The organism is Orbus sasakiae (genome assembly GCF_039542345.1).
Taxonomy (GTDB): Bacteria; Pseudomonadota; Gammaproteobacteria; order Enterobacterales; family Orbaceae; genus Orbus; species Orbus sasakiae.
On record NZ_BAABHY010000006.1, the window covers coordinates 114,014 to 171,684 of the forward strand.

Below are 57,671 nucleotides of genomic sequence, written 5' to 3' on the forward strand. Positions count from 1 at the left end.
TCACCAGAACTTGAACTGATGGTCGTGGTGAGAAAAGCAGATGTGAATACGCAATGGGCTCAGGATGTTAAAACGTTATATCAATCACAGCAACTGCGCACATTCCTTGAAACGGATCCTGATGCAAAAGGCCGTTTTATTTGGCCACAACAATAAGGATTGATGGTTAGTTCATCATAATACTGACAATGTGTTTTTTTGCTTAAGATGCATTGTCAGCTAACATGGCAAGACGGTTTTTTTATATTATCGGTTTTAGTCTGCTATGCCGCTACCTTATCAAAAATTTACTTGTCACTAGTGCCACTCATCCTAAAAATAGATTAAAATTACGTATCAATTTTCACATGTTAAAAAAGTAAAGGAATGAAAGTACCATACGTAAAATATGGGAGACTTTTATCATATGGACACATCATGTTATTCACACTACTTAAAGGGTTTACTGTCAGCATTTCACTGATTTGTGCAATTGGTGCACAAAACGCATTTGTACTTAAACAAGGTTTATTGAAAAACAATATTTTTTGGGTCTGTACAGTGTGTTTTCTGTGTGATTTTTTACTTATGTGCTTGGGTGTATTTGGCGTTGGTGAAATCATTAGTGCGAATAATGTATTACTCATCACCTTAACGTTAGCGGGAGCAATTTTTTTATTTACGTATGGATTTTTGTCGTTCCGTTCCGCTTTCAAAGGGTTATCGCAACTCAGTGTGCAAAATGGTCGTACAAATAAAATTAGTGTGTTAAGTAGTATAACGGCAACGCTTGGCATAACATTACTTAATCCCCATGTATACCTCGATACGGTTGTCATTATTGGCGGTGTGTCGGTAACGTTAGCATCATCAATGGAAAAATTGGCTTTTGTTACGGGGACATTATTGGCATCATTGATTTGGTTTTATTCACTGGGGTATGGCGCACAAAAACTGTCGGTTTACTTTACTCGTCCAAAGGTTTGGCAAGTTATTGAGTTTTGTATCGGGGTTTTAATGTGGGCCATCGCACTGAGTTTATTGTTCTTTTTATACACACAGTTTATAAGTTGATAGTATTTATCATCAATAAAAAAGCCACTGATAAGCGTGGCTTTTATTTTATCAAGCATTTAAGCAGGTAATTCATTGGGCCGCATATCAAATACCAAGACTTCTGCATGCTTGCCCGAACTAAAATGCAGTTGTTGTTCATGACGGACTTTAACACCATCACCTGCAGTTAATTCGATACCATTTAACGTGATACCTCCTGTCGCAACATGCACATAAACATAACGGTTATCACCAACATTTAATGATGCGGTTTCATCACCATTAAATTGACCTGCATAAACGCGGATATCTTGATAAACTGAAAGCGATTGTTCATCGCCATTCGGCGAGATAATCAAGCGAAGTTTGCCGCGTTTATCTTGCTCCGTAAAATGGACTTGTTGATAGCGTGGCGTAACACTTTTACGATCCGGTATAATCCAAATTTGCAGTAAATGGGTTGTTTTATTCGCAAGCGGATTCATTTCGCTATGTAATATCCCACTTCCCGCACTCATCATTTGTACATCACCAGGGTTAATCACTTCACCGTTACCCATTGAATCCCGATGTTCTAATGCACCGTCTAAAACATAGGTAAAGATTTCCATATCTTTATGAGGGTGCGTACCGAAGCCTTTATGCCCAGCAATATAGTCATCATTGATCACCAATAAATCAGAAAACCCCATCTGTTTTGGGTCGTAGTAGTTAGAAAATGAAAATGTATGCCATGATTTTAGCCAACCATGATCGGCATGTCCACGGTCGTTTGCTTTACGTAATTCAAACATGGTTATCTCCTTAGTCATTAGGTTATGTCTCGCACCGTTTGATGCAATGCTCAATGATCGAGACGCATAATAATTGTTTATGTTGCAAATTTTAAAATTTAAAAAATACGTTATTTATTTAATATATGGTATATTTTATCTGACAATTTTGAATTTAAAAGCGAGTGTATTGCAACGATATTATCGAAAAAATCGAATATTATTTTATACATATCTTAACGCGTGCCAGTCAGATTGGCTTGATAAAATCAGGAGAGGTTATGTTACGCTTATCATTAGATGCTATTCATACAATTGATACGATAGCCCGTGCGGGTTCATTCTCAGCGGCTGCCGAGGTACTGCATAAAGTCCCCTCTACCATCTCTTATACGGTGGCGAAATTAGAAGAACAAATGGGGATTACGTTTTTTGAACGTAACGGGCCACACGTTAAATTAACGGCACTTGGGCAGGAGTTACTTGAAGAAGGGCGTTGTCTACTCAGCGCAGCCCAAGATCTGGAGTCACGTTTATATAAGATGGCACTGGGGGTTGAGGTCGAGTTAAATATTACTCTGGATGCCTTATTTCCATTATCAGCATTAACCGACCATATTCAGCAATTTATGCATTCAGCTCAATATACCCGTTTGCACTTTCAGCAAGAAGTGATGACAGGCACTTGGGAAGCGTTAATGCAACAGCGAGCTGATTTGATTATTGCAGGAGGCGTTGGTCCCGCAGGCGGCGGTTACCAAACCTATCCGGTGGGGAAAGTGTGTTTTGCATTTTGTGTTTCACCAAACCATCCTTTAGCAGCCCAAACGCAGCCTTTAAGTAAATACCAGTTACTTGAACATACCGCGATTGTCATCGGGGATAGTGCAAGGCATTTGCCTTTACGCACGGCGGGCTTATATGATGGGCAAAAGCAAATTACCGTTAGTAATTTAAACGATAAAATGGCTTTGCAAATAGCGGGCTTAGGGCATGGTTTTTTACCTCGGGTATGTATCGAACAGGCAATACAACAAGGCCTGCTGATTGAAATGCAAGTGATTGAGCCTAAAGCGGATGAAACATTCTATTTAGCTTGGCGTAGCGGCGATCATGGTCAGGCTTTAACGTGGTGGAAAAATGCATTATCTCAACAATGGTTGCCGGAGGTCATTAAGCCGATGCGTTAAAAGACGTGGTGCATTAACCGTCTATTTCGGGTTTTTAATTGACGGCCAAAAGAATAATTTAGTTTTATGAGTAGCTTAGAATTTGTGTTGAGATATCGCTTGATATTTGTAATGTTATAACATAACATTTGCAAAAAAATAACATAATACAGTAGAGACTCATGAAACAATTCACACTCAAAAATATCAAGAAACAGACACTCTATTCATTGCTTTTTACTTTTTCTGGTTTTAGCTTTTCATCCTTCGCTAATACCCAAGATACTATGGTGATCACCGCGACCTCGACGGCGTTATCTGTGCAGGATGCGCCCGCCAATGTCGCCATTGTCACCCGGCAAGATATTGCACAACGTAATGCTGTTGATTTGCAAGATGCGCTGCGTGGCGTACCGGGTATTCAGATGGCAGGAATTGGTATGAATCGCCAAGCGATAAGTATTCATGGCATGCCAACGTCTTATACACTGATTTTAATTGATGGCAAGCGTATTAATAATACGGATGCCATCGCACACGCGAATTTTGATTTAAATTCAGTGCCAATCGATTCGGTGGAACGCATTGAGGTGATAAAAGGGCCGATGTCGGCGCTTTATGGTTCAGAAGCGTTAGGTGGCGTCATTAATATCATTACACGTAAACATCAGCAAACATGGCAAGGTGATCTGAGTTTACAAGGCGGTTTAACCGACGGCTTATCAACCACACGTAATAATAAAATTGGTGGCTATTTAAGTGGGCCGATTGTTGATGATACGCTTTACCTAACGGTTAGTGGCGATCGTTATTATCGTGCTAATATTTTAAGCAAAGATAACCCGCAATTATCCGATTTCCAAGGCATTAAAAGTGATAATGCCAATATTAGCTTAAGCTATAAACCGACCGAGCAACAAACGATTGATATCCAATATTCTGATAATACTGATAAAATTAATCGAAATACCTCACGGGCTTCTCGTCCGCCTTTACCTGTGCAATATTATCAAGTAAATGAAAAAATACGCCGTAAAGGGTATAGCTTATCTCACCAAGGTAATTGGGATTGGGGGCAAACGACCGTCAATCTTTATCGTAATACGTTGGCGCATGATTTGCGTTATAGCCATAATGTCCCTGTTGGTAATCCACATCAGCATATTACCGATACCATTTTTGATACACATATTTCTGCCCCCCTTTTTGAGCGTCATTTAGTGACGCTGGGTAATGAATGGCGTAAAGAAGAACTCGAAAGTCAGGGCTTTACAACGGGTAAAAATAGCGTGATTAAAAATGCCTTTTTTATTCAAGACCAGATTGATTTAACGGATGATTATCGTTGGTCGTTATTAGTCGGGAATCGCTTTGATTATCAAAATAGCTTTGGTTGGAATAACAGCCCAAGGGTTTATTTAGTTCACCACGTTAATGATAACTGGACAATCAAAGGGGGGGGCGGGCGAGGGTTTAAATCACCAACATTAAAACAGAGTTCCGCTGATTATACTGCAACAGGGGGCGCGGGACGTTTTACTATACAAGGTAATCCAGACTTACTACCAGAGCAAAGTACCACTTATGAATTAAATACAAATGTTGTTATTGATGATTTACATTTTAATGTTGGTATCTTCCGTAATAATATCCGTAATCTGATTCAGACCCGATGTGTGCGTCAGTGCGGTGTTGGTGGCGCTGAATTACGCACCTACCAAAATGTGGATAAGGCAAAAATTCGTGGTATAGAAGCCGGTTTTGATGTTGATTTACCGTATCAATTTAATTGGGGTATCACCTATACCTATATCGATGCTAAAAACCAATTAACGCATCAACCGCTAGCGGGTCGTTCTAATCATATGGCAAATATGAAATTACAATGGCGTTATGATGATATGTTAACGCTGGTATTACGAGGTGAATACATTGGTAGCCAAATTGTCGATGGGACAACGGTTCGGTACCATGTCCCAGCTTATACGTTATGGCATGCTGGATTCAATGTCGATGTGACTAAAAATATCACTGCACAATTTAATCTGCATAATCTCACCAACCAGCGTTTAGCGGATAAAAGTGAGCACTATAACTATGAAGAGTTAGGGCGAACAATCACAGCTGGGCTAACGATTAAGTTCTAATAGGTGAGTCAATGATATTATTAAAACACTATAAATTTATTGTTTATTTGGTGGGGTGCTGTTTGTTTTATAGTTTCTATGCACCCGCAAGCGAGCCCAAGGCACAGCCTGTTGTGTATATCTTACATAGTCCCTTTTCGTTGGAGTCTAAGTTTGTAAAATTATCACAATGGTCACAAGATCACCATGTTACTGTTAAAGCATGGCCGGTGACGGATAACGCAGGTTTACCCGCGGATCTTGATCAAGCATCATTGATTATTGTCGATGCAATTCGAAGCATTGATTTAGTACAGCTACATCAACACTTAGATCCTTATCTAAAGCAGACCCAAATACCGTGGATTAGCTTAAATAAACAATCAGCGAATATAAAACAAACCATTGCGGCTACGATGCTAGGCTATTATAAAAATGGTGGTGAACAAAATTATCATCATCTATTTGACTATGTTTATCGCTATTTCAATCGTGGTGATAGTCAGGTTATCTACCCGATTAAATTATTACCCGTAAGCGGTTTTTATCATCCGGATGCTCCGGATGTTTTTGACAACATCGATCAATTAATGGCATGGAAGCAACAGACGGCTTCAGCTGATTTTATTAATGTATTATTTACTATCCATTCAAACTTAATCTCCGATAGTGAATTAAAAACCATTGAGTATATTGCACAACAAGCGAAATTAAAGGGCATATTTCCACTGTTTTATTGGTATGATCATCAAGTTCAGCAAGCCTTTGTCCCCCTTTTTAATGCTTATCCCATTGATGCGATTGTTAATACTCAACATATGCAGAATTTAGAGCAACGCAAACTTGAATTTGCACAAATTAATGTGCCTGTTTTACAAGCGCTCAATTACCGTTTTGGTGATATTTTTACGTGGCAACATAGTGTCAGTGGAATTTCACCGCAAATGACGGCTGTATTAATGACAATACCCGAAACGGCGGGTTTAAGTGATCCTTTAGTTATTTCGGCGATAGAAAACGGTGAAATCGTGCCGATTGCTGAACAAATTGATGGCTTATTGGATAAGTTGGTCAGATTAAGTAAGCTTAAAAATATGCCCAATATTGATAAGCGTTTGGCATTGCTCTTTTGGAATCATCCTGATGGTCAAAATAATATTTCAGCCTCCTATTTAAATGTGCCTAAAAGTATTGTTGAAATGATGCAAGCCTTTCAACGCGCAGGATATTCCATCTCGCCCGCAGATGAACAAACTCTCATTGTACAGGCGCAAAAGTTACTGCTCGGTTATTACGATAATACAACGTTAGATGAGCTGTTAGCGCAAGATTTAGCAGATAAAGTACCATTATCAGTTTATCAACATTATTTAGACTCGCTACCATCACAACACAAAGCGTTGATGATTAAAACATGGGGTGAACCGCAGAAACATTGGGCTTATCGCTCCGCCGATGAAGGCTACTTTATTATTCCACGGGCCATGTTTGGTCATTTAATGATCATGCCGCAGCCACCCAGAGCGGGCTCGCCTGAGGCTCATTATCATGACACAACGCTACCGCCAGATCATATTTATTTATTGGGTTATCTGTACCTGAGAATGCAATTCAATGCTGATGCGATTATCCATTTAGGAACACATGGCACGCAAGAGTGGTTACCTGGCAAAGATCGTGGTTTGTCCATCAATGATTTTGCGCTATTGCCGATTGCTGATTTACCTGTGTTTTACCCTTATATACAAGATAATATCAGTGAAGCATTGCAAGTTAAGCGCCGCGGACGAGGCATTACGATTAGTCACCAAACACCCGTTTTTGCCCCAGCTGGATTGTATGAAGAACTTAAAGATATCAACCAAGTTTTGAATGAGTATCAACAAATTGATGAGGGCATGGTGAAAGAGCAATTAAAGCGCAAAATTAATCAACTCGTGTTTGCCCCTTCACTCAATATAGGTCAAGACCTAGGCTGGCAAGAACACGATACATTAGCGCATTATGACGCATTTTTAGCTGACTTACATGAATACCTTGAACAGATCGCGGCAAAAGCAATTCCACTTGGTTTACATACCTTTGGCCAAGCCAATGAGGCTGATTTACGTTTAATAACAGTATTAATGCAATTAGGCGAAGAGTATTACTCATTATTTGCAACCCATCGCAATGATCTCTTTGCTTTGGATATTGAACGTTTAAAACAGCAACCGGCTTATTTATCACTGAAATATTATTTACATCAAGGCGGCCAGATCGATCAAGTAAGCGATCCATTGTTACAAGCCCAGTTGATGAAAGCGCAGCAATATGAAGGTAACTTAGCCAATATAGATGAGATGTCAGCATTACTTAATGGTTTAAGTGGTGGCTTTGTCCCGGCTTGCCGTGGTGGCGATCCATTACGTAATCCAGATTTAATCAATGGCTGTAATCTTTATGCGTTTGAAGCCGATAAAGTACCAACTCAAAGTGCTTATGAAACAGGTAAGCAAGCCTTTGAGCAGTTACTTGAAAACTATCAGCAAAATCATGATGGTATGTTGCCAAATAAACTGGCATTTAGCTTATGGTCATCTGAAGCGATTCGTCATTTTGGTGTTACAGAAAGTCAGATCCTACATGCTCTGGGATTACGTCCTGTGTGGGAACGTAATGGCCGAGTGAGTAAATTAGAGATTATCCCGGCAAATGAACTTGATCATCCGCGTATCGATGTTGTCATTCAGGTGACCGGTGTCTATCGTGATCAATTTGACGTCTTTATGCGCTTATTAGCAAAAGCCATCGATGAATTAGCGCACTATGACGAAGCCGATAATCCGATTCGTCAGCATAGTCAACAGCTTGCAAGGCAATTGATTGATCAAGGCGTACCGAGCCAGCATGCTGATGATTATGCGCAGCTGCGTATTTTTGGTGGTCAAATGGGCAGCTATGGTACCGCCGTCACTGATCTGACATTAGATTCGCAGCATTGGGACAATGATCATGTGATTGCCGAGCAATATCTCTCGAGTTTGCAATATGGCTATGGCGCAGCGGATGATAACTGGCAAGTAACACTCAATAACGTCAATTTGTATAGTGAACAGCTCAAAGGTGTTGATGTTGCGGTATTGGCTCGTTCAACCCATTTAAATGGCGTTTTGTCGACGGATCATCCATTTGAATTCTTAGGTGGATTGTCCCTCGCGGTAGAGTATTTAAATGGGCAGGCGCCGGATCTGTATATTTCAGATTTAAGGCAAAAGCAGCCAAAAACCGTTAAGTTAGATAAATTCTTAGCCACCGAATTACGTGCCCAGTACTTCAATCCACAGTGGATTAGTGAGATGAAAAAAGAGGGATATGCCGGTACATTAAGTATTTTAAATATGGCAAATAATTTGTGGGGCTGGCAGGTCATGAATCAAAGTGCAGTACGCGATGACCAGTGGCAAACGCTACACGAAGTGTTTATCAAAGATAAATATAATTTAGAATTAAATCAATGGTATGAAAAACACAATCCTTCGGCACAATTGCAATTGGTTGAAAGAATGGTTGAAGCCATTCGTAAAGATTATTGGCAGGCTGATGAGCAGACAAAACGCGAATTAGTTGAACGCTGGCAACAGCTGACGGCACAGGTGTCTTTAGTTGATAAGCATCAAGTCACGCGTCAATATATTGAACAGTTAGCGGCTGGATTTGGTTTACAACAAGCCAGTCAGTCATCTCCACCGATACTGCGAGGTCAAGTCTTAGCACAGGTTAGTGAACAATCCTCAACCCAAAGTCAAGAGATGACTTATCCGTTAATCGGCCTACTGTTGATTTTAAGCTGTTTTTTAAGCGGTATGATTTACCAAATAACACGAAATGTAAGGACTTAGTATTTATGAATATGCTCGAAACCGTGCTGTATGAAATCAGCCATCTATTTTTAATTCCCGTTCTAATCTTGATTTTATTATCACTGGCTTATGCTTTTTTTGCTTTAGGCAGCTTTTGTATTGAAGGTGGCTTACGTCGCTACGGTCGTTATCAATCGCCGTTACTTCAAAGTCGCGTTGCGCTTGATGATTTAGAACTGCAAGTAATGAAACGCTTAGAATTATTACGTGTGGTATCGCGTAGCACACCAATGTTAGGACTGATTGCGACAATGATCCCCATGGGGCCTGCGTTATTAGCATTAACACAAAGTGATGCAAAAACGATTGGTGAGAATTTGGTGGTTGCCTTTTCAGCGGTCATTTTATCGTTATTAAGTGCCAGTATTACCTTTTTTATCTTAACGATTAAGCGTCGATGGTTACTGGAAGATTTACGTACAATCGAAAAACAGCAAGGAGTTTCATAATGCGGTTTTTAGAAGATGATGAAATGGATGATCCATTATTGTCGGTCGTCAATCTTATCGATTTATTTTTAGTGGTTATTGGGATTTTATTGATTGTCATTGTACAAAATCCACTTAATCCATTTAATCAACAGGATATGACGATTATTGAAAACCCAGGTAAAGACAATATGAAGATTATTATTAAGCAGGGGGAAGAATTAACCAAATATGAAACGTCGCAACAAATTGGTGAAGGGGTCGGTAGCAAAGTCGGCGCAACCTATCGCCTTGATGATGGGCGAATGATTTATATTCCGGAATAAATCCTATCAATAAGGGGATAGGCTTAAAAAAATATCCCCTCGCGTTTGTTTTATTTATCTTTGTTAATAATTTCAATATTATTATTGTGTTAGTTATTTTTATCGCTTTTATATCGATAACTTGTTCCGCTAATAAAATCGCGCGACTATTGGCTTTAGCTAAAACGTTGTCATAAAAATGTAAAAAACTTTCCTTATAGTATGCCTGAATCATACACACAGGAGTTTTTATGAAAAAGCTGATTTTAGGCTCAATGCTAGCAGGCGTGATGGTATACAGTTTCACCGTACAGGCAAATGATGATTTAGCCACAATTGAAAAACTGGCTCGTCAAGAAGGCGTGGTCAATAGTGTTGGTATGCCTGATACATGGGCGAATTGGAAAGATACCTGGCAACAAATTACAGCAAAATATCAATTAGAACATGTTGATACCGACATGAGCTCAGCCCAAGAAATCGCTAAATTCAGCAATGAAAAATATAACGCCAGTGCAGATATTGGTGATGTGGGAATTTCATTTGGACCGATCGCGGTTAAAAAAGGCGTAACACAGCCGTATAAACCCACAACGTGGCAGCAGATTCCACAATGGGCAAAAGATAAAGAGGGTCATTGGGCAGTTGCCTATACCGGCACCATTGCCTTTATTGTGAATAAGCGTTTAGTTAAAGATATTCCGACCTCATGGCGTGATTTACTCAATGGTCAATATGTCGTTACTGTCGGCGATATGTTAACCGGAGCCCAATCCGTTAATGCATTACTCGCTGCGTCTTACTCCTTTGGTGGCGATGAAAAAAATCTGATGCCAGGTATTGAATTTTTCCAAAAGCTTGCAAAACAAAACCGCTTAAATTTGAGCAATCCAACGATTGCCAGTCTTGAAAAGGAAGAAGTCGAAGTTGCCATTATGTGGGATTTTAATGGGCTAAATTACCGCGATATTATTGATCGTGATCGCTTTGAGGTATTAATTCCTTCTGATGGCTCTGTCATGTCAGGTTATACCACGATTATCAACCGTTTTGCTAAGCATCCTAATGCGGCAAAATTGGCCCGTGAATATATTTTTTCAGACCAAGGTCAAATCAACTTAGCACTTGGTTATGCAAGACCAATTCGCTCAGAATTCATCACATTCCCAGCAGAAGCGCAAAATAAGCTGTTACCCGCTGAACAATACAAAAACGTCTATATCATCAAAGATTTTGATGTGTGGGAAAAGACCACGCGCACTATTCCACAGTTATGGCAAGAACATGTTGTCAGTGAGATGCAGTAGTCGAGTGTAATACATCAATACATTTTTCATGATTGAGTCACTGCCTTATGCAGTGGCTTAAGTTGCAAGGACGTCAAATGAATAAAGTCATTTTAGTTGTTTTAGATGGGCTAAACTACGCGGTAGCCGAGCATGCAATGGGCTATTTATTGGCTGAGTGTACGGCTAAAAAAGGCCATCTACGCGTGATTAATTGTGAGCTTCCTTCCCTATCAAGGCCGCTTTATGAGTGTATTCTAACGGGTGTTAGGCCTGTGGATAGTGGTATTGTGAATAATCAAGTCAGTCGATTATCGACGCAGAAAAGTATTTTTCACTATGTTAAACAAGCCGGCCTAGTCAGCGGTGCTGCAGCTTACCATTGGGTGAGTGAACTGTATAATCGTACTCCCTTTGATCCGATTCAAGATCGTCATGTTGCCGATAACGCATTAACGATCCCCTATGCGCATTTTTATTTTGAAGATCATTATCCTGACTCACACCTATTTCTAGATGCAGAACATCTCCGACGTCAGTATCATCCTGATTTTTTGTTTATTCACAGTATGAATATTGATGACACCGGTCACCACTATGGGAGTGATAGTCCTCAATATCGAAACATGGCACGTAAAGCAGACAGTATATTGTCAAATTTTTTACCGCAGTGGCTCGAAGAAGGCTATCAAGTTATCATCACCGCAGATCATGGCATGAACTGTGACCGTTCACATGGTGGTAATTTAACGGATGAGCAGCAAGTACCGCTGTTTATTTTTGGTCATCAACACGAGCGTTTAACCGAGCAAACGATCTTACAAACAGACCTTTGTGCGTTAACGTGTCAATTACTCAATATTCCCCACAATACAAAATGATACCCAAGGGTATGATAAGTGAGTGATTATGTCTAAACATCTTATCCGAGTATCACCCATTTTATTGGTGATTCCTTTTCTGATTGTGTTTTTTTTATTTCAATTGTTACCGTTTTATTGGGTATTTAAACACAGTTTTTTTGATGATTTTGAGCAGACTTGGGGGTTAACCAATTACTACAATATCTTTCAATCGAAGTTAGATATTAAATCAATCCTCTCGTCACTTTCATTATCTTTTTGGTCGACGTTGTTAGGGTTAACTATTGCACTGTGGGGGAGTTATTCTTTGACACAGATTAAGCAGGGTCGATTGCAGCATATTTTGCTTTCTTTCACTAATATGAGCAGTAATTTTAGTGGCGTACCATTAGCTTTTGCTTTTTTAATTTTACTTGGAGCTAATGGCTGTATTACCCTAATTTTAAGGCAGCTTGATATCGGGGTGATGAATATCAAAAGTACATCAGGGCTAATTCTTATTTATACTTACTTTCAGATCCCATTAGGCATTTTACTGCTTTATCCTGCTTTTCAGTCCGTAAAACGAGAGTGGAAAGAGTCAGCTGATTTGTTGGGGGCGTCGGTATATGCTTATTGGCGTTATATTGGATTGCCGATTTTGATACGGCCGATTATTGGTACCTGCATTATTTTATTTGCCAATGCAATTGGTGCATACGCAACATTGTATGCATTGTCAGGCAGTAATTACTTAGTGATTCCGATTCGAATCTCAGCGTTGATTACGGGCGATGTATTTTACGATCCTTACACCGCAAGTGCATTAGCGATGTTGTTAATGGTCATTTTAGTGACTATTACGATCATTAATCAGTTTCTGATCTCACCTAAAAAAATTGGGGAGAAATCATGAACCCATCGCGTTTTAGTCAAATTTACCATTATATGACATTGTTGATTGTTTTTTTGATCATGGCTATTCCCATCGTGACTACGCTAATTTATGCCTTATCAAGCAGCTGGGGGGCCTCCATTTTACCCGACAGTTTATCCTTTAAGTGGTTTGTCCAACTATGGCAAGATGCGCGGTTTTTAGCTGCGTTAGGGCGCTCACTTTTAATAAGCTGCGCGGCAATTGTGTTAACATTTGTGTTGTTGTTACCGCTCATCTTTTTCGTCACTTACTATGCCCCCAAAAGCCAAAAAATCATGAATTTCGTGATTCTAATTCCGTTTGCTATGCCGCCAATTGTCTCTTCGATTGGCTTAATGCAGATCTATTCTGAGCCGCCATTTCTATTAACCGGAACGCCGTGGATTTTGTTAGGTTGCTACTTTACGATTGCTTTACCGTTTGTCTATCGAAGTATTATCAATAGTGTTCAAACGCTGGCAATCCATGATCTGATTGATTGTGCAACACTATTTGGGGCAAATAAATTCTACGCGTTTTTGCGTATTATTTTGCCTAATTTACGACATGGTGTATTGAGTGGTTTATTGTTAGCCTTTTCATTTTTAATTGGTGAGTTTGTGTTTGCCAATATTTTGGTGGGTAATCGCTTTGAAACATTACAAGTGTACTTATTCAATATGAATGGGAAAAGCGGGCATTTTGCTAGTGCAATCTTGTCGTCTTATTTCTTTCTTGTCATGTTATTGAGTTTTATTGTGATGCGGGTCAACCGCAAAAAAGGGTAGTGTATGAGTTATCTTCAAATAAAGCAGGTTCATAAAATATTTGGGCGTCAAACCATTTTAAATCACATCAGTTTTACTGCTGAACAAGGTGAGTTTGTGACATTGCTTGGCCCAAGTGGGTGTGGTAAGTCATCATTGTTGCGCTGTATCTCGGGTTTAACATCACTTGATGGTGGGCAAATAATGCTTGATGGAAAAGAGATTACCCACATGGCACCTAAACATCGCCAAATTAGCATGGTGTTTCAACATTATGCATTATTTCCCAATATGACGGTGTTTGAAAATATTGCATTTGGTTTAAAAATGCAAAAGTTACCCAAAGAACAGATTCTGTTTGCTGTAGAAAAAATGGTCGATTTGGTTGATCTCAAACCCCACTTACATAAATTACCTACGGCGTTATCTGGTGGTCAATGTCAACGTGTTGCATTGGCACGCTCCCTAATTGTTAAACCTAAATTGCTGTTATTAGATGAACCGTTATCGGCCTTGGATGCAAAAATTCGTAAACATTTACGGCAACAACTTCGTCAAATTCAAAAAGAGCTGAATATGACAATGCTATTTGTGACTCATGATCAAGAAGAAGCATTGACTATGTCAGATAAAATTGTCTTGCTTAACCAAGGTAATATCGAACAAATGGGGGATGCTGAATCCCTTTATTTATCACCTTCCTCCCGTTTTGTGGCTGAATTTATTGGTCATTATAATTTACTTAGTGCACACGATTTTCAGCATTTAACGCAGCAAACTAGTGAACAATCCGTTGCAATTCGTCCTGAGTCGATTAAGATCGGTGAACAAGGGATTGATGCAGAAGTCGTTGATTATGCGATGCTTGGTAATATTATTCGTTATCAAGTTATGGTGCGGGGAATTGTGCTATCGGTAGATCATTTGCATCGCAGTGAACACGATCTATTTAAAGTCAAAACCCCCATAAAAATCAGTTTCACACCTAATCAATTTCATTTTATTCGTCACTAGGAAACATCATGATTGCCGTATTTGATTTAGATAAAACACTTATCAATGAAGACTCAACAACATTATGGAGTCAGTGGCTATGCCAAAATCAATTGGTTGCAGATATACCGGCTTATTTGCAGCGTGAACAAGCACTTATGCAGCAGTATGAAGCCCGTCAATTGGATATTGCTGACTATATCAAATTAACGCTACAACCAGTTATTCACCTACCGTTTGAACAAATGGATATATTAGTTTCACGGTTTATTGATGAACAGATCAAACCTCGTATTTATTTGCAAAGTTTAGCACTACTTCGACAGCACCAGCAGCAGGGAGATGCGGTATTAATCATCTCGGCGTCTGCACAGCTATTAGTGGGCGCAATTGGTCGGCGCTGTTTTCATGTTGAACATGCCTATGGCATTGATGTTAAAAAGACTGCTCAAAATTACACGACAGAACTGACGGGTATTGTGCCATATCAAGCTGGCAAAGTGGATAAGTTACGTGAATATACCCATCAACAATACGGTCATTTTGCTGACACTTATTTTTACAGTGATTCCATCAATGATGAACCGTTATTACAATTAGTCCAGTTTCCACAAGTGATAAACCCAGATTGCAAGCTACATCAATTAGCACAAGCTAAGCAGTGGCCCATTCATTATTTTGAAAAAACCGTCAGTGAGTTTAGCGATCAGGTTATGACTGATTAGTGCTGTGCTAAGGAGAGGTATTGCTTGAGCCACCGAATGTCCATTGATGAGTGATGATTAACACCCTATGTCATAAAATTGCCATGATCATTGGTTATGATGAGGTTGATCATCGATGAAACAGATCTCATTTGTTTCGTTCACAATAAATAATAATTCCAATTCATTTAGGGGTTAATAATATGATATCTCGGCGTAATTTGATTAAAAATGTGTCGCTAATTTCTGCAGCCTCATTACTCACACAAGCCGCTAATGCATCAACGGTGACACAACATACAGTGAATGAGTCAAATACACCGCCGCTTGATACATTGCGTTTTGGTGTCATTGCTGATCCACAATATGCGGCGATTCCCTCTAACAAAGGCAGTCGTTTTTATGCCAATAGTTTATGGAAACTTGAAGAATGCATTGCCGCATTTAATCAAACCGATTTACATTTTGTGATCACGCTCGGTGATATGATTGACCGCCATTGGAGCAGTTATGATGATATATTACCCATTTATGATCGGCTAAGGCACCCTAATTTTTTTGTGTTAGGCAATCACGATTACTCGGTCGCGGCTGACTACCTTCAATCCGTTGCTCGAATCAATGGTTTAGATAACACCTATTATGACTTTTCAGTTGGGCAATACCGCTTTATTGTGTTAGATGGTAATGATGTGAGTTTATTTGCTCCGCCTAAAGGTAATCCTTATCTTGGTTTGGTTGATGATCCTCGCATTGCGATTGCAACCGAACGTTTGGCTAATTTACAAGCTAAGGGCGCGATCAATGCAAAAAGTTGGAATGGTTCCCTGTCTGAAACGCAATTTAATTGGCTCAAGTTAACGTTAGCTGCAGCAAACGAGAATCACGAGTCGGTGATTGTTTTTTGTCACTATCCTGTGTTTCCGGCAAATGAGCATAATTTATGGGACAGTGACGAACTCGTTGAGCTGCTTACTGCTTATCCCAATGTTTTAGCCTATTTTTGTGGTCACAATCATCAAGGTAATTATGGTAAGTTAGCGGGCAAACATTTCATTAATCTAAAAGGGATGGTCGAAACCCCGACAACAACGGCGTATTCGATTGTCACGCTATCTGAAAATCGTTTGGATATTGAAGGTTTTGGACGTGAAGAAAGTCGTTCACTTGCAATTTAGCTATCCTCGACGGAAAGTAGAATGATCGATTTTACAGCGAATAAAGGATATGTCTTTAAACCCCGTTTATATCAGAGCGTCTATTTGATGGCTGACTGGACTATAGCCGACGAATAATCATGCTGTTTTTACACTATAATTCACTATTATGATAAAAAAATAACGAAAAAAGCACAGTTAAGCGTAGATTTGCAGCGAACAGATGCTTCGCTGCCGTGTCATAGCCTATTTAAGGTCGTTCACCTTCAAGGATGCGTTTTTCGATCTCGTCTAATACCGGTGGCAAGTCTGCAATCGTATCTATTACATAATGTGCGCCAGCGGCTTTCATTTTTTTAGCGGCTTCATGACGTCGTTTTTTTTGTTGTTCAGGTGAGAGCGCTTGCCATTCATCTAAACTTAATCCAACTTCGTTACCACTTATCGTTACGCCGACAGTCCAGGTGCCTGCATTTAATCCTTCTTTTATTCCCACACCAGTATCGTCAACTTTAACCGCGGTATAAGGATAACAAATGCCCAGATCTGCAAAAGTACGATACATCATTAATGGAGAAGGCCGGCCTTGTGATAAATCACCTGCACATACCAGATTATCTGGCATATAGCCTGCATTGGCGGCTAAGGGTAACAACTTTTCCATGATGGGGCGGTTATAACCAGTCGTTGAACCGATTTTTATATTACGTTTACGCAGTTCCCCAATCAATTCAAGTGTGCCAGGAACCAGTTGGGCAAAGTCTCCAATAATCGCCATGTTCATCGGCGTAAAAACGTCATATAGATGTGTAGCATCATCATCTGTTGGTGGGTGGCCATAACGTTGTTGCCACTGTTGATTAATCGCTGGTAAAGCAAGTAATGCTTTTATATGATCGAGTTTTGCCATGCCCATTGGCGTACGGGCTTGTTCAATCGTGAGCTGAATATCAAATTTGTCAAATAATTTAACAAATGCCCCCATCGGTGCACACGATCCAAAGTCAATTGTCGTACCGGCCCAATCAAATACGACAGCCGAAAGTTTATATTTATTTTTCATGGTTATTCCCATTTATCTCAGTTAATCTTCATTTTTTGCATGCAATATTTTATTGTATCAACGACTTGTCGAATTTCTTTGCTACCAATTGCACCAATGCATCCGATACGAAATGTCTCAATATCCGTGAGTTTGCCTGGATACAACATAAATCCTTGTGATTTGATATCATTATAAAATGTTTTAAAGTCATAATTTGGTGACGTCGGAGCTAAGAAGGTAATAATAATAGGCGAAATATAATCCGGGTTTAAAAAAGGTTTTAATCCCTGCTCTGATAAGCCATCAAGTAACATTTTACAGTTTTCTGTGTAGCGAGCTAAACGAGCGACTTGACCACCTTCTTCAATAAATTGTTGCACTGCTTCCGCTAATGCAGCAACGACATGCGTTGGCGGAGTAAAGCGCCATTGCCCTGTACGTTCCATGTAAAGGTGCTGGTCATAAAGGTCAAGTACTAATGAGTGGCTATTGTTAGCACATTTAGCAAGTATTGCTTTTCTAATGAAGACAAAGCCCATGCCAGGAACACCTTCTAAACATTTGCCACTTGCTGAAATGAGGGCATCAAAGGTAACGTCTTGACTGTCAATGGGTAGGGCACCAAATGAGCTCATTGCATCGACAATTAAGCCGACATTAAATGCTTTACACAGTTCACTGATTGCGACTAATGGATTAATGATTCCGGTACCTGTTTCACAATGAATGAAGCCCACATGTGTGATTGTTGGATCCGCTTGTAAGGCAGCTTTAACCGTATCTGGATCAATGGGTTCTTGCTCTATTTGACTTAAGATCGTTGTTTTACGCCCCATCATGTTAGATAGTTTGGCCATACGTTTGCAATAAGCGCCATTATCGAGAACTAAAAGATGCCCCCCTTTTGGTACTATGGTGGCGATTGCAGCTTCAACAGAAAAAGTACCACTACCTTGTAATGGTACGACCACATAGTGTCCTTGGTCATTAATGATATCTAATAATTGTTGGCGTAATTTGGCCGTGAGTGCATTAAAATCACTATCCCAAGATCCCCAGTCCTTTAACATCGCTAACTTGGTTCTCAGTGTGGTTGTCAGTGGGCCTGGGGTCAGTAAAATATTGTCTCTGTCCATATTATTTCCAGTAAGTTTTTAGGTTGAATTATTATGACTGGCGCCAGCGTTGTGTACGCTGATCAACAAACCATCCAAGTAATAAATAAATAGCGGTTGCCGCCATTGAAATAGCCGTAATCATTACCGCCATCGCGGTTGCTCCGCCAACATCACCCGCATCATCTAAATTCAAAATAGCAATTGAAGCAAGCTGGGTTTCGGGTGAATAAAGGAAGATCACAGCTGAAATTGTGGTCATTGCATTAATAAAAAAATATCGTGATATATCGATAAGACTTGGTAAACATATCGGTAATGTGACACGCCACATTGTTTTATAAAACGGTACTTTTAAGGAGTCTGATACTGCTTCAAACTCTTTATCAATCGCTTTTAAGGCGGTAACCATTGTCATGTGGCAGGTCGTGTAAAAATGAATAACCGTACACAATATTAATAATGGCATCGTTTGATATAGCATATTAAGTGGGTTCGTTGGGGCATTAAAAAAGAAGATGTAACCTAACCCCAACACTAGACCCGGCACGGCCATCGGTAACACGACTAACAACCGAATAATGGTATGTAAATAATAAAATCCTTTGGTTTTTTCCAAAATATAAGCGCCTAAAAATACTAAACCCGTGCCAAGCAATGTGGTGCCAACTGCTAAAATTAAGCTATTTGAGATAGCAACACCTAATTCAGAATCGAATAGTACAGACCGGTAGTTAAGCAAACTCAGTGTCAGGTTATAGGGCCAAAAGCTAACAAAAGAGGCGTAAACAGCCATTAAAAACATAGCCAGCATTAATAGACCAATCAAACTGCAATATGTCATCATTATTCGATCAAATCGTAAATTCACTTTCGGGATTAATGTGACTGCCCGTGCTGATAACGAAGCGCTATGTTTATGGCGTATGATGTAATCAACACTGAATGTGAGTAACGCAGGTAACAATAGCAACATTGCAACTACCGCCCCTTGCTGAAAATCTTGCTGACCAATAATTAAACGGAAAATATCGGTGGCCAATACATCAAAGTCACCACCAACAATTTTAGGGATTCCAAAATCCGTTATTACCAAGGTAAATGAAACTAATGATGCTGAAATTAAACCATATTTAATACTGGGCAAAGTGATCGTAAAAAATTTACGTATATTACTCGTACCAAGCGCATTTGCAGCCTCATAAAGTCGACCATCAGCGAGTGATAATGCGGTGACCAAAATCATAAGAACATGCGGAAAAATAGCAAAGCATTCAGCTAATATAATACCGGATGCGCCATATATACTGTCAAACCCTAAACATTGCCAGACAGATTTAGCGATGCCTTGATTACCAAACCAGTATATTATTGATATTGCGGCAAGGAGCGAGGGCGATAAGAGGGGGAGTAACGTGAGCGAACGCAAGAGTTTTTTAAACGGCATACAGCTTCGAGTTAATGCATAAGCAAACGTTAATGCTAAAGGCATAACGATCAGTGTGACTATCACGGCAACAAATAGACTGTTAAATAGACTTGTTAATAATGATGGAGAACTCAGATAGCGGGTTATCGCTGTTGCACCAGACATCTTTGAATAAGAGTCATCAAAGATTTGCCATAAGATTGCTAATAAGGGGCCAATTAAAAAAATACTCAATAACAATAAGATGATGAGTAGCACTAAAAAGACCAATCCATTACCATTTTTAATACCATTAAATCGTTTAGCATAACCATGTGGTGAACGGTTTTTGGTTGATACGCTTAGCATTTTATTATACCGAAAAAACATGAATACGATCAGTGCGAATGGCAAACGGCAGGGACTGACCTTGTTTAAGATTCAGATCATACATTTGGTTCACTGAAAATTGTAACTGTAATGATTGGTGAGCTAATCGACTCACTTCGAGTTCAGCAAGACATTTTCCACCTAAAAATTCAATGTGTTTAATAATCCCAACACAGTGATCGTTATGAGCGGGTAATTGTTCGATAATACGATCTTCTGGTCGCAGATAAAGTTTGACTTTTTCACCGTGTTTAAACCGTTTTTTTTGTTGACTTTGTAAACGTAATTCACCACATCTAAACCAATGATTACCTTCTGCAATTGCATCAAGGCAGTTAATTTTACCAACAAAATCAGCGACAAAAGGTGAGACAGGATTTCGATAAATCTCAAGTGGGCTACCAATTTGCTCTATAATGCCATGATTCATGACAACGACGCGGTCTGCGATTGAAAGCGCTTCTTCTTGATCATGAGTAACCATAATTGTTGTTAAGCCAAGCTGCTTTTGTAAACGGCATATTTCATTACGTAGATGAACTCTGACGGTTGCATCAAGTGCAGATAAGGGTTCATCAAGCAGGAGTAAATTAGGTGATGTTGCAAGTGCTCTAGCTAAAGCAATACGCTGCTGTTGTCCTCCTGACATTTGCGTTGGGTATTTATCACCACTGTCGGCTAAACCAACCAAATTAAGTAATTCAGTTACACGAGTTTTGATTGCGTCAGTACCATATTTTCGATTAACCAGTCCATAAGCAATATTTTTGGCGATAGTCAGATTGGGGAACAACGCATAAGATTGAAACACAATACCATAGTCACGTTCGGCTGGGTGACGATGTGAAATATCGAGTCCTTGTTGAATAATTGTCCCCGATGATTGTTTTTCTAGACCCGCAATAATCCTGAGTAGTGTCGTTTTTCCACAACCGGAAGGGCCTAAAAAACAGACTAATTCTCCTTGATTAATAGCGAGATTAATCTCATTTAAAGCCGTAAATTGACCAAATTGTTTGTTGATGTGTTTTAACTGTAAATAAGATTCCATCAGCCAGTATCCCCTTTACTTATTTTTTGGCTCTGATTTGTTCGCATAACGAGAGCTCCACTCTTTCAAAATGGTATTTCGTTCACTGGCTGCTAAATCGAAATTCATCGGTATTAAACGTGATTCATAATCATCTGGAATATTCGACAGTTTTTCTGCAACACCTGGTTGCCCAGTAATAGCGAAACTTTTACCATAGAGTTTCATTGCTTCAGTACTCGATGCCCAATCAGCTAATATTTTGGCAGCGGGTAGTTTTTTTGTACCCACATGGATAGCAAATGCTTCGACATCCCATCCGAGTCCTTCACTAGGGAAAATCAGATCAATAGGTGCACCTTTGGCTTTATTTGTATGCCCTCGGTATTCAAAAGAAATACCAATAACGTATTCGCCTGTTGCTGCCATATTGCAAGGTTTTGAGCCTGAATGTGTGTACTGAGCAATATTTTTATGAAGCCCATCCATAAATTGCCATCCGCCTCCCTTACCTTGTTCATCCCCCCACATTTGCAGCCAACTGACAACATCAAAATACCCTGTACCCGATGACGTTGGATCTGGCATGACAATTTGGCCTTGATAAATGGGTTTTAATAAATCATGCCAGCTTTCTGGTTTAGGCAGGTGTCTTTTTTCTGCTTCAATGGTATTGAAACAAACCACTGCGCCAGTCACATCAAGTCCCCACCAATAAGGTGGATTATGGCTATCTCGATAATCCGATTTAATATTGACTAAATTTTGTGGGGCATAAGGTTGGAGCATTTGCTGTTGTTTAAGTACTCCTAGTCCTGTAATAGCAACACCCCATACAACATCCGCCTTGGGATTGCTTTTTTCTGCCAATAATTTAGAGACAATAACCCCCGTTGAATCACGCACAATACGGAGCTGAATATCGGGATGAACAGCATTAAATGCTTTTTGGTAAGTTTTAATTTGATCGGTTTCAAGCGCAGTATAAACCGTTAATTCCGTTTTATTGGCGAAAGCATGCGGTGATAAAGCAAAGAGGATACTGATGGCCAGTATTGATTTTAATTGTTTCATGTTAATTCCTGATTATGAATTAATTTAGGTAAAGTATAAAAAAAATCTGTGTCATTTTAATGACAGTAACAGAAGGTAAACGGGGTTTAAGGTTAGGGCGTAAGTTTGTTTTAACTTATCTATTTCGTCAAAATAACGATTGAAATAATAAGTAAATATTTTAAATAGTGCATACTTTTCTAAGATTAATTGGTTTAAGATACTTTTATGGTTTATTTAGTCAATACAATGTGACGATTATGCTGGTCAATTCAAATACTCAAAACGAACACTTCGGAACCTTACTTGGTTATGCGCCAGGTGGGGTTGCAATCTTTTCTTCAGACTATTCGACGGTGAATAAACAAGATTACCCTGATGATGCCTCTTTTCGTAGCTATATTGGTCATGAATATATGGGCTATAAATGGCAGTGTGTTGAGTTTGCGAGGCGTTTTTTGTATCTTAATTATGGTACAGTGTTTACGGATGTAGGAATGGCATATGAGATTTTTTCATTGCGTATTTTGCGTCATGTGGTCGATGAGGCATTATTACCCTTACAAGCTTTTGCCAATGGTAGTCAAAAGTCACCTGTCGCTGGAGCTTTATTGATCTGGCAAGAGGGAGGGCACTTTAAACGTACTGGGCATGTGGCTATTGTCACCGATGTTTTAGCTGATAAAGTCAGAATAGTTGAACAAAATGTCGTTCATGCACGTCTACCTGCTGGACAACAATGGACCCGAGAATTACCCTTGTCAGTGATTGACGGGCATTACCATTTGCAAGATACATTCAGTGATACCACGATTTTAGGGTGGATGATTCAAACCGATGATACGACCTATAGTTTGGAACAGCCAACAACGCCCGTTGATTTTCGTCCAATTCACTGTGCTCATGTCCCTAATCATGGACAGTTTGATGGTGAATGGCTAGATGCGAATGATCCTGTTCAAGATGCTTATATTCAAGCTAATGGTCATGCCGTTAATCATGATGATCCCTATCAGTATTTTACAATATCAGAAAGTGCTGAACAGGAATTGATTCGGGCTACCAATGAGCTACATTTAATGTATTTGCATGCAACGGATAAAGTATTAAAAGATGATAAATTATTACGTAATTTTAATATTCCTGAAATTTTATGGCCACGCTTACGTTTATCATGGCAAAAACGTCGTTATCAAATGATCACTGGTCGATTAGATTTTTGCATGGATGAACGTGGTTTGAAAGTCTATGAATATAATGCAGATTCGGCATCTTGCCATACCGAGACGGGATTAATCTTACAAAAATGGGCACAGCAAGCGGAATTATCTGTTGGCTCAAATCCCGGGGATAAACTGTTAGATACCCTTGCCGATTGTTGGAAACATAGTGACGCTAAAAAGTTTGTACATATCATGCAAGATAATGATAAAGAAGAAAATTATCATGCATTGTTTATGCAACGTGCTTTAACACAAGCCGGATTTGAAAGTAAAATCTTACATGGGTTGGATGATTTACATTGGGATAAACAGGGGCAATTAGTTGATAATGATCATCGAAAAGTAGGCTGTGTTTGGAAAACTTGGGCATGGGAAACGGTGCTTGAGCAGCTACGTGAAGAGAGTGAATCACAAGTATCAGCGCCACCAATACGTACTGGCCATCCTGAAAATCATGTGCGTCTGATTGATGTATTACTACGCCCAGAAGTTTTAGTTTTTGAACCGTTATGGACAATTATTCCAAGTAATAAAGCGATTTTACCCGTATTGTGGTCACTATTTCCTGATCATCGCTATTTACTGGAATCAACATTTTCATTAAATCAGGATTTGGTTGAAAAGGGGTATGCTGTTAAGCCGATTGCTGGGCGCTGTGGTAACAATATTGAACTCGTCAGTCACAATGAACAAGTGCTAGATAAAACAGCCGGACGCTTTGAACAACAAGAAAATATTTATCAGCAATTATGGTGTTTACCCAAAGTGGCTAACCAATATGTGCAAGTCTGTACCTTTACGGTTGGTGGACATTATGGTGGGACCTGTCTACGATCCGACACCTCATTGGTAATTAAAGGTGAAAGTAGCATGGAACCATTAAGAGTGTTACGTGATGAGGATTTTACAGGCTAATTTATTGATGCCTTATTTATATTACGATATTAACGCATTCTTAAGCACTAAGAATGCGTCTTTTTAATGCTATTGAGCAATATTTGCAGAGGCTTTTACTGCTTCGATAACGGCATTACGTAAGCCAAATTTTTCTAGCTGGGTGACGCCGCGGATAGTGGTGCCCCCAGGTGAACAGACGCCATCTTTTAACTGCGCAGGTAGCATGTCTTGTTCCAATAGAACCGTTGCTGCCCCTAGTACGGCTTGCTTACTGAGTAAATAGGCTTCTTCACGCGATAATCCCGCCAGCACACCGGCATCAGCTAATGCCTCAATAAATAAGGCCACATAAGCTGGCGAACAGCCAGCTACAGTACTACTAATATCAAGCTTAGATTCATCAACAAGGGCAATTTTACCGATTGCCGAAAAGAGCTGTTTTGCCTCATCTAACTGTTGAGCCGAGACCTGTTTTGCCGCGCTCATAGCTGTCATCCCTTGGCAAACGGCACTTGGAATGTTGGGAATAGCACGAATGACGGCAATATGCTGTGGTAAGTGCTGGTAAAATTGCGCTAAAGTAAATGATGATGCGGCCGAAATCACAATCGTGTTGTCTTTTAAATCTGCGTTAATTTCATCAAGAATTGTGGGTAAAATACGTGGAATGACAGCTAAAATAACGATGTCTGATTTTTTGACCAATTCTCGATTATCAGTATGAAATTGACACCCCAGTTGTTCAGCTAAGGTTTTTGCTTTCCCACTCGAACCACCACTAATTAACAAGTGCTCTGGCGTAGTGTAATGGCTTTTTAATAAACCTTTTAATACTGCTGAGCCTAAATGGCCCACGCCAATCATGCCAATCTTTTTCATTTTTTCTCCTATCATCTTTTCGCAAATCAATGGGTTACTATATCGCTAATTGAGTAAAAGTGATAGGGCATGATGGTATTTAAGTGTATTTCGTTGGGATAGGAGAAATCAGAAAAGCCATCTACAGCGAGATGGCTTATGGATTGCCTTATTTATTTGACATTAATTTTGATTTTTCAATGCAGCTTGTAACGGCATTGATCACGGACGGCCTAAAACCGGTATCTTCTAATGTTTTTACTGCTTCGATAGTGGTTCCACCCGGTGAGCAGACCATATCTTTTAACTCCCCAGGATGTTTGCCCGTTTCAAGTACCATTTTAGCAGAACCCATGACCGCTTGTGCTGCAAATTTATAGGCTTGAGCACGAGGCATACCGGCAAGGACCGCGGCATCGGCCATCGCTTCGATAAACATAAAGACATATGCCGGAGAGGAACCACTGATACCCGTTACCGCATGGATAAGGTATTCAGGTACGGCTTCAGACTCACCTAAGCTGTTAAAAATCGTAGCAATTGCTTTTAATTCAGTAGCCGTAACGTTTTCATTTTCAGTGAGTGATGACATCGCAGCATTCACTAAAGCGGGGGTATTTGGCATCACACGGACAATTTTATAGCCTTTACCAAGCTCTTTTTCCATGGTTTCAAGTGTCACGCCAGCAGCGATAGACACAATAATCGTTTTTTTCGATAATTTAGGCTTAATCGTTTTTAACACATTTGGAACAGTATTGGGTTTGACGGCTAAAAATAAAATATCCGCAGCTTCAGCCACTTTAACTTCAGAATCAGCCGCATTAATGTTAAGTTCTGCACTCAGTTGTTTCACTTTATCGTGTAAAATATCAAATACAGTGATTTGTTCTGGTTTCGCCACTTTACTGGTTAATAGTCCCTTGATAATGGCTAATCCCATATTTCCTGAACCAATAAATCCAATATGTTGTTTCATAAATCTTTACTCCCCTCAATGATGTTAAAATTCAATTAAAGGAGCCGTAAGTTGCTCCTTAATCAAAATTCGGATGGTTATGATTTGTCTGCGGGTTGTTTTTTCTTTAAACCCAAAATCTCAGGTTTATTCACCACAATAATCCCTAAGCAAACGAGTACTAAGCCGATCGCAAGGGGTAAGGTAAATACGTCTTGACCAATCATGATAGCGAGTAGACTACCTGATACCGGCATAAAGAATTTAAACATCGATACTTCACCAATTTTGGCATATTGTACGACCCAATACCAAAGGCCAAATGTGACGCTTGATAGTAGGGCTAAAAAGACTAACAGAACGGTACCTAAGGTTGTCCAGTGAATTAAGCTTAGACTTCCACCCATCATCAGACCAATCACAAATAGGGCAATTGAACCAATCAGCAGATTCCAACCTGTCATAACAAAAACGGGCAATGTTGAACCAATTGCACGAGCTTGCATCATGCCAATGGCGGCAACTAAACCATACAGTAACATAAAGCCATCACCTAATAAGTTAAAGCTAAATAACTGTGAAATATCAGCTGTTGGTTTGGTAATATTAACAATAATCAAACCAGCAAAACCTAAAATTAAGCCGATCCATTTTGCTTGGTTCATTCGGTCATTTTTATACGCAAAATGTGCTAATAAAATTGAAAAGAAAATCGATGCCTGTGCCAATACGGTCGATTTGATTGTGACGGTATGCACTAATCCAATGTTAAAGAAAAAGTAAGCTGCGGTTGTACTGACGAGCCCCATTGAAGTGACATCTATCCACTGTTTTTTGGTCACTGCAAAAATATTTTGTTTCATGCAGGCAGCCATCATTAACGTCATAATTCCAGCAAGAAAAAAACGTAAACTGATAGCCGTTAAGACTTGTCCATTGTAATTATCACCGAGTAATTGTGGTAGTAAATTCATCTCCTCATACATGACTTTAACTAATGGAAACGGGGTGCCCCAAAGCACATTAACAAAAATAGATGTTAGTGCTAAAACGAGCGCACTTGGTGCTATTTTTTTAGCGATGTTATTCATCGTGATATCCTCTAAATTTAAATTTGAACATAGCTAAAGAGTTAGCAGATTAACTGTTTAGCTATGTCCAAACCCCTATGCAACAAATACATAATAGGTTTGGCTTTATCAGACATCAAAATGTATCCATTATTAAATCACGATTGGATACATTTTGCTATATCATTTATAAAAAATGTATACATTTTTATCGAATAAAACGATATCAAATTGAAATAATTAAGATTATTGATGATTGATAGAGAGGCTTATTGATCATTGCACCGTGCTAAATGAATCAAAAAGCCTTGATAAATATGTAGAATAAACGTTATTGAGTGACTTTATTACATGGGGTTTGATAGTGCATCAAGCTATCTTTTGTCGATTGAATATGTTGTTCTAGCACGATAATAACGCGATTAACGTCTCTTTCCTTACATGCATTAAGAATTTCAAGGTGGTCTGAATTAACGGTTTTTATATCCGTTGCGTTTGTCATATCTAGATGAAAATTTGCATAAGGTGATGAGGTACTCATACAATAAAGTTTAATCAGCGCGGTTAATTGTTTATTTTTCGCGGGTTCACACAAACCTAAATGAAATAAACGATTATTTTCAGCCCATTCCCCCGGTGTTTGTGAGTGATGGTATTGTTCTAAAATCTGTTCAAGATGATCAATATCGGCTTGGGTCATTTTAGGTACAGCAAGTTTTGCTGCGCGACACTCTAATGCAATACGAATATCGAGTAGGTCACAAATATCATCGATACTTGGCGCGGCAACTACAGCACCACGATTCAGTTGTGTTTTGACTAGACCTTCCATCTCTAATTGACGTAAGGCTTCTCTAACGGGGATTCGACTAGCGTTAAAACGTTCTGCAAGTGCCTCTTGTCGTAAACGCGTACCTGGCACAATTTGGCCACTTAAAATATCATTTCGTAATTCATCTCGAATTTTATACGATAATGATTTCTGATTTGGTTTTGATTTTGTTACACCCATATTTACTCATCTTGTTTTTGCTTATTATAATAATTATCTTGTTGAATAAATGTTGATTATTCAACAGTACCTAATGCTTCACTCAATTGAGATATCCAATATCATCCTGACAAACCTAACTTTTTACGGTGATATAAACCGTTTACTCATGATCTAACCGTAAAGAGGGGGTCCTTTGATTTATGATTAACCTTGATACATTTTCAATAAAAATAGGCAAACCAGAGCATCACCTTGATGGCGGTTTATGGCTTGTCACTACATCATAAATCTATTTTCTGCCACTTTGCTAGCACATAATATAAATCAAAATCTTGATTAAAACCAATTTTTACTGCGCTAATTACTGATATGCTAGCGCTTACAATAAAGATTTGTATAATAGATTTGTCATTAATCATATCACATGGAGCAAGGCATGTTTTTAAAACGGATATATACAGTTTTTATATTACTTTTATTGTCTGGATTGGTCGCGGGTTGCCAAACACTTGGCCAATATAGCTTATCTGAACAATTTGTGAATAGTGCCTTACAAAAACAGCTAAGTCATTATAATCAAAGTGTTGATGCAGGTGATCTGTTTAAAATGAATGTCACATTTAACGATATGAATCTTAATATTGGTCGGCAAGAGGCTAATAAAGTGGTTGCTGATGGCACCGCTAAAGCTGCTATCCAAACGCCATTGGGTAAACAAAATGTGAGCTTACGTTTAAATTTAAAAGCATTACCTGAATTAAATAAACAGCAAAATGCCATTTTTTTACGTCAGGTCGAAATTGCCGACTATCAACTTGATTCCAGTTTAGGTTCAATCAGTTCAGGGCTATTTTTGCCTTATCTTAATCAAGCATTACAACTGTACTTTGAACATAATCCCGTTTATCAATTGGATAAAACGAATCAGTTAGAGTACTTAGCTTTCCAAACCGCTTCAACAATAAAAATTGAACAAGGTAAATTTGTTTTTTCACTCAAGTAATTCGCTGTTGATCTAGGTGAAACAGTAAACGGTATAAAAGGTCGTTGTGTGCATAATACATCGACTAAGACGTTTGATGAGATCTTAATTATGAACTCGCTACTTCTCGTGTCTGCTGACTAAGGGCACTACATATTAATCGTGATTTTTAAGTTGGCTTACCGAGGAGGTTGAAGATGTTTATCTTAACCCATCAGACTTATAGATAAACAGTAAACGTGTTGTTAGGGTAAAATTTTTACGATGTCTGAACAATGATTATGGAAAAAAATAAAGAACAATTGAATTCTTAATATTCTCTTAATCTTTTTTTTGTTTAATAACCGTATCAACTTGATAAAGGAGAAAAGAGATGAAAAAGATTATCCCATTATTTACAGTCGTAACATTAATGTTTACCGGTGCGGCAATGGCTAAACCAACGCCTCCAGGCCCTGGTGGATTTATCGGTGATCAAGCAACTCAAGAACGATGCGTGGGTGGACCTGCTGATTGTCGTGGTCCACAAATGGGGGGAATGGGTGGTTTTCAAGGCCCATCCATCAGTGTTAGCACTGTAGAACAAGTTAAACAGATGAACGATGATCAAAAAGTTGCATTACGTGGCTATATCATTCAGTCATTAGGTGATGAAGACTACATGTTTAAAGATGATACCGGCACAATTCAGGTTGAAATCGACCATAAACGCTGGAGAGGCCAGGTCATTACACCAAATGATTTAGTTGAAATCCAAGGTGAAGTAGACAAAGATTGGAAATCGATCAATGTTGATGTGAAACGCATTATTAAATTACATGCTGATAAATAAATATTTTGCTAACCAAAATGTCAATATATCGACTTTTGGTTAGATGTATTTTTGGCTGGTTGAACAGATAGTTTATTGTCATATTAGTCATTAGAGGTCATGTTATGAAAAATAAATGGTTTCAAGTCACCGTTGCGGTTGTTATTTGGGGATTTATTGCTAACAGCTTATTTTCGCATCATGGTGGCATGATTGGTCGCTTTATGCATCGCACGGTCGGACGAGTTTTACCGCCTGAAATTTTAGGTATACCCAGTTTAACCATTGTGTTTATTATTTTTACTGTTATTTTTGCGCGTTTAGCTTATTTATTTATTTTTAATGAAAAAGAAGAATCTGCAACGAAATCATAGGTTGAACATCATTAATTTGTTGATAATGATGGTTTTCTAGCGTGTCATAAACACAATAAGATAAAGGGCGTTGTAATCAACGCCCTTTAGTGAGAGATTATTTTTGTTCGCGTTCGATTGCACGATAGCCAATATCATGGCGATAAAAAGCACCATCCCAATTAATCGTTTTGACTTGTTCGTAGGCTCGCTTTTGAGCATCAGCAACAGATAAACCTAATGCAGTAACACAAAGCACACGACCACCTTGTGTATAAACCTGATCGCCTTTTAAGTGAGTTCCAGCATGGAATACTTTGCAATCACTCGCATCATGATGAGGTAGGCCACTAATTTTATCATCCATTTTATAATCACCAGGGTATCCACCAGCGGCCATGACGACGCCAAGCGCAGGCCTTGAATCCCAGTCTGAGTGGACGGTATTGAGTTTGCCTTCTGTTGCTGCCAAACATAATTTAACCAGATCGGATTGTAAACGCATCATGATGGGCTGTGTTTCAGGATCGCCAAATCGACAGTTAAATTCGATGACTTTAGGATGACCTTGCTTGTCAATCATCAGACCGGCATATAAAAAACCTGTATACGTATTGCCTTCGGCCGCCATTCCATTAACCGTTGGATAAATAACTTGATCCATGACGCGTTTGAACACGACATCGGTGACAACGGGTGCCGGTGAATAAGCCCCCATGCCACCTGTATTTAAACCGGTATCTTTGTCACCGACCCGTTTGTGGTCTTGACTGGTTGCCATCGGTTCAACATTTTTACCATCCACCATCACAATAAAACTGGCTTCTTCACCGTCTAAAAACTCTTCAATCACGACTCGATGACCCGCTTCACCAAAGGCATTGCCCGCCAACATATCATGTACCGCCTCTTCCGCTTCTTGTAATGTCATGGCAACAATCACGCCTTTACCTGCTGCAAGACCATCGGCTTTAATGACTATCGGTGCACCTTTTTGTTTTAAATAAGCCAGTGCGGGTGCGATTTCTGTAAAGTTTTGATATTCAGCCGTCGGAATATGATGACGTGCTAAGAAATCTTTAGTAAACGCTTTTGAGCCTTCAAGTTGGGCTGCGGCTTGAGTTGGGCCAAAAATATTGAGACCTGCTGCTCGGAATTTATCGACCACGCCCAAGACTAAAGGGGTTTCTGGACCCACAATCGTCAACCCAATTTTTTCTTTCTTTGCAAAAGCGAGTAAACCTTCAATATCGGTTGCTTTAATATCGACATTTTCTAAATTGGGTTCTAGCGCTGTCCCTGCGTTTCCTGGTGCAACAAACACTTTATTAACTAATGGTGACTGTACCACTTTCCAAGCCAGTGCATGTTCTCGACCACCGTTACCGATAATTAATACTTTCATCTAAAACCTCATTTAAACTAATTTTTAGAGAATAAAATTCATCATTTTCAATATGATTAATTAATTATATTAAAAAACTTTAAGCAAAAAACTACAAAAAAAAGTATCCAGCATGGAATAAAAAAAATGCCAATTTTAACTTTCAATATATATGATAATACTAAATTCCAAATTGCGGTTATTCCTTGTATTAAACCATTATCGGCATCGTATTTAACATCATATATCTCACTAATCATCATATAAATAGGTACAGGGATGAAAGCAATAATAAAAAAAATAATAGCGCCAATAATTGGGATATCAAAAATATCAAGCATTGATTTATGAGGCGTTTTTAATGTAATCATCATCCAACATATTTCCTAAATATCATTTGAAATATTAATGACGGAAATGCCTCATCTCGGTAAAAATCATAGCGATATTATGCTCATCAGCAGCTTGAATCACTTCTTCATCGCGGATCGAACCGCCAGGTTGAATCACACAGGTGATGCCAACTTGTGCCGCTGCATCAATGCCATCTCTAAATGGAAAGAATGCATCTGATGCCATAACTGAACCTGCAACTTGTAAGTTTTCATCTTGTGCTTTGATGCCTGCAATTTTAGCCGAGTAAACGCGGCTCATTTGCCCTGCACCAATACCAATGGTCATATTATTTTTGGCGTAAACGATTGCATTTGATTTTACAAATTTTGCTACTTTCCAGCAAAATAGGGCATCCGCCAGCTCTTTCGGGGTCGGTTTACGTTTACTCACAATTTTAAAGTCGTGTTCCGTCACCATACCAAGATCGCGATCTTGTACGAGTAGACCGCCATTGACGCGTTTAAAATCAAGTCCTGCAATCCGTTTTTGCCATTGTCCACAGGCTAATACACGAATGTTTTTCTTACTGTCGAGAATCGTCAAGGCATCACTATCGATATGAGGCGCGATAATGACTTCAACAAATTGCCTATCAATGATCGCTTGTGCTGTCCGCGCATCAAGGGCATGATTAAAGGCAATAATTCCGCCAAACGCTGAGGTTGGATCCGTTTGGTACGCATTCAAATACGCGTCATAAATTGATCCACTGATAGCTACACCACAAGGATTCGCATGTTTTACAATAACGCAGGCTGGCTCATTAAATTCTTTAACACATTCAAGGGCGGCATCGGTATCGGCAATATTATTGTAAGATAATGCCTTACCTTGTAACTGTGTGGCGGTTGCGACACTTGCTTCTTTAACGGCTTCTTCAACATAAAATGCGGCACGTTGATGGCTATTTTCGCCATAACGCATATCTTGTTTTTTGATATATTGTAGATTAATTGTGCGAGGAAAGTGCCCAGACGGTTTGTCTGTTTCACCAAAATAAGGGGGAACCAATTGTCCAAAATAGTTAGCTATCATGCCATCATATTTCGCGGTATGTTCAAACGCTTTGATAGCTAAATTAAAACGGTAATCTAAACGCAATCCATTTTGATGACTATCCATCATACTAATAATGTGACTATAATCATCACTGTCGACCACAATTGCCACATCTTTATGATTTTTAGCTGCAGAACGCACCATTGTTGGTCCACCGATATCGATATTTTCAACGGCTTGTTCTAATGTGCAATCTGGTTTAGCAACCGTTTGCGCAAAAGGGTACAAATTAACCACAACCATGTCGATCGGATCGATATGATGCTGAGCCATCACGGCATCATCGGTATCGCGTCGACCTAAAATGCCACCGTGAATTTTAGGATGCAACGTTTTGACTCTGCCATCCATCATTTCAGGAAAACCAGTATAATCAGAGACTTCAATAACGGGGATATTGTTTTCGATCAGTAACTTGGCTGTGCCGCCGGTGGATAAGAGTTCAACATGACGTTGTGATAGGGCTTTTGCGAATTCAACTATTCCTGACTTGTCAGATACACTAAGCAGGGCTCGACGAATAGGACGATGCGTTTGCATAGGACTTTCTCCAAATTAATCTTTGAAGGTTAAATTAGGACAGTAGTATACAGAATTTAAACAGAAAAGTTTAGTAATTTGAAATAATGTAGAAAAAATGACCTATACAAATAGGTCATTTTATATTGATGATTAGTTAGAAATAATCAAACGGCCATGTAAAGGTTGAATTGGTCGATTGTTATGGTGTTTGAACTCATGTTCAAACTTCTCAATCTCATCTTTAGATAAGGTCATTGTGTCTTTTAGAATGACCCATGTTACACCTTCAGTACATGGTGGCGTGGTTAAAGAACCTGAAAAACGATAATACCCTGTTGATTTTGGTAAGAATGCCGCAATGTTAATTTTATCAAAATCTACTGGCACTTCTTCTTCTTCACTTAAGATAGAAAGAAATTTCTCAACAACGGGATTTTTGTCACCTTCTTCAAACATGATTGCCATCACAAGTAACTCACCTTTGTCATTTTTATGAACAAAGTGACCTTCAAGTGGGAAAGATTCACCATTGATTTCATTTTCACTTGGTGCATGGAAGTGGAACTGTACTAATGTATACTTCTCACCATTTACAACAACGTAATCATTGGGATTTTTTTCATTGATTTGAATCGTATGCCCATTATTCACAATGTTACCTGAGGTTTCACCATAGTGGATTTCAAGATCAGTAACTTGTGCTTTAATTGCACCAGAGATATTGACTGGTGACTGATTTCTACCTAAATCACACATTTGGTATTCAGGTGTCAATTTCGCCCAGTTTTCAGGTGTTGCTTCACCTTCATAACCCCAATGCACGCCAGCCATAACTGGTGAAGCAAGTCCCATTGTAGCCATCAAAAGTGGCATCGCTTTGATTATTTTTTTCATACAAATTCATCCTTACAATAAAATACATTTTATATAAAATGTAGTCGCATTCTACGCCTTTTGTTATTGGCAACAAGTGGAGCATTTTAAAAATAGCATTTTTTATCCAATTTTTTCTGATTAATCTTGGCTATTATTTGGCTTTTCTAATGTTAAAACGGCAATCGATATGTAAAAGTGTCTATATATTAGTTAAAACAGGGAATCGGGGCTGAATCAAACTTTCAAATAAAATCAATAAGCTAAAATAGGCAGTTGGCGGAGAGTAATCACGTCGGAGTTTGATTTTTCAGCGTTTAAACCTTGGACCACATAAAATGGTACCAAGGCGCGATCAATTAGGCTATTTTTGAGCCAATTTTTATTGTAGCAGCGATATTGCGGGCACTCAGAAACAGATTTTTCTTAGCTGTAGTTGCATCTAAAGCCTCATCTAACGTACAAATTTGCGTTAAAATACTAAACATAGCGGAAATACCATAGGGATACACAATTTCAGCTTTATCACCTAAACTACCTACAATGGCAATAACGGGTTTATCATGTTTTTTGGCGATTGCGGCAACCCCAATCGGGACTTTACCATTAATGCTTTGGTGATCAAGTCTACCTTCGCCTGTAATCACTAAATCAGCCTCTTTGACTAAACGGTCTAAATTCAGTAATTCTGTGATAATTTCGATACCTGGCCGTAGTTTTGCGTTTAAAAATGCGAGCAGTGCAGCCCCCATTCCCCCCGCAGCACCTGTGCCAGGAATATGTTCAACATCAATATTGAGGTCTTGTTTGATAATCTTTGCAAAGTGTTTAAGATTGTTATCAAGCAAGGTTATGTCTTCTTTTGATGCCCCTTTTTGTGGACCAAAGATAGCTGAAGCCCCATTCTCACCGGTCAATGGATTGGTCACATCGCATGCGACTTCAAAATCACAGTGAGCTAATCTTGAATCCATTTCACTAATATCAATGTTGACAAGATCAGCTAATGCTTGACCACCATAGCCAATTTGCTGACCGGTTTTATCAAGTAGTTTTACACCTAATGCTTGTAGCATACCCGCACCACCATCATTAGTTGCACTGCCACCTATGCCGATGATAAATTTGCGTGTACCTTTGTCTAATGCATCATAAATTAATTCACCTGTTCCATAAGAGGTGGTGATTTTTGCATTACGTTTATTGAGTGGAACGCGTTCAAGTCCACTGGCGGCAGCCATTTCGATAATAGCACACTGATTATCTCCTGAAACGCCATAAAAAGCAGATCCTTTTTCACCCAAAGGATCGGTAATCGTTGTGTTTATGATGTGCCCATTTAGCGCATGAACCATTGCTTCAACGGTTCCTTCCCCACCGTCAGCAACCGGTAACAGGGTATATTGTGCATGAGGGTATATGTCTGAGAATCCCTCTTTTATTGTACTGGCAATATCGGAGGCACTTAGGCTTTCCTTAAATGAATCAGGCGCAATTACGATTTTCATATATATCCTTCCAGAGCAATGTAATGTTATTGAGTATGTTTCCATACTCAATAAATATTGCATCTATTTAATTTCTATTTTTGCTAATTTTTCATAGTAACAAGCAAGTGCACTATGATCACATTCGCCCAATCCATCAGTACGAAGTGCTTGCATCATTTCCATTACCGCCGCTGTTAAAGGTAGTGAGGTCCCTATTCCATGTGACGTATCTAAGGCATTTTGTAAATCTTTTATATGTAAATCAATTCTAAAGCCCGGTTTAAAGTTACGATTTAAAACCATTGGTGCTTTTGCGTCAAGTACGGTACTACCCGCGAGCCCACCTCGAATTGCTTGATAGACTAATTCAGGATTGACACCTGCTTTTGTTGCTAATACGAGTGCTTCTGACATCGCCGCAATATTTAATGCAACGATCACTTGGTTTGCTAATTTCGTTACATTTCCTGCACCAATATCGCCAGTATAGACAACTGAGCCAGCCATGGCTTTCATAATGTCATAATATTTATCAAAAGTCGCCTTATCACCACCGACCATTACCGATAACGTGCCGTCGATTGCCTTTGGTTCACCACCACTGACAGGGGCATCAAGCATGGTCAATCCTTTTTTAACCACCACATCATGAATTTCACGGCTAGCGAGTGGTGCAATCGAGCTCATATCAATAATCGTTGTGCCTGCTTTCGCACCATCAATAACCCCATTTTCACCCAAAATGACGTCTTTTACATGTGGAGAGTTGGGTAGCATGGTAATAATAACATCGCATAGTTTTGCAACATCTTTTGCTGTTGCTGCACTCTGTGCTCCTGCCGCAACTACGTCATCGACTGCGACTTGATTTCGGTCGCATACAACTAATGAGTAACCTGCTTTAAGCAAATTTTTACTCATCGGTTTACCCATAATACCTAATCCAATAAAGCCTATTTTCATTTTAAACTCCTCTCTTTTTTACTAAATTAAAACAACTCGCGTTATTTTAAATATTTGTCTGCTAGTGCCTGTGTCGCACCACGTAATAAACCAAGATCATTACCAACGGCAACAAAGGTCGCGCCCATTTCAAGGTAATGCCTTGCATCAGCTTCAACAGGTGCTAAGATGCCACAGCCTTTATTGTATTTTTTCGCAACATCAAAGACTTTTTTTATGGCGGCCTGGACTTCAGGGTGTTTTGGATTACCAAAGTGGCCTAAAGAGGCAGATAAATCACTTGGTCCAACAAAAATACCATCAACCCCCTCTACTGCCGTTATTGCTTCAACGTTATCAACGGCTTGTTGAGTCTCAATTTGTAACATGACAGCAATGTTTTGATTAATTTTTTCGAAGTAGTCTTTGATTGAACCAAATGCATTACTGCGGTGTGAGACTGACACGCCTCGGACGCCTTGCGGTGGATAACGGGTATAGGAGACCGCCTGCTTCGCTTGTTCTTCCGTTTCAATATAGGGAATCAAGAAGTTGTAAAACCCGATATCCAATAAACGTTTAATTAACACTTGATCATTCCAAGCGGGTCGAACTACCGGGGCACTAACACTATCTTTTAACGCCATCAATTGTGGGATAAAGGTTAAGACATCATTAGTGGCATGCTCGCCATCTAATAGTAACCAATCAAAACCAGCAAGTCCTAAGACCTCTGTTGCAATCGGGCTTCCTGTTGCAGCCCAGCAACCAATTAAGGTTTTACGAGCCAAAACATCGTGTTTGAACTGATTATGGCAAGTTGTTTTTTTCATAATTTACCTTCATTTATAGTATAGACTTAATCTGATTTTCAGTAGGGATGGTGACCCCCTAACTATTTTTAATCATTCACGGTTATTGGGTTTATTCAATTTAACGCACTAGACACGGTTTTTTATGATCAAATGTCCAGTTTGGAATGAGGTATTGCATTGCAACCGCATCATTACGGTTACCAAGTCCCATGCCTTTAAACAGTTCATGTGCTTTCATTACTTGATCCATGTCGATATCGATACCTAAACCTGGTTTTTCTGGTACTTTAATTTTTCCACCGACAATTTGTAGCGGCTCTTTCGTTAAGTGTTGATTACCTTCTTGCCAAATCCAATGCGTATCAAGGGCGGTTGGGTTACCCGGCGCGGCTGCACCAACATGTGTAAACATGGCGAGTGAAATATCAAAGTGGTTATTAGAATGAGAACCCCATGTTAAACCAAATTCATGGCACATTTGTGCGACACGGACTGAGCCGTTCATTGTCCAAAAATGCGGGTCAGCTAATGGAATATCGACCGATTGTAGTGATAAGGTATGGCCCATTTGACGCCAATCGGTTGCGATCATATTGGTCGCGGTGGGTAAACCTGTCGCACGGCGAAACTCTGCCATGATTTCACGACCAGAATAGCCTTGCTCGGCACCACATGGATCTTCAGCATAGGTCAATGTATCTTTTAAATATTTACCGATACGGATTGCTTCATCTAACATCCAGCCACCATTTGGATCAAGGGTTACTCGCGCATTAGGGAATTTTTTCTTAATAGCAATTACGGCTTCAGCTTCATCATCGGCGGTTAATACCCCCCCTTTTAATTTGAAATCTTTAAAACCGTACTTTTCATAGGTTGCTTCTGCAAATTCTGCAATCGCTGTTGGCGTTAATGCCTCGTTGTGACGGATGCGATACCACTCACATTTTTCATTCGGTTGACTTTGATAAGGTAAATCGGTCTTAGTGCGATCGCCAACATAAAATAGATACCCGAGCATTTCAACTTCATCGCGTTGTTGCCCATCTCCGAGTAAAGAAGCCACTGTCACGCCTAAATGTTTACCAAGTAGATCCAACATGGCGGCTTCAATTGCAGTGACCACATGGATGGTTGAGCGTTGATCGAAGGTTTGGTTACCACGGCCGCCGACATCACGATCGGCAAACTGTGTTCGCACCGTATTCATTACATTTTTATATTCACCGAGTGTTTTACCAATAACAAAGGGTTTGGCATCTTCTAACGTTTTGGTCACCGTTCCAACACAAGGTACTTCACCGACGCCGGTGTTACCAGCGTTATCTTTTAAAATGACGATATTACGCGTAAAGTAAGGTGAATGAGCACCACTTAAATTCAGTAACATACTGTCATAACCGGCAACAGGGTAGACATGCATTTCAGTAATAATAGGTGTTGATGACGTCATAATTTTTTCCTCATTAAATCTTTAATAAATGAATAATTAACGAACCATACAAGGGCGCTTGCGATCAAATTTCCAACCGGGGATTAAATATTGCATTGCAATCCCATCATTGCGAGCACCATTAGGTAATTTTTTATATAAAGCGTGAGCTTGTTCAACCTGTTGCATATCTAATTCAATACCTAAGCCAGGTTTATCATGTAACTTAATTTTACCATTTACAATTTGTAATGGTTCTTTAGTTAGGCGGTCTTGACCCTCTTGCCAAATCCAGTGGGTATCTAATGCTGTCGGATTACCTGGTGCACTTGCTCCAACATGACTAAACATGGCAAGTGAAATATCAAAATGGTTATTGGAGTGGCATCCCCAAGTCAGTCCCCATTCATCACATAATTGTGCAACGCGGCTAGCTCCGGTGAGTGTCCAAAAATGAGGGTCGGCTAGTGGAATATCGACGGCTTGTAGCATAATTGAATGGCACATTTCACGCCAATTGGTCGCGACCATATTGGTTGCAGTCGGTAAACCGGTTGCTCGTCGGAATTCAGCCATAATTTCACGACCTGAATAACCATCTTGTGCCCCACACGGGTCTTCGGCATAGGTTAAAACGTCATGCATACCCTTACAAAGTTCAATTGCTTCATCAAGCATCCATCCCCCATTTGGGTCGAGTGTAATGCGAGCATCTGGAAAATGTTTTTTTAGTGCCGTCACTGTTGCAATTTCTTTTTCGCCTGCCAGTACGCCGCCTTTCATTTTAAAGTCTTTAAAACCATAGCGATCTTTTGCAGCAGCTGCTAGTTCTACCACGGCTTCGGTTGTCATCGCCTGACGTCGACGAATGTTATACCATGGATGGCTGTCTTTAACTGGCTGGGTATACGAAAGGTCGGTCTTTTGATCATCACCAATATAAAATAGGTAGCCTAGCACGGTCACTTCATCACGCTGTTTACCTGGACCTAATAATTCAGCCACAGGCACATTAAGGTGTTGTCCCATTAAATCAAGCAGTGCGGCTTCTAACGCTGCAACCGCATTGACGCGTAACTCAAATGTCCATGCTCCTTTGCCAAAGGTATCATAATCGGCATTGAGGTAGCCTTGGTGCATGTCATTCACAATTCGGTTTAAAATTGAAATTGGCCGACCAACAACATGAGGAATCGCTTCGATTAAGGCATTTTCAATTGTAGTACCACCAGGTGCTTCGCCTACACCGGTATGACCCGAATTGTCTTTTAGTACCACAATATTACGTGTATAAAATGGACCATGGGCACCCCCAATGTTCATGAGCATGCTGTCGTAACCGGCAACGGGTATCACTTGCATTGAGGTAATTACTGGAACAGATTGTGTATTCATCATAAACGCTCTCTTCTTATCTTTATTGATTCATTACTTTTTCAATTCCATACGCTTGATGGGACCCACTAAAATCAGATAGCTAAATGCGGCAACAAAAGCATGACCCGCCACAAAGACTAATGCCCATTCGAAGCGACCGCTCCATGCCACGATATAACCGATAATGATGGGTGAAATAATACTTGAAGCATTGCCAAACATATTAAATAGTCCGCCAGCAAGTCCACTCATCTCTTTAGGCGCTGTGTCAGCCATGACCGCCCAGCCTAATGCGCCCACACCTTTACCAAAAAATGCCATGGACATAAATAAAATCACTAAAGCAATCGAGTCGACATAGTTACAGAAAATCATTGTCATTGAAAATAGCATACCCATAACAATCGGCGTTTTACGTGCGATAGAGAGTGAACCTGTTTTTCTCATAAGGTAATCAGAAAATACGCCACCACTAATCCCACCAATGAATCCACAAATTGCAGGAATAGCGGCTGCAAATCCGACTGCTTTGATGTTCATACCACGTTCAGTGGCAAGATAGATCGGGAACCATGAGATAAAAAAGAACGTTAAACAATTTATGCAATATTGGCCTAAATATACGCCTAATAACATACGATTTGACACAAGCTGTAATAAATAGCTTAATTTCGGACCTTGTTTTTTACCGGTTGAGTCTTTCTTCTGATCCATATCAACTAATGCACCGCCTTCAGCAATGTATTGCACTTCGGCTTCATTGGCCCAAGGATGTTCTTTCGGATTATGAATCATAAATAATGCGGCAAAACTCACAATAATACCGACACCCCCCATAAAGAAGAAAACAGACTGCCAGCCATATTCATGTGTTAACCATCCCATAATCGGCGCAAAAATAACCGTTGCAAAATATTGTGCTGAGTTAAAAATAGCCACCGCCGTTGCACGCTCTTTTGCTGGAAACCAAGCTGCAGTGATTCGGCTGTTGCCAGGGAATGAAGGGGCTTCAGCAAATCCCATTAAAAAGCGGAACGTAAATAACATACTGATAGCCCATGCACCGACAAAAAAGTGCACAGTACCTTGTAAGAGGGTAAAGATAGACCAGAATAAAATACTACAAAAGTAGATGCGTTTTGAACCAAATTTATCGAGTAGCCAACCGCCCGGCAATTGGCCAATAACATAGGCAATACCGAATGATGACATGACCCATCCCATGTCTGCTGCATCAAAACCGAGTTCACCTTGCATTGCTTTTCCAGCAATACCGAGTGTTGCGCGATCGCCATAATTGATCGCTGTTACAATAAATAAAAATACGACTATCATCCAACGAGTGTTAGTCTTTTTTAGTGTGTGTACCGTATTGTTTAATTCCATGTTTAGCCCCTAAACTGTATTTAATTATTAACTTTATATTCGGTTATTATCGGCATAGAAAATTGCGTGATAGTTGGTACTAAAATTTCTATTTAATTGGTTAATTAGTATGGATAGCTAACAGCAAAATATCATTAGGCAAATGTACAAAAGAGAGTAGGGTGTAATGATTATTTTTGTGTAATATGATGAAGCAATGTTATCGTCTTCACATAAATTTATGCGGTGCTAGGCTTTATGTGACGAAGGTCAAATGGTTATAGATAAATGAATAAAAATAAATGGTTTTTATGTATTAATATTGTGTAGTTACACAATATGATATTCGTTTTATCTTTAATATTATGGAGTGATAAATGTGAGCTGGAGATAACGATAATGAAGCATAAGCATGCTGAGCCATTATATATAAAAATTAACTCAATCGATAATGTTGCAATTGTGGTAAATAACGAGGGTTTACCTGCTGGGACAGTGTTTTCTGATGGTTTAACACTTATTGAACATGTTCCACAAGGACATAAAGTCGCCTTACACGATATTTTACAAGGGCAGCCGATTATTCGTTATGGTGAAGTGATTGGTTATGCCATGATTGATATCAAGCAGGGGAGTTGGATTAACGAAGCTGTTACTAAGATGCCAACAGCACCACAATTACATGAATTACCCATAGCGACCAACGTTCCCGAACCCCTTGAACCATTAGACGGTTATACTTTTGAGGGATATCGCAACGCTGATGGTAGTGTTGGCACGCGTAATTTGCTTGGTATTACTATGAGCGTTAATTGTGTGTCAGGTGTCGTTGAACACGTTGCGAAACTGATCGAACGAGATTTACTGCCTAAATACCAAAATGTTGATGGTGTTGTCGCATTAACGCATCTGTATGGTTGTGGTGTAGCAATCGATGCTCCTGCCGCAATCGTTCCCATTCGTTCGATTCATAATTTGGCTAAAAATCCCAATTTTGGTGGGGAAATTATGGTCATCAGTTTAGGGTGTGAAAAATTTCAACCGGAAAGGTTATTAAAGGGCACCGCCGATACGATTCCCATTAAACTAGAAAGTGTGGATGATATTGTAACATTGCAAGATGAACATGGCTTTAAAGCGATGGTCGATCATATTATGCGCGTTGCCGAACGGCATCTTATCCGATTAAATGGTCGTCAGCGTGAAACCGTTCCTGCCTCTGAATTAGTGGTCGGTATGCAATGTGGTGGAAGTGATGCGTTTTCAGGGGTCACATCGAATCCATCAGTTGGCTTTGCGTCAGATCTATTGGTGCGTTGTGGCGCTACTGTTATGTTTTCTGAAGTGACAGAAGTACGCGATGGTATTCATCTTTTAACACCGAGAGCGGCAAATCAAGATGTTGGACAAGCACTAATCCGTGAAATGCAATGGTATGATGATTATTTGGCAGCCGGAAAAGTGGATCGTAGTGCCAATACGACACCCGGTAATAAAAAAGGCGGTTTAAATAATATTGTTGAAAAAGCGATGGGCTCAATTGCAAAATCGGGTAGAAGTGCGATTGTCGAAGTCTTATCGCCAGGTCAAAGGCCGACAAAACGAGGATTAATTTTTGCGGCAACCCCAGCCAGCGATTTTGTGTGTGGAGCACAGCAAGTCGTATCAGGTATTACGGTACAAGTTTTTACAACTGGCCGAGGTACCCCTTATGGGCTTGCTATGGTGCCAGTAATCAAAATGTCGAGTCGTAATATTGTTGCAGAGCAATGGTTTGACTTGATTGATATTAGTGCTGGCGATATTGCCATCGGACAAGCTACGATTGATGATATTGGCTGGCGACTATTTAAGTTGATTTTAGCGGTCGCCAGCGGGAAAAAACCGTGGTCTGACCATTGGGGATTACATAACCCTCTGGCAATATTCAATCCAGCACCAGTAACTTAGAAATAGGATTTACCTTAGCAATGATAGTGTGGATTGATCATTGCTAAGGCTGATATTTCGCTCATTGTTCAATTTCGGTCAAATTGTAAAGCAATATACAGCAGTATGCGGTCATCAAATTTAGTAAGATTTAAACCTGTCAATTTAGCAATTTTATTGAGGCGATACTCTAATGTATTGCGATGAATAAATAACGCATTTGCCGTTTCGCTGTTTTGTACATTGCAGTTGAACCACGTTTGCAAGGTCTTTTGTAGCACACCATTGTTATCCGAGAGTTTTAATTTTCGAAGGGGTAAAAGTAACTCATCGGCTTGCCAATCATAGCTTAATCCATGTAGCAAGACAGGTAAAATCAGTTCCTGATAGTAATAGTTACGCACATCAGGCATTCTTTGTTTACCAATAATCATGGTGGTTTTAGCCGTTTGGTATGACTTAGCTATTTTATCATTACCTTGAGCAAAATAATTACCGAGCGCGATGCGAATGTGCAGTGGACTGGAGTTTTTAATTTGTGTAATCAAGTTTTCTAATTTTTTTTGATGTTCACTCAAATCCCAACGATTAAAACGGTTAAGTGCTGGCATTAAAACGACAATCTCGGTTAGCGACTTGATGGCGACTAAACTGTTTTTAGCAATGAGCTCTAGTGCATTTTGTAAATTTTGCAGCTCACTCATTGCTGTTTCAATACCGAGTTGACCACTATCGATTTCAACGACGGCTGCAACACGTGGTAACTCTAAGTCAATATTAAGCTTACTAACCCATTCAGACAAATTTGAGTTTAAATTATCGGATTGAATTAATGATAGAATCAACTCTTCTTTGATGCGATTATCTTGCGATAATTCATTGAGTAATTGAGCTTGTTCCATCATCATTTCAGCCGACATGCAAACCAGTTTACCAAATTGAGTAATATTCGTTGGTTCACCCGTTAAGCCAATTACGCCAACAACGTGTTCATTGAGTTGGAGCGGTAAATTGACGCCTGGTTTTACCCCTTGCAGTTTTTGTGCGGTAGCACTATCAATTGATACAACGCGTTTTTGTGAAATGGCCAACATGGCCCCTTCGTGCAGTTCACCAATGCGCTCCAAATCACCACTACCAATAATGCGACCATTGGCGTCCATGACATTGATATTGCAATCAATGATTTTCATTGTTCGATCAACGATCTCTTGTGCTAACTGTTTTGTTAGGTTGTAACTGTTCATTACAAAATATCTCAATGTGTGAATTAGGCTAAATGTATTTTATTCGCTGACTTGATATAGCACCTATTTTTACACTATATCGCAAATCATTATTACTGATTGATGCTTTGTATCATATTACATTGGTTATTGATGGCAATAAGATTAAGAAAAGCTTGTGAAGTCAGTCGTTATTTTATTTAAATTTTGTTAGGATAGACGGCAATAAAACGTTATGTTAGAAACAAGAATATGATTATCCTTTCATCAATACAAATTCGTCGCGGTATTAACTTACTATTAGATAATGCTAGTGCAAAAATCAATCCAGGTCAAAAAGTGGGACTTGTTGGCAAAAATGGTTGTGGTAAATCAACCCTATTTGCCCTCATTAAAGGTGAAATCGTCGCTGATGCTGGTGAACTATCAATACCCAATCATTGGGAACTGGCATGGGTTAATCAAGAGACGCCTGCTGTTGATATCGCCGCTATCGAGTATGTGATTGATGGTGACCGAGAGTATCGAAGGCTTGAACAGCAACTTGCTGATGCAAATCAACACAATGATGGAAACTTGATTGCAATAATCCACAGTAAACTTGATGTGATTGATGCTTGGACCATTTTGCCTCGTGCTGCATCATTACTAAACGGCTTAGGCTTTTCACAAGAGCAGCTGACCCAGCCAGTAAAATCGTTTTCGGGTGGGTGGCGGATGCGCCTTAATCTTGCTCAGGCACTGATGTGTCGCTCTGATTTATTATTACTTGATGAACCCACCAACCATTTAGATCTTGATGCAGTGATGTGGCTAGAAAAATGGCTAAAAAATTATACAGGTACGTTACTGCTAATTTCCCATGACCGTGATTTTCTCGATCCGTTAGTGGATAAAATTATTCATATTGAACAACAAACCTTATTTGAATATTCGGGTAATTATTCTTCATTTGAAGTGCAACGCGCAACCAAGCTGTCTCAACAGCAAGCATTGTATGAGCATCAACAGCTCAAAGTTGCACACTTGCAAAGTTATATTGATCGTTTTCGGGCTAAAGCGACCAAAGCAAAACAAGCACAAAGTCGCATTAAAATGCTTGAGCGTATGGAACAAATCGCACCTGCCCATGTCGATAATCCATTTCATTTTGCTTTTCGTCCATCAGATTCGTTACCTAGCCCATTACTGACTATGGATAAGGTGGTAGCAGGTTATGGTGACAAGATTATTTTAGAAAAAATAAAACTTAACCTTGTACCCGGTTCTCGAATTGGCTTACTTGGCCGTAATGGTGCGGGGAAATCGACCTTAATCAAATTATTAGCCAGTGAATTGCAACCATTATCTGGCATGATTCATTTAGCTAAAGGTGTACAATTAGGTTATTTTGCTCAGCATCAGTTAGAGTATTTACGTGCAGATGAGTCACCCCTGTGGCATCTTACACAAATGGCTGAACCTAAAAATACCGAGCAGGAATTACGTAATTATTTAGGCGGATTTGATTTTCGTGGCGATAAAGTGAGTGAACCCATCAGAACATTTTCTGGTGGTGAAAAAGCTCGTTTAGTACTGGCATTGATTGTTTGGAATAAACCTAATTTATTATTACTTGATGAACCGACTAACCACCTTGATCTTGATATGCGGCAGGCGCTGACTGAAGCATTAATTGATTTTGAAGGTGCGTTGGTTGTGGTCTCTCATGATCGTCATTTACTACGTTCAACAACGGATGAGTTTTATTTAGTGCATGATAAGTTGGTAGAACCGTTTGATGGTGATTTAGAGGATTATCAAAAATGGTTAAATGATAGTCAAAAAGTCGATAACAGTACGACACCTGATGTTTTAGTCAATAATGTATCAGCTAATGATAAAAAAGAGCAGAAAAGGAAAGATGCTGAACGACGAGCACAACTGCAACCGCTTAAAAAATCATTAGCAAAATTAGAGTTAAATATGGATAAATTATCCCAAGAATTGCAAAGTATCGAGTCTCAATTAGGGGATGCTGCAATCTATGAATTATCACAAAAAGAGCAACTGACTCAATTACTGATCAAACAAAGTAAAATCAAAGCGGAGCTTGAGGAAACAGAGCTTGAGTGGCTGGATATACAAAATCAAATTGATACTTTTGCCAGTTAGTATACTGGCAATATCCCTCTTACCAACTGACACCAAAGCCTAAATTGTAGTTGGTATTATTACTATTGCCATCTTTTGTTCGACTTTTATCTTTATTGAAGGTCGTACTGATAATAAACCAATCGGTGACTTTATAAGAGGCGCCAAGTGTGGCACTAAGATCAAGTGCGACAGTATCATCAAAGCTCCGTCCAATTGAACCCGTGGTAAAAATTCGAATTGCTTTACCACTAAAGAAACGTTGATAGTTCCATCGTGTTGTTGCCAAAGGGTGGCGCGATTCATCACCATCTTGATAATGCATTTCTTGATAGTTGAGGAGTAAGGCTAATGAAAATGAGCTGAGCTCATTATCCCATAATTGATAACCAGGCCCTGTACCAAAACTTTTTTTCGACGCAATTTTTTCTATCCAATCATGCTTATATTGCACACTGGTTTGCCAGAAAATTGTGGGATCAATAAATTTATCAACCGTGTATTGTGTGGTGTAATAGTAACTGCTTACGCTGTCATTTTTTAAGCTACGGCGTAAGTTCACTGACATATTATGACGCCATAAACTGTGTTTGACCGTTAAATCTGTATCAAAAATATACTGCTCAGTTTTTTTTGTACCTTTGTCATAAAAAAATCCCCCTTTAATATTACCATTAAAGGTCACTTCATCAAGGAATTCATTAATTTTCTGTTTATATAAAATGAGGTTATTTGTAATTGAAACGGTTTGCTCTTCACCGCGTTTATCGACGATGATCATCGCACCTGGTTCTTCAGAGGGCTTAATTTCGCTGATATAAAATTTTTCGGCATGCAGATCATTTTTAACCACGGCAGGTTTATCAATTGTTAGGGTCTTAACTTCTGTCGCTTTAATGGTAATGGTGCCTGCATATTTGGTTTCCAATACCATTTTATTACTGTCGATGACTTGAATAATTCCCGTGATAATATCACCATTTTTCATCCACACGGTATCGGCAAAGCAAAGTGAGGGTAATAAAATCAATAAAGTTACAAATAGCTTTAGGTTATAAAACATAATCTCTGCATGATGTTAAATTAATTATTGAGTAATTTTTCAATATCATTGATCACTTTTCTATCCGGTAAAAAGATAATCAAGTGGTCATCATCTTCAATAATAAGATTACTTTGTGTAATGAGAACATCATCACCTCTTACTATTGCCCCAATCGTTGCACCGGAAGGCAACTTAATGTCATTTATTGAACGACCAATAATTTTTGATGTATCTTTATCACCATGCACAACTATTTCAATCACTTCAGATGTGCCTTGGCGTAGTGAAACCACTTTTGCTATTCCTGATTGCCTCACATGACTTAATAATGCTGAAATAGTGGCAAGTTGTGGGGAAATGGCAATATCGATAACACTATCATTAATAAGCTCAAGATAAGCTTGCCGTTGAATCAGTACGATCACTTTTTTAGCGCCCATTCGTTTTGCGAGCATAGATGACATAATATTGGATTCATCGTCGCTAGTGACCGCAATGAAAAGATCGATTAATTCAACTTGTTCTTGTGATAACAGTTCTTGGTCTGCGGACTCACCATGTAAGACTGTTGTATTCGTCAGTTTTTCGGCAATCAGCTCAGCTTTAGCCGCATTGCGTTCAATGAGTTTAACTTGGTAGTCATTTTCTAGTCGTTTAGCTAATGCGACGGCCACACTGCCACCACCACTAATGATAATGCGTTTATAGGGTTTCTCTAAACGTTGTAGTTCGCTTGTTACCGCTTTAATATTGGATGCTTCAGTAATAAAATAAACCATATCACCAGCTTCAATAATGGTCGAAGCGATAGGTCTAATAAAGCGGTTTTGACGATAAATTGCAACAATTTTAACATCAACGTGTGGTAGATGCTCTTTTAATTCAGAAAGTTCACTGCCAACTAAAGCACCACCATAATATGCAGTAACCGCAACTAAATAGACTTTATTTTCATAAAAAGAGGCAATTTGGAGTGCGCCTGGGTATTGCACAAGTTGGCTAATATGTTGTGTGATTAATATTTCAGGTGAAATAATATGGTCGATCGGAATACCATTATCTATCGAGAAAAGCTGATACTTATCATCACTGTATTCAACGGCACGAATACGGGCCACTTTTTGTGGAATATTAAACAAAGAGTGGGCGATTTGACAGGCAAGCATATTGGCTTCATCTGAGTTCGTAACGGCAACAAGCATATCTGCGCTTTCCGCCCCTGCATTTTCAAGCACTTGTGGATAAGAGACTTTCCCTTGAATTACGCGTAAGTCAAATCGTTCTTGTAATGATTGTAACTGTTCTGCGTCTTCATCGACGACAGTCACATCGTTTTCATGTTCAGTGACCAGATACTCCGCCAGCGCACTACCTGTTTGACCCGCACCAAGAATAATGATTTTCATAATTTAACCAATGTTATCTCATCGTTATCCACTAACGAACAAATCCAATAGCATCATAGACTTTATCAAGTGTTTCTCGTGCACGTATATTGGCTTTTTTAGCCCCTTCTTGCATAATTTCTTGTAATACCTTTTCATTATCTCGGAATTGATGATAGCGAGCTTGTAATTCACCAAGCATACTTGAAACTTGCGTGGCAACTTCGGTTTTCAAATGACCATACATTTTACCTGAAAACTCACTTTCTAAGGTTGATAATGATTTGCCGGTTATACCACTTAAAATATCTAATAAATTTGAAACACCGGCTTTATTTTTAACATCGTAGCGAATTACTGGTGGTTCATCAGAGTCAGTCATAGCACGTTTAATCTTTTTCTCGATATCTTTAGGATTCTCAAGTAAGCCAATCACATTGTTACGATTATCATCTGATTTTGACATTTTTTTAGTCGGATCTTGCAGTGACATGACCCGTGCCCCAGTTTTGGCAATAAACGGTTCAGGGACTTTAAAAATATCACCATATAGTGCATTAAAACGAGCTGCAATGTCTCTTGATAATTCTAAATGTTGTTTTTGGTCATCGCCAACGGGCACTAAATGAGTTTGATAAATCAAAATATCTGCGGCCATTAATACGGGATAGTCAAACAAACCTGCATTGATATTTTCAGCATGTCTGGCCGATTTATCTTTAAATTGAGTCATGCGACTGAGTTCACCAAAATAGGTATAACAATTTAGCACCCAAGCAAGTTCAGCGTGAGCTGGGACATGAGATTGTACAAAAACAGTACTCAGGTTTGGGTCAATACCACAGGCTAAATAAAGAGCAAGTGTATCAAGTGTCGCTTTTTTTAATTTTTCAGGATCTTGACGTACCGTGATCGCATGTTGATTCACAATACAGTAGATACAATCATACTCATTTTGCAATGCAACCCAATTTTTCAATGCACCCATATAATTGCCTAACGATAATTCGCCAGAAGGTTGTGCGCCACTAAATACAATTGGTTTACTCATAATATTGTCCTGTCTTGTCAAAATTCGATGTATTATTTTTTAGGTTCCGCTTTGGGGCTAGGTAACAGTGTTAAGATATCTTTAAAGTCATCAAAAACATAATCAGGATGGCTTTCGGTAATTGATTCACCATAGTTATAACCATAAGTTAAACCAACCGTTTTGCACTGTGCATTTTTAGCTGCACAAATATCATTTTTTGAATCACCCACAAATAATAATTGGTCATGGTAAAGACCAAATGTCGCCATGACTTGGTATAATGGTGCGGGATGAGGCTTAAGTTTTATCACATCACCACCACCTAATACGAGCGAAAAATAAGGCTCTAATTGAAGTGATTTTAATAATGCGGGCAAGAATTGCTTTGGTTTATTGGTGACTAATGCCATTGGGTATTGGTTTTGTTTTAAATACGCTAATGTGCTAATGACATGTGGAAAAAGTTGTGTACCCTGATCGATAACATCATCATAATGGCGATTAAATAGTTGTTTAGCGTGTTCAAATACACTTTCTGAGCCATTGACGCTTTTTAAGATACGTTCAAGCAAAACATCTACCCCATTACCCACCCAGTTTTTCACTTGTTCATTGCTGACCGTCGGTAGTGATAAGTCATCAAGCATACGCTGTGCAGCTAAGGCAAGCCCTGGTACACTATCAACCAATGTGCCATCAAGATCAAAGGCAATCGCTTGGATATCGTTTAGTTTATTCATGATAATCACGCTACAGTCGCTAATTGTTGGCGCATTGCGTCAATGACAGTTTTATAGTCAGGATGACCAAAGATTGCTGAGCCAGCAACGAACATATCAGCGCCCGCTTTAGCAATTTCAGCAATATTATCAATTTTAACACCGCCATCGACTTCTAATCGAATTTGACGACCAGAGTCATTAATCATTTTACGTGTTTGCGCAATTTTTTTGAGGATATACGGAATAAAGGCTTGTCCGCCAAAGCCTGGGTTAACGCTCATAATAAGAATGAGATCAACTTTATCAATGATGTAATCCAAGCAATCAAGGGATACTGCCGGGTTCAATACGATACCCGCAGTGCAACCTTGATCTTTGATAAGTTGTATTGAACGATCTAAATGCGTTGTTGCATCTGGGTGAATTGAAATATTGTTTGCACCCGCTTTCGCAAACGCGGTTACTAGTTCATCAACGGGAGATACCATAAGATGGACATCGATGGGGGCAGTAATGCCATAATCACGCAGCCCTTTACAAAACATAGGGCCCATAGTTAAATTTGGCACGTAGTGGTTATCCATCACATCAAAATGTACCACATCAGCACCTGCATCAAGGACTTTTTGAGTATCTTCGCCTAAACGCGCAAAATCAGCAGACAATATTGATGGTGCAATTAAAAACTTTTTCATTATTCTTAACCTCTTCAGTATTTATGTTGAAGAAAGACGAAATTATCTTATTGTGATTGATTATATAATATCTTAGTGATAACGACTACTTAATCCCTTTGGGATTCTACGAATACAAGACTAATAATTCATCAATTTTTTTACGGCCTTGACCATCACAGCTGATTGAACGTCGCGTTTCAACCGAATAGATATCCGCTTTTTGGTACCAGCTACGTGTGTGAGTTGTATCATGATTTGAGATGAGTACGGGAATATTTTGTTTCGCTAATTTTTCAGCTAAAGCAGCAAGGCGTTTTTGATCATTAATACTAAAATCAATCGAATAGTAAGCTGTAAAGTTTGAACTTTCCGAAAGGGGGACGTAAGGTGGATCACAGTAAACAACGGATCCCTCTTTCGCTTTTTTCATCACTTTATGGTAGGGCGCACAAACGAATTCTGCTTTTTGCGCTTTTTCTGAGAAAGCCATAATTTCTCTTTCCGGAAAATAGATATTTTTATACTGACCAAAAGGTACATTATATTCGCCACTACTATTGTAGCGACATAATCCGTTGTAACAGTGACGGTTTAAATACAGAAACAGTAATGCTCTTTGGTAAGCACTTTCACTGCGATTAAACAGTTCTCTTAATTGGTAAAATGCAGCTGTTTGATTATTTTGCTGAGTAAACAGTAGCTTAGCATCTTCAATGAATTTATCTGGCTGTTTTTTTATGATATTAAACAGCGAGATTAGGTCGTGGTTTATATCAGCCAAAATATAACGTTCATAATTGGTATTAAGAAACACAGAGCCAGCACCGACAAAAGGTTCGATTAATGCATCTCCCTCCGGTAAGTATTTTATGATTTTATCAACAAGTGAATATTTTCCACCTGCCCATTTAAGAAAAGCACGTTGCTTTTTCAAATAAGGCTCCTATTTTTTACATCAAATGAAGGTGAAATTGTGATCATTGGGATAATTTCTCTTTGTTGACTTGTGCACCTGATTTGATCCATGGCGTGCTTTTTTGTAGATCTTGCGGAAGTAATTTAGCGGCGTCTTTCGCTTCTTCAATCGTAGGGTAGTTGCCTTTTATTAAGACAAACCAAGGTTTTTGCTCACGACGTGTTTCATAAATTTGGTAGTTAGATAATTTTTGTTGTTTTACAAATGTCATTATGCTTTCCAGCGAGGAAGAAGAGGTAATTTGAATCGTATAATGATTATTTTCTAACACTTTTTGTAAAGGGAGCTCTTTGATGTTTTGATCAACATTATTGCTTTGGCCTTCAAAGAGTACTGTTTCACTACTTTTGGGGTGCGTATTAAGCTCAGTTATTTTATCTGCTAAAATATCAGCGACTTCACCTGGGATTTCAATGCGTTCTTTATCAGGCGCTGTATTTTGTTGCGTTTGCGTCGCTTCGCGAGAAATTTTTGGAGGTACTATCGTCTGATACTCAAGGTCAGCAGCATGATTGTTTAAGGCTGGATTAGTATTATTTTGTTGTGAAGATGAATCAGACGTATCTGATTTAAATAACACAAAGCTTAAGGATAGTAAGAGAATCAGTAATAATAAGATTAAGATAATCCACTTTCTTTTTGATAGAAGTGGATTATCAGACTTAGGTGAGACTGTTTTTTTAGGAGAACTTTCTGAAACATATCGATCTTCTTTATCAGGGCGAATGGACTCGTTCACTTTTATCTCCTTTTACGCTAAGTACTTAAAATTGAATAATATAACTTATTATATTTGCTCAATTTTTTCAATGATGTAACTTGCTACACCTTTAGCGCTTTGCTCATCTGTTCTTATTGTGATGTCAGCAATTTCTTCATATAAAGGAACACGTTCACCAGCAAGTTCTTCATAACGCTCTCTCGGTGTATTATTACCTTCAAGTAATGGACGGCGTTTATCTTTTTGTGTGCGAGCCATCTGTTTTTCGATGGTCGTTTCTAAATAAACAACAATCCCTCGCGCTGATAAACGATTACGAGTCTCTTTTGATAAGATTGATCCGCCGCCTGTTGCAAGGACAACACCTTGTTTTTCCGTAAGCTCGTTAATAACTTTCTCTTCTCTTGCCCGGAAGCCATCTTCACCTTCCAGATCAAAAATCCAGGCAATATCTGCGCCGGTTCGTCTTTCAATTTCTTGATCTGAATCAAAAAATTCCATGCCAAGCTGTTGTGCAATCTGCCTACCAATCGTACTTTTACCTGCACCCATTGGGCCAATTAAAAAGATATTACGCTTCTCTGCCATTGTAATTTCATCATCTGTATAAGTTAAAAATATATACAGTTTATTGCCAACAATACTGTTGTAAACTGTAATAGTTAGTCATAGTCTCCGTCTAACGACCAAATTTTAGGGCGATAATTATCGCAGGAGATAGTCCTATTTTGCAATAGGAATTTTAGATATTACTTTTAATGAATAACTGATCGCTACTATGATAGCTTATTCATCAATATTCTCAATCTAAATAAATTAGTTAATCGTTCTTGACTATTAATGAATGCCAGCCAGATGCAAATCATGAATGTTTAATGCGCCAACTAATTTCCCGTCATGATCAACAACAGGAGCGGCTGTAATATTATGATCATTAAATGATTTTAGTGCTTCTATCGCTTTCCAGCTTTCAGGAAGGCGATAACCTGGTTTGGTCATAACATGTGTAATCTCATCTTGTAGTGTACCATGATTGAGTAGTAATCGACGTAAGTCACCATCAGTGAAAACACCAATAATTTGATTATTTTGGTTACAAACAGCAACAAGACCAAGACCGGTACGACTTAATTCTAACATTGCATCAAATACGGTAGTATGCTCACTAATTTTAGGTACTCGCTCACCAGTACGCATGACATCTTTAACATGATTAAGCAATTTTGCCCCTAAGCTACCTGCTGGATGCGAACGCGCAAAATCTTCCTCTTTAAACTCTTTGATACGCATCAAAGCAATGGCTAAGGCATCACCCATTAATAATGTATTTGTTGAGCTTGATGTTGGTGCCAACCCCATTGGGCATGCTTCTTTTTCAATACTAATATCCAATAGTGCATCTGCGGATTTAGCTAAAGGAGACGTTAATCCACCAGTAATGGCAATCACGGGGACTTTCATCTCTTTGAGTATGGGTAATATCAAGTTAAACTCTTTTGCACGACCAGAATAGGAGATGAGTATGACAATATCATTTTCTGTCACCATCCCTAAGTCGCCGTGCAATGCCTCTGATGGGTGCATAAAAAATGCAGGTGTCCCTGTGCTTGCTAATGATGCGGCAATTTTTTTACCAATATGGCCGGATTTCCCAATGCCTGACACAACCACTTTGCCTTTAATCGACAATATTAATTCACATGCTTTAACAAAATCATCACCAAGACGTGTTGGTAACTTTTGAGCCTCATATAGTTCGAGTTCGAGAAGTTCGCGACCATATTGCAGCAGTTTATTGCGATTTGTTGAGTTCATTCTTTTAACCTTACTGTAAAATCTTATTTTTAATATTTGATATAAATATCAACCAATCATTAGTCAGTAACGCTCGGTAGTGTATCAAGTAATCATCAGTAATTATAGAAAATATTTTAGTGTTATGATTATTAACAATAATGTATTTTCATCCTCCCTCGTAAGATAAGTTGATCATCTGACATTAACGGGTCATAATAGTATTTGACTCGGGGTGTCACGCGTTTGTTTTTTACGCAATGTGGCTGAGACTTTACCCGTAGAACCTGATCTGGCTCATACCAGCGTAGGGAAGTCATAGCTCACCTTGATTGGCTATTCTTCTCTACACATATAAAGAGGAGGAAGCATGCCAACGATTATTCCATTTAAGACTATTGATGCTATTTATTATCTGCAACAGCTGCAAAATCACAAACCGCTAGTGCATTGTATTACCAATGATGTAGTACAAAATTTTACGGCTAATGTTTTATTAGCAATCGGCGCGGTACCTGCAATGGTGGTTGCTAAAGAGGAAGTCAGCGATTTTGTTGAGGTATCCGATAGTTTATTAATTAACATTGGTACCATCACTGCACCGTCAGCCAAAAGTATGCTACTGGCGGTTCGTTCTGCAATGCAATCGCAAACCCCTTGGGTACTTGATCCTGTTGCCGTGAGTAGCGCATTACCCTATCGAACAGATATTACGCAACAGTTGTTAACATTTAAACCGTCTGTGATTCGTGGAAATGCATCTGAAATTTTAGTTTTAGCCAACCAAAAATCATTATCAAAAGGCCCTGATAGTCAAGATAGTACTCAATCTGCACTGTGTGCAGCCAGACAATTAGCGATCGAATATCAAACTATTGTTGCTGTCACGGGGCAGATTGATTATATCACTGATGGTAAGCGGGTTTATTCGATTAGCGGTGGAGATGTTGCATTAACACGCGTGACAGGTGCAGGTTGTTCATTATCAGCCCTTGTTGCTGCATTTGTTACTAATGTTAATGATAAATTCAGTGCCACTGCCGCCGCGTGTTTAGTGATGAAAAGGGCCGCAGAATTGGCAAATAAAAGCCAAGGTATGGGGTCATTTGCGGTTTCTCTACTTGATCAAATCTCATTGATTAAGCTCGCTCTTGCTAGGGGGGAAAGCGCATGAAAAAACAGTTAAATTTATCACTTTATTTGGTGCTGGATCCAACGTTATGTGGTGGCATTGAGGGATTAGTTAATACCACAAAAATTGCGGTAGGTAATGGTGTGACGGCAGTGCAACTTCGTGCTGAACAGATGTTCCATCGTAGAGATTGGTATTTGGCTGCTTTAGCATTGAAGCAACTATTAATGAACACGCCTGTGCCACTAATCATTAATGATCAAATTGATATTGCTTTAGCCGTTGATGCGGATGGGGTCCATGTTGGGCAAAATGATTTACCAGTGCATGTTGTTCGTCGGTTGATTGGACCTGACAAGATGATCGGACTATCAGTATCGAATCAACAACAACTTAGCGATGTTGTATGGCCTGACATTAACTATTTAGGCATTGGCCCTGTTTTCCCTACTACCTCAAAAAAAGATGCTGCACCCGCATTAGGACTTGCGCAATTTTCACAACTAATAATACAAAGAAAATGTCCAGCAGTTGGGATTGGCGGGATAAATTTAAGCAATGTAAAAGCGGTTATTCAAACAGGAATCGATGGCATTGCGGTGGTGTCAGCAATATGTGGTCAACGCGATATTAAATTCGCCACAACCGAATTG

52 protein-coding genes and 1 riboswitch (2 of these 53 running past the window's edge) are annotated in these 57,671 nt (G+C 39.2%); of the genes, 22 read left to right on the forward strand and 30 right to left on the reverse strand.

Annotation, left to right across the window (positions count from 1 at the left end; genetic code table 11):
* Positions 1–156, forward strand: partial view of a MetQ/NlpA family ABC transporter substrate-binding protein gene (locus ABEA36_RS11365; RefSeq protein ID WP_345492246.1) — the final stretch only. Its footprint begins 678 nt before the window's first position; only the last 156 of its 834 coding nucleotides appear in the window; its start codon lies off the left edge, out of view; its stop codon occupies positions 154–156.
* Positions 157–417: 261 nt separating this feature from the next.
* Positions 418–1,053 (forward strand): LysE/ArgO family amino acid transporter, encoded by a 636-nt coding sequence (locus tag ABEA36_RS11370; protein ID WP_345492248.1) that lies wholly within the window; start codon positions 418–420, stop codon positions 1,051–1,053.
* 59 nt (positions 1,054–1,112) lie between these two features.
* Here ABEA36_RS11370 and ABEA36_RS11375 read toward each other — a convergent pair whose 3' ends face one another.
* Entirely contained in the window at positions 1,113–1,829 is a 717-nt protein-coding gene (locus ABEA36_RS11375) for a pirin family protein (RefSeq protein ID WP_345492250.1), read from the reverse strand.
* Between the two features lie 260 nt (positions 1,830–2,089).
* Here ABEA36_RS11375 and ABEA36_RS11380 point away from each other — a divergent pair, with 260 nt between their 5' ends.
* The 12 genes from ABEA36_RS11380 to ABEA36_RS11435 all read left to right on the forward strand — a co-directional run bounded on the left by ABEA36_RS11380 (position 2,090) and on the right by ABEA36_RS11435 (position 16,424).
* Positions 2,090–2,998: a LysR family transcriptional regulator gene (locus ABEA36_RS11380; protein WP_345492253.1), complete on the forward strand. Its 909-nt coding sequence runs from the start codon at positions 2,090–2,092 to the stop codon at positions 2,996–2,998.
* Positions 2,999–3,159: 161 nt separating this feature from the next.
* Positions 3,160–5,124 carry a TonB-dependent receptor plug domain-containing protein gene (locus ABEA36_RS11385; RefSeq protein ID WP_345492255.1) on the forward strand — a complete coding sequence of 655 codons (1,965 nt, stop codon included), beginning with the start codon at positions 3,160–3,162 and terminating at the stop codon, positions 5,122–5,124.
* Positions 5,125–5,135: 11 nt separating this feature from the next.
* A complete protein-coding gene (cobN, locus tag ABEA36_RS11390) occupies positions 5,136–8,984 on the forward strand; it encodes a cobaltochelatase subunit CobN (protein ID WP_345492257.1) in 3,849 nt (1,282 codons plus the stop codon).
* A 5-nt stretch (positions 8,985–8,989) separates the two neighbouring features.
* The gene (locus ABEA36_RS11395) at positions 8,990–9,454 is read left to right on the forward strand and encodes a MotA/TolQ/ExbB proton channel family protein (RefSeq protein WP_345492259.1); all 465 of its coding nucleotides are present in this window, start codon (positions 8,990–8,992) and stop codon (positions 9,452–9,454) included.
* A complete protein-coding gene (locus ABEA36_RS11400) occupies positions 9,454–9,759 on the forward strand; it encodes a DUF2149 domain-containing protein (protein WP_345492261.1) in 306 nt (101 codons plus the stop codon). Before ABEA36_RS11395 ends, ABEA36_RS11400 begins: the two co-directional genes overlap by 1 nt.
* 230 nt (positions 9,760–9,989) lie before the next feature.
* On the forward strand, positions 9,990–11,045 hold the full coding sequence (locus tag ABEA36_RS11405; protein WP_345492263.1) for an ABC transporter substrate-binding protein: 1,056 nt from the start codon (positions 9,990–9,992) through the stop codon (positions 11,043–11,045).
* 77 nt (positions 11,046–11,122) lie between these two features.
* Positions 11,123–11,905 carry an alkaline phosphatase family protein gene (locus ABEA36_RS11410; protein WP_345492265.1) on the forward strand — a complete coding sequence of 261 codons (783 nt, stop codon included), beginning with the start codon at positions 11,123–11,125 and terminating at the stop codon, positions 11,903–11,905.
* 28 nt (positions 11,906–11,933) lie between these two features.
* Positions 11,934–12,782, forward strand: coding sequence for an ABC transporter permease (locus tag ABEA36_RS11415; RefSeq protein ID WP_345492267.1), 849 nt, complete (start codon positions 11,934–11,936; stop codon positions 12,780–12,782).
* On the forward strand, positions 12,779–13,570 hold the full coding sequence (locus tag ABEA36_RS11420; protein ID WP_345492269.1) for an ABC transporter permease: 792 nt from the start codon (positions 12,779–12,781) through the stop codon (positions 13,568–13,570). Before ABEA36_RS11415 ends, ABEA36_RS11420 begins: the two co-directional genes overlap by 4 nt.
* A 3-nt stretch (positions 13,571–13,573) precedes the next feature.
* The gene (locus ABEA36_RS11425; protein WP_345492271.1) at positions 13,574–14,563 is read left to right on the forward strand and encodes an ABC transporter ATP-binding protein; all 990 of its coding nucleotides are present in this window, start codon (positions 13,574–13,576) and stop codon (positions 14,561–14,563) included.
* 8 nt (positions 14,564–14,571) lie between these two features.
* Positions 14,572–15,267, forward strand: coding sequence for an HAD family hydrolase (locus ABEA36_RS11430; protein ID WP_345492273.1), 696 nt, complete (start codon positions 14,572–14,574; stop codon positions 15,265–15,267).
* 182 nt (positions 15,268–15,449) lie between these two features.
* A complete protein-coding gene (locus ABEA36_RS11435) occupies positions 15,450–16,424 on the forward strand; it encodes a metallophosphoesterase (RefSeq protein ID WP_345492275.1) in 975 nt (324 codons plus the stop codon).
* A gap of 229 nt (positions 16,425–16,653) precedes the next feature.
* Here ABEA36_RS11435 and phnX read toward each other — a convergent pair whose 3' ends face one another.
* Genes phnX through ABEA36_RS11460 form a run of 5 tightly spaced genes read right to left on the reverse strand, consistent with a single transcriptional unit; the run spans position 16,654 to position 22,465 of the window.
* Positions 16,654–17,466: a phosphonoacetaldehyde hydrolase gene (phnX, locus tag ABEA36_RS11440; RefSeq protein WP_345492277.1), complete on the reverse strand. Its 813-nt coding sequence runs from the start codon at positions 17,464–17,466 to the stop codon at positions 16,654–16,656.
* A 17-nt stretch (positions 17,467–17,483) separates the two neighbouring features.
* Positions 17,484–18,584: a 2-aminoethylphosphonate--pyruvate transaminase gene (locus ABEA36_RS11445; protein WP_345492279.1), complete on the reverse strand. Its 1,101-nt coding sequence runs from the start codon at positions 18,582–18,584 to the stop codon at positions 17,484–17,486.
* A 31-nt stretch (positions 18,585–18,615) separates the two neighbouring features.
* A complete protein-coding gene (locus ABEA36_RS11450) occupies positions 18,616–20,340 on the reverse strand; it encodes a putative 2-aminoethylphosphonate ABC transporter permease subunit (RefSeq protein WP_345492281.1) in 1,725 nt (574 codons plus the stop codon).
* 4 nt (positions 20,341–20,344) lie between these two features.
* Entirely contained in the window at positions 20,345–21,412 is a 1,068-nt protein-coding gene (locus ABEA36_RS11455) for a putative 2-aminoethylphosphonate ABC transporter ATP-binding protein (RefSeq protein ID WP_345492283.1), read from the reverse strand.
* Between the two features lie 15 nt (positions 21,413–21,427).
* On the reverse strand, positions 21,428–22,465 hold the full coding sequence (locus tag ABEA36_RS11460; RefSeq protein ID WP_345492285.1) for a putative 2-aminoethylphosphonate ABC transporter substrate-binding protein: 1,038 nt from the start codon (positions 22,463–22,465) through the stop codon (positions 21,428–21,430).
* A gap of 239 nt (positions 22,466–22,704) precedes the next feature.
* On the opposite strand from ABEA36_RS11460, the gene gss reads away from it, so the two are divergent.
* Positions 22,705–24,582, forward strand: coding sequence for a bifunctional glutathionylspermidine amidase/synthase (gene gss / locus ABEA36_RS11465; protein ID WP_345492287.1), 1,878 nt, complete (start codon positions 22,705–22,707; stop codon positions 24,580–24,582).
* 69 nt (positions 24,583–24,651) lie between these two features.
* On the opposite strand, the gene proC (ABEA36_RS11470) is transcribed toward gss, so the two are convergent.
* From proC (ABEA36_RS11470) to ABEA36_RS11485, 4 genes are all read right to left on the reverse strand, one after another.
* A complete protein-coding gene (gene proC, locus ABEA36_RS11470) occupies positions 24,652–25,443 on the reverse strand; it encodes a pyrroline-5-carboxylate reductase (RefSeq protein ID WP_345492289.1) in 792 nt (263 codons plus the stop codon).
* A gap of 148 nt (positions 25,444–25,591) precedes the next feature.
* Positions 25,592–26,401, reverse strand: a complete 810-nt coding sequence (gene proC, locus ABEA36_RS11475) for a pyrroline-5-carboxylate reductase (protein WP_345492290.1) — start codon at positions 26,399–26,401, stop codon at positions 25,592–25,594.
* Positions 26,402–26,478: 77 nt separating this feature from the next.
* Entirely contained in the window at positions 26,479–27,471 is a 993-nt protein-coding gene (locus ABEA36_RS11480) for a DMT family transporter (RefSeq protein WP_345492291.1), read from the reverse strand.
* A gap of 310 nt (positions 27,472–27,781) precedes the next feature.
* Complete coding sequence (locus ABEA36_RS11485) at positions 27,782–28,462, reverse strand: GntR family transcriptional regulator (protein WP_345492292.1); 681 nt, start codon at positions 28,460–28,462, stop codon at positions 27,782–27,784.
* A gap of 418 nt (positions 28,463–28,880) precedes the next feature.
* Between ABEA36_RS11485 and ABEA36_RS11490 the strand changes: the two genes are divergently transcribed.
* The 3 genes from ABEA36_RS11490 (at position 28,881) to ABEA36_RS11500 (ending at position 30,611) form a co-directional block, all read left to right on the forward strand.
* Positions 28,881–29,447 (forward strand): DUF1439 domain-containing protein, encoded by a 567-nt coding sequence (locus tag ABEA36_RS11490; RefSeq protein ID WP_345492293.1) that lies wholly within the window; start codon positions 28,881–28,883, stop codon positions 29,445–29,447.
* 352 nt (positions 29,448–29,799) lie between these two features.
* Entirely contained in the window at positions 29,800–30,258 is a 459-nt protein-coding gene (locus ABEA36_RS11495) for a YgiW/YdeI family stress tolerance OB fold protein (RefSeq protein ID WP_345492294.1), read from the forward strand.
* Positions 30,259–30,362: 104 nt separating this feature from the next.
* A complete protein-coding gene (locus tag ABEA36_RS11500; protein ID WP_345492296.1) occupies positions 30,363–30,611 on the forward strand; it encodes a hypothetical protein in 249 nt (82 codons plus the stop codon).
* A 97-nt stretch (positions 30,612–30,708) separates the two neighbouring features.
* Here the strand turns inward: ABEA36_RS11500 and purD are convergent, their stop codons facing one another.
* The 10 genes from purD to ABEA36_RS11550 all read right to left on the reverse strand — a co-directional run bounded on the left by purD (position 30,709) and on the right by ABEA36_RS11550 (position 42,266).
* Positions 30,709–31,995 (reverse strand): phosphoribosylamine--glycine ligase, encoded by a 1,287-nt coding sequence (gene purD / locus ABEA36_RS11505; RefSeq protein ID WP_345492298.1) that lies wholly within the window; start codon positions 31,993–31,995, stop codon positions 30,709–30,711.
* A gap of 56 nt (positions 31,996–32,051) precedes the next feature.
* Positions 32,052–32,348, reverse strand: coding sequence for a hypothetical protein (locus tag ABEA36_RS11510; RefSeq protein WP_345492300.1), 297 nt, complete (start codon positions 32,346–32,348; stop codon positions 32,052–32,054).
* Between the two features lie 31 nt (positions 32,349–32,379).
* A complete protein-coding gene (purH, locus tag ABEA36_RS11515) occupies positions 32,380–33,969 on the reverse strand; it encodes a bifunctional phosphoribosylaminoimidazolecarboxamide formyltransferase/IMP cyclohydrolase (protein WP_345492302.1) in 1,590 nt (529 codons plus the stop codon).
* Between the two features lie 132 nt (positions 33,970–34,101).
* A complete protein-coding gene (locus tag ABEA36_RS11520; protein ID WP_345492304.1) occupies positions 34,102–34,845 on the reverse strand; it encodes a carbonic anhydrase in 744 nt (247 codons plus the stop codon).
* A 338-nt stretch (positions 34,846–35,183) separates the two neighbouring features.
* On the reverse strand, positions 35,184–36,332 hold the full coding sequence (locus ABEA36_RS11525; RefSeq protein WP_345492306.1) for a glycerate kinase: 1,149 nt from the start codon (positions 36,330–36,332) through the stop codon (positions 35,184–35,186).
* 63 nt (positions 36,333–36,395) lie between these two features.
* Positions 36,396–37,277, reverse strand: a complete 882-nt coding sequence (garR, locus tag ABEA36_RS11530; RefSeq protein WP_345492308.1) for a 2-hydroxy-3-oxopropionate reductase — start codon at positions 37,275–37,277, stop codon at positions 36,396–36,398.
* 41 nt (positions 37,278–37,318) lie between these two features.
* Positions 37,319–38,089 carry a 2-dehydro-3-deoxyglucarate aldolase gene (gene garL, locus ABEA36_RS11535; protein WP_345492310.1) on the reverse strand — a complete coding sequence of 257 codons (771 nt, stop codon included), beginning with the start codon at positions 38,087–38,089 and terminating at the stop codon, positions 37,319–37,321.
* A gap of 100 nt (positions 38,090–38,189) precedes the next feature.
* Entirely contained in the window at positions 38,190–39,524 is a 1,335-nt protein-coding gene (gene gudD, locus ABEA36_RS11540; RefSeq protein ID WP_345492312.1) for a glucarate dehydratase, read from the reverse strand.
* Positions 39,525–39,560: 36 nt separating this feature from the next.
* Entirely contained in the window at positions 39,561–40,898 is a 1,338-nt protein-coding gene (locus ABEA36_RS11545; protein ID WP_345492507.1) for an enolase C-terminal domain-like protein, read from the reverse strand.
* A 33-nt stretch (positions 40,899–40,931) separates the two neighbouring features.
* On the reverse strand, positions 40,932–42,266 hold the full coding sequence (locus ABEA36_RS11550) for an MFS transporter (RefSeq protein WP_345492314.1): 1,335 nt from the start codon (positions 42,264–42,266) through the stop codon (positions 40,932–40,934).
* A gap of 378 nt (positions 42,267–42,644) precedes the next feature.
* On the opposite strand from ABEA36_RS11550, the gene garD reads away from it, so the two are divergent.
* Entirely contained in the window at positions 42,645–44,195 is a 1,551-nt protein-coding gene (garD, locus tag ABEA36_RS11555; RefSeq protein ID WP_345492316.1) for a galactarate dehydratase, read from the forward strand.
* 68 nt (positions 44,196–44,263) lie between these two features.
* Here garD and ABEA36_RS11560 read toward each other — a convergent pair whose 3' ends face one another.
* The gene (locus ABEA36_RS11560; RefSeq protein ID WP_345492318.1) at positions 44,264–45,421 is read right to left on the reverse strand and encodes a sugar diacid recognition domain-containing protein; all 1,158 of its coding nucleotides are present in this window, start codon (positions 45,419–45,421) and stop codon (positions 44,264–44,266) included.
* Positions 45,422–45,652: 231 nt separating this feature from the next.
* Between ABEA36_RS11560 and ABEA36_RS11565 the strand changes: the two genes are divergently transcribed.
* Positions 45,653–47,554: an ABC transporter ATP-binding protein gene (locus ABEA36_RS11565; RefSeq protein ID WP_345492320.1), complete on the forward strand. Its 1,902-nt coding sequence runs from the start codon at positions 45,653–45,655 to the stop codon at positions 47,552–47,554.
* A 19-nt stretch (positions 47,555–47,573) separates the two neighbouring features.
* On the opposite strand, the gene ABEA36_RS11570 is transcribed toward ABEA36_RS11565, so the two are convergent.
* From ABEA36_RS11570 to gutQ, 9 genes are all read right to left on the reverse strand, one after another.
* Positions 47,574–48,596 carry a DUF481 domain-containing protein gene (locus ABEA36_RS11570; RefSeq protein ID WP_345492322.1) on the reverse strand — a complete coding sequence of 341 codons (1,023 nt, stop codon included), beginning with the start codon at positions 48,594–48,596 and terminating at the stop codon, positions 47,574–47,576.
* 20 nt (positions 48,597–48,616) lie between these two features.
* Entirely contained in the window at positions 48,617–49,984 is a 1,368-nt protein-coding gene (trkA, locus tag ABEA36_RS11575) for a Trk system potassium transporter TrkA (protein WP_345492324.1), read from the reverse strand.
* Between the two features lie 31 nt (positions 49,985–50,015).
* Positions 50,016–51,014: a tryptophan--tRNA ligase gene (gene trpS, locus ABEA36_RS11580; protein WP_345492326.1), complete on the reverse strand. Its 999-nt coding sequence runs from the start codon at positions 51,012–51,014 to the stop codon at positions 50,016–50,018.
* Positions 51,015–51,046: 32 nt separating this feature from the next.
* Entirely contained in the window at positions 51,047–51,736 is a 690-nt protein-coding gene (locus tag ABEA36_RS11585; RefSeq protein WP_345492328.1) for a phosphoglycolate phosphatase, read from the reverse strand.
* A 5-nt stretch (positions 51,737–51,741) separates the two neighbouring features.
* Entirely contained in the window at positions 51,742–52,413 is a 672-nt protein-coding gene (gene rpe, locus ABEA36_RS11590) for a ribulose-phosphate 3-epimerase (protein ID WP_345492330.1), read from the reverse strand.
* A 106-nt stretch (positions 52,414–52,519) separates the two neighbouring features.
* Positions 52,520–53,329, reverse strand: coding sequence for an adenine-specific DNA-methyltransferase (dam, locus tag ABEA36_RS11595; protein ID WP_345492332.1), 810 nt, complete (start codon positions 53,327–53,329; stop codon positions 52,520–52,522).
* 43 nt (positions 53,330–53,372) lie between these two features.
* Positions 53,373–54,110, reverse strand: a complete 738-nt coding sequence (locus ABEA36_RS11600; protein WP_345492334.1) for an SPOR domain-containing protein — start codon at positions 54,108–54,110, stop codon at positions 53,373–53,375.
* 48 nt (positions 54,111–54,158) lie between these two features.
* Complete coding sequence (aroK, locus tag ABEA36_RS11605) at positions 54,159–54,680, reverse strand: shikimate kinase AroK (protein ID WP_345492336.1); 522 nt, start codon at positions 54,678–54,680, stop codon at positions 54,159–54,161.
* Positions 54,681–54,929: 249 nt separating this feature from the next.
* A complete protein-coding gene (gutQ, locus tag ABEA36_RS11610) occupies positions 54,930–55,907 on the reverse strand; it encodes an arabinose-5-phosphate isomerase GutQ (RefSeq protein WP_345492338.1) in 978 nt (325 codons plus the stop codon).
* Positions 55,908–56,107: 200 nt separating this feature from the next.
* Positions 56,108–56,217: riboswitch (TPP riboswitch) on the forward strand.
* Positions 56,218–56,256: 39 nt separating this feature from the next.
* On the opposite strand from gutQ, the gene thiM reads away from it, so the two are divergent.
* Both thiM and thiE read left to right on the forward strand, forming a co-directional pair.
* A complete protein-coding gene (gene thiM, locus ABEA36_RS11615) occupies positions 56,257–57,060 on the forward strand; it encodes a hydroxyethylthiazole kinase (RefSeq protein ID WP_345492340.1) in 804 nt (267 codons plus the stop codon).
* Positions 57,057–57,671: the 5' portion of a thiamine phosphate synthase gene (thiE, locus tag ABEA36_RS11620; RefSeq protein ID WP_345492342.1), read on the forward strand. 39 nt of this gene lie beyond the right edge of the window; the window shows 615 of its 654 coding nt (coding positions 1–615); the start codon lies at positions 57,057–57,059; its stop codon lies beyond the right edge, outside the window. Before thiM ends, thiE begins: the two co-directional genes overlap by 4 nt.

Coding starts and splice junctions, on each gene's coding strand:
- ABEA36_RS11370 (WP_345492248.1), top strand. CDS start 418: ATGTTATTCACACTACTTAAAGGGTTTACTGTCAGCATTTCACTGATT.
- ABEA36_RS11375 (WP_345492250.1), bottom strand. CDS start 1,829: ATGTTTGAATTACGTAAAGCAAACGACCGTGGACATGCCGATCATGGT.
- ABEA36_RS11380 (WP_345492253.1), top strand. CDS start 2,090: ATGTTACGCTTATCATTAGATGCTATTCATACAATTGATACGATAGCC.
- ABEA36_RS11385 (WP_345492255.1), top strand. CDS start 3,160: ATGAAACAATTCACACTCAAAAATATCAAGAAACAGACACTCTATTCA.
- cobN (WP_345492257.1), top strand. CDS start 5,136: ATGATATTATTAAAACACTATAAATTTATTGTTTATTTGGTGGGGTGC.
- ABEA36_RS11395 (WP_345492259.1), top strand. CDS start 8,990: ATGAATATGCTCGAAACCGTGCTGTATGAAATCAGCCATCTATTTTTA.
- ABEA36_RS11400 (WP_345492261.1), top strand. CDS start 9,454: ATGCGGTTTTTAGAAGATGATGAAATGGATGATCCATTATTGTCGGTC.
- ABEA36_RS11405 (WP_345492263.1), top strand. CDS start 9,990: ATGAAAAAGCTGATTTTAGGCTCAATGCTAGCAGGCGTGATGGTATAC.
- ABEA36_RS11410 (WP_345492265.1), top strand. CDS start 11,123: ATGAATAAAGTCATTTTAGTTGTTTTAGATGGGCTAAACTACGCGGTA.
- ABEA36_RS11415 (WP_345492267.1), top strand. CDS start 11,934: ATGTCTAAACATCTTATCCGAGTATCACCCATTTTATTGGTGATTCCT.
- ABEA36_RS11420 (WP_345492269.1), top strand. CDS start 12,779: ATGAACCCATCGCGTTTTAGTCAAATTTACCATTATATGACATTGTTG.
- ABEA36_RS11425 (WP_345492271.1), top strand. CDS start 13,574: ATGAGTTATCTTCAAATAAAGCAGGTTCATAAAATATTTGGGCGTCAA.
- ABEA36_RS11430 (WP_345492273.1), top strand. CDS start 14,572: ATGATTGCCGTATTTGATTTAGATAAAACACTTATCAATGAAGACTCA.
- ABEA36_RS11435 (WP_345492275.1), top strand. CDS start 15,450: ATGATATCTCGGCGTAATTTGATTAAAAATGTGTCGCTAATTTCTGCA.
- phnX (WP_345492277.1), bottom strand. CDS start 17,466: ATGAAAAATAAATATAAACTTTCGGCTGTCGTATTTGATTGGGCCGGT.
- ABEA36_RS11445 (WP_345492279.1), bottom strand. CDS start 18,584: ATGGACAGAGACAATATTTTACTGACCCCAGGCCCACTGACAACCACA.
- ABEA36_RS11450 (WP_345492281.1), bottom strand. CDS start 20,340: ATGCTAAGCGTATCAACCAAAAACCGTTCACCACATGGTTATGCTAAA.
- ABEA36_RS11455 (WP_345492283.1), bottom strand. CDS start 21,412: ATGGAATCTTATTTACAGTTAAAACACATCAACAAACAATTTGGTCAA.
- ABEA36_RS11460 (WP_345492285.1), bottom strand. CDS start 22,465: ATGAAACAATTAAAATCAATACTGGCCATCAGTATCCTCTTTGCTTTA.
- gss (WP_345492287.1), top strand. CDS start 22,705: ATGCTGGTCAATTCAAATACTCAAAACGAACACTTCGGAACCTTACTT.
- proC (WP_345492289.1), bottom strand. CDS start 25,443: ATGAAAAAGATTGGCATGATTGGCGTGGGCCATTTAGGCTCAGCAGTA.
- proC (WP_345492290.1), bottom strand. CDS start 26,401: ATGAAACAACATATTGGATTTATTGGTTCAGGAAATATGGGATTAGCC.
- ABEA36_RS11480 (WP_345492291.1), bottom strand. CDS start 27,471: ATGAATAACATCGCTAAAAAAATAGCACCAAGTGCGCTCGTTTTAGCA.
- ABEA36_RS11485 (WP_345492292.1), bottom strand. CDS start 28,462: ATGGGTGTAACAAAATCAAAACCAAATCAGAAATCATTATCGTATAAA.
- ABEA36_RS11490 (WP_345492293.1), top strand. CDS start 28,881: ATGTTTTTAAAACGGATATATACAGTTTTTATATTACTTTTATTGTCT.
- ABEA36_RS11495 (WP_345492294.1), top strand. CDS start 29,800: ATGAAAAAGATTATCCCATTATTTACAGTCGTAACATTAATGTTTACC.
- ABEA36_RS11500 (WP_345492296.1), top strand. CDS start 30,363: ATGAAAAATAAATGGTTTCAAGTCACCGTTGCGGTTGTTATTTGGGGA.
- purD (WP_345492298.1), bottom strand. CDS start 31,995: ATGAAAGTATTAATTATCGGTAACGGTGGTCGAGAACATGCACTGGCT.
- ABEA36_RS11510 (WP_345492300.1), bottom strand. CDS start 32,348: ATGATGATTACATTAAAAACGCCTCATAAATCAATGCTTGATATTTTT.
- purH (WP_345492302.1), bottom strand. CDS start 33,969: ATGCAAACGCATCGTCCTATTCGTCGAGCCCTGCTTAGTGTATCTGAC.
- ABEA36_RS11520 (WP_345492304.1), bottom strand. CDS start 34,845: ATGAAAAAAATAATCAAAGCGATGCCACTTTTGATGGCTACAATGGGA.
- ABEA36_RS11525 (WP_345492306.1), bottom strand. CDS start 36,332: ATGAAAATCGTAATTGCGCCTGATTCATTTAAGGAAAGCCTAAGTGCC.
- garR (WP_345492308.1), bottom strand. CDS start 37,277: ATGAAAATAGGCTTTATTGGATTAGGTATTATGGGTAAACCGATGAGT.
- garL (WP_345492310.1), bottom strand. CDS start 38,089: ATGAAAAAAACAACTTGCCATAATCAGTTCAAACACGATGTTTTGGCT.
- gudD (WP_345492312.1), bottom strand. CDS start 39,524: ATGACGTCATCAACACCTATTATTACTGAAATGCATGTCTACCCTGTT.
- ABEA36_RS11545 (WP_345492507.1), bottom strand. CDS start 40,898: ATGAATACACAATCTGTTCCAGTAATTACCTCAATGCAAGTGATACCC.
- ABEA36_RS11550 (WP_345492314.1), bottom strand. CDS start 42,266: ATGGAATTAAACAATACGGTACACACACTAAAAAAGACTAACACTCGT.
- garD (WP_345492316.1), top strand. CDS start 42,645: ATGAAGCATAAGCATGCTGAGCCATTATATATAAAAATTAACTCAATC.
- ABEA36_RS11560 (WP_345492318.1), bottom strand. CDS start 45,421: ATGAACAGTTACAACCTAACAAAACAGTTAGCACAAGAGATCGTTGAT.
- ABEA36_RS11565 (WP_345492320.1), top strand. CDS start 45,653: ATGATTATCCTTTCATCAATACAAATTCGTCGCGGTATTAACTTACTA.
- ABEA36_RS11570 (WP_345492322.1), bottom strand. CDS start 48,596: ATGTTTTATAACCTAAAGCTATTTGTAACTTTATTGATTTTATTACCC.
- trkA (WP_345492324.1), bottom strand. CDS start 49,984: ATGAAAATCATTATTCTTGGTGCGGGTCAAACAGGTAGTGCGCTGGCG.
- trpS (WP_345492326.1), bottom strand. CDS start 51,014: ATGAGTAAACCAATTGTATTTAGTGGCGCACAACCTTCTGGCGAATTA.
- ABEA36_RS11585 (WP_345492328.1), bottom strand. CDS start 51,736: ATGAATAAACTAAACGATATCCAAGCGATTGCCTTTGATCTTGATGGC.
- rpe (WP_345492330.1), bottom strand. CDS start 52,413: ATGAAAAAGTTTTTAATTGCACCATCAATATTGTCTGCTGATTTTGCG.
- aroK (WP_345492336.1), bottom strand. CDS start 54,680: ATGGCAGAGAAGCGTAATATCTTTTTAATTGGCCCAATGGGTGCAGGT.
- gutQ (WP_345492338.1), bottom strand. CDS start 55,907: ATGAACTCAACAAATCGCAATAAACTGCTGCAATATGGTCGCGAACTT.
- thiM (WP_345492340.1), top strand. CDS start 56,257: ATGCCAACGATTATTCCATTTAAGACTATTGATGCTATTTATTATCTG.